The organism is Streptomyces sp. NPDC003697, from assembly GCF_053587115.1.
Genome location: NZ_JBSFNN010000055.1, coordinates 1 through 46242 on the forward strand (window position 1 = coordinate 1; position 46242 = coordinate 46242).

A 46242-nucleotide genomic window follows, 5' to 3' on the forward strand; every position below is an offset into this window, starting at 1 on the left:
CGTCGGGCGTCGTGCACGAGGTCAGACGTCCTTCGGCATCCCAGGTGTAGCGCCAGACGTCGGCCTTCCGGGACAACCGCTTCTTCGTACGTTCGGGTGCCGCACCCTGCGCGGCGAGTGGCACGGGATCGTGGTCGACCCGGTGCGGCGGCTGCTGCGGCGCGGCCTCGGCGGGCTGTTCCTGGCGTTCCTGGCCTCGTTCGGCGTCATCTTCTTCCACGCGATCGCCCAGCGGCCCGCCGGTGGGGTGGCGGTCCGGCTCCTCGGCGGGGTGACGGCGGACCTGCCGCTGTGGCTGGCCCTGCTGCGCACCCCGGTGTCGCTGTACGTCCCCGCGCTCGACCTGCCGGTGTGGGCGGGCATCACCCAGCTCTTCCTGGCGTTCGCGCTGGCCGAACTCACGCTCGGCCGGGCCCGGACGCTGGTGATCGCCTACGCGACCACGCTGGCGGGCACGCTCACGGTCCGGATGATGATCGCCCTGGGTCCGGGCCGGTGGGGGCTGGGCCTGCCGCCCGAGATCGGCCAGGTGCTCGACACGGGGCCTTCCGCCGCGGTGGTGGGCCTGTTCACCTATCTCTCGATCGTCCGGCGGGCCCCCGTCGTCTTCACGCTCACCGGCGGCTCGATGGTGGCGGAATCGGTCCTCAAGCCCAATCTGGCCGGTCGTGAGCATCTGATCGCCGTGGCCGCCGCCGTCGTCCTGGGGCTGCTGCATGGCAGGGGGCGCGCGCTGGTGCCGACGCGGCTGCTCGGGCTCTGCCTCCGGTGGAGCGTGCCGGGCACGGAGGGGGCGCGGGGCGCCGGGCCGGCATTCTCCCCCGGTCGCCCGCCGATCCCCGGCCCGCCCGGCGAGCCGACGCCCACCCGGCCGGGGAGCGGGGGCTGCGCCGTGGACACGCCGGGCTGATCCCGTGCCGGTGCCCGGCCGGGCCGGGGGTGAGGGCGAGGGCCGTGACGAGGTGCCGCGCCGGTACACCGGGGGGCCGGTGAAGAGGGCCACGGCGGAACCGCCGCGCCCTCCGCACCACGTCCCAGGGCCGGTGCCGCCTCCGGGCGCGGACCGCGCGCGCCGCCGGATCCTCCGCGACACCCCGGCCCGGGAGGGCTCCGAACAGAATCCGTGGAAGCCCCGGGACGGAAGGGGCGCCCGGCACGCGGCCTTCCCCTTCCGCCCGGGCTTCTAAGTCCAGGATGCTCAGCCGGGCGTCGGGCCGGCAGTGGCCGCACGCGGTCAGGCCCGTGGCGAGGAGTCTGCGCGCCTCGTCGCGGCTGACGGGGCGGCGCCGTTCACCGGCCAGATGGCAGTCGCCGGTGTGGACCTGCAGCGGCCGGCGTCCGCTGCCGATGCCGAGTTCCACGAGCCACTCCGGCGGCGGGGGCCGCAGGCGGCGGCCCCGCTCCTCCTCGGCCTGCCGCTCCTTGATCGCCGCGATCTTGCGGTCGATACGCGCCAGCCACATGGCGTGCCACACCCGCAGGGTGTGCAGGCGGTCCAGATCGGGCGGCAGGTCATCGAACACATTTTTGATTCTAGATCCATGATCCGGCGGTGCGCTCCTCGCGTGTTCGAATTTACGTTCGATAGAGTGGGGTCGGGAGGTGAGGGTCATGACGTCGCAGACACAGGCGCCGGAGATGTCGACGGTGATGCACGTGCGCTGCCCCGACCGCCTGCCGGAAGACCTTTACCGGCAGGTCCTGGAGCAGCTGGCCGGACTGTCCCCGGTCGTGCAGGCGCTGCCTCCGTCCGCGGCCCTGGTCGAGCTGAAGGGCGCGCTGCGCTACCACGGCGTGCAGGCCCGCCGCCTGGGCGAGGTGCTGCGGATCCGCACGATCTCCCGCCTGGGCGTCGACGTGCGCGTCGGCATCGGCCCGTCGATCACGGTCGCGGCCACCGCCTCCGCCCAGGTCGGGCTCCCCGGCGGTGTCCTCGCGGTCGGCCCCGGCGAGGTCGCCGACTGGCTGGGCCCGCTGCCGGTCGAGGCACTCCACGGCATCGGCCCCCGTCAGGCCGAGGTGCTGCGCGAGTTCGGCGTCCACCGGGTGGGCCTGCTCGCCGCCACGCCGCCGGCCACCGTGCAGCGCCTGCTGGGAGGCAGGGCGGGACGGCTGGCCGCCGACCGGGCGCGCGGCATCGACCCGCGCCCCGTCGTCCCGCGCGCCCTGCCCGTCACGGCAGCCGTGCGCTACGCCTTCCCCCGGCACGCCCTCGAGGGCGCCGAGGTCCGGGCGGCACTGCTCGACCTGGTCGTCCAGCTGGGCCTGCTGCTGCGCCGGCGCGGCCAGGCCGCCCGCGCGCTCACCCTGGTGCTGAAGTTCGCCGGCGGAGCGGCGTGGGACACCACCCGGCGCCTGCCCGAGCCGTCCGCTCACGACGAGGACCTGCGCGCCCTGGCCTACCGGCTGATGGACGCCGCCGGCCTCCAGCGCGGCCGGCTGACCGGGCTCGTCCTCAAGGGCGAGGACCTCGTCGACGCCGACCAGGTGGCGCAGCAGATCAGTCTGGACCATGCCCGCGAGTCCCGCCTGGTCGCCGAGGAGGCCATGGACCGCATCCGCGACAAGTTCGGCCCCGGAGCGATCGGCCCCGCCACCCTCTTCCGGCGCGCCGGCTGACCGGCGCGCCGGAAGGACCCGGGCGCCCGGAGGGCGAGAGGGCCCGGGGTGCTGGAAGGATCCGGGGTGCCGGACGGCCGCACGGCGGCGAGGTCCCGGCCGGGCGGGGCCCGGTTGTCCGGGAGGCGGTGTACGGCGAGGATGTGCTTCGGGCTCAAAAGTGCGCGGAGCGCCACCGCCGGGCTCCGGGGAGCCGGCCCCGACGCGCGAGTGCGTCCGCCCGGTGGGCCGGGAACCCGGTGACCGCACCGGCCCGCCCGAGACCGCTTGGCGGAGCGGAGCGCCCCGCCGACGGCGCCGCCGCCCCGGCACCGGCGAGGAGACCGCGACCGGTCCGACCGGGTACGGGAAACGGTGAATGTCCTGGTGACGTGCGGAAAGACGTGCGCTGGAGACGTTCCGCCGCTCGGCGTGTCGTGCCGTCGGCCGCGGACCCTGCGAGACGATGGCCCTCCTGCACAGAACCGGGAGGCGGGCCCGGAAGGAGGTCCTCGTGGAGCAGCGGGTCACACCGGAGCGGACCGGTGAGGCCGAGGCGGCCGTGACCGGTGGCGGCGGCGCGGACCGCGGACGGAGCCCTGCCGACGTCCGGCGCCGCATCCCCCGTACCGACGTCCTGCTCGGCGATCCGCGTCTGGTGGACGCGGCGCGCCGGCTCGGACCCGACGCGGTGAAGACGGCGGTGCGGCAGGCGCAGGAGCAGGCGCGCACCGGCGCCCTCCCGCCCGAGCGGGTCGCGGACACGGCGCTCGCCCTGCTGCCGCGCACCGCCGGCGGACTACACGCGGTGATCAACGCCACCGGGGTGCTGCTGCACACCAACCTCGGCCGGGCGCCGCTGTCCGCCGCAGCCCGCCAGGCGGTGCGGCAGGCCGCCGGCTTCACGGATGTCGAGCTGGACCTGAACACCGGGGTCCGGGCCCGCCGCGGCCGCACCGCCCTCGCTGCCCTGGCCGGCCGGGTGCCGTCGGCGGAGGCCGCGCACGTCGTCAACAACGGCGCCGCCGCGCTCGTCCTCGTCGCCACCGCGCTCGCCGCCGGCCGGGAGATCCTCATCAGCCGCGGCGAGATGGTCGAGATCGGTGACGGCTTCCGCCTGCCGGACCTGCTGGTCTCCACCGGCGCCCGGCTGCGCGAGGTCGGCACCACCAACCGCACCACCGCCGCCGACTACGCCGCCGCGATCGGCCCCGACACGGCGTTCGTCCTCAAGGTCCACCCCTCCAACTTCCTCATCACCGGCTTCGCCCGCAGCGCCGGGACCTCCGAACTGGCGGCGCTGGGCGTCCCGGTCGTCGTCGACATCGGCTCCGGGCTGCTCGCCCCCCACCCGCTGCTGCCCGACGAGCCCGACGCCGAGACCCAGTTGCGGGCCGGTGCGTCCCTGGTCACCGCGAGCGGTGACAAACTGCTCGGCGGACCACAGTGCGGTCTGCTCCTCGGAGAGCAGCGGCTGGTGCGGTCCGTCTCCCGGCATCCGCTGGCCCGTGCCCTGCGCGTCGACAAACTGACCCTGGCCGCGCTGGAGGCCACCCTCACCGGCCCCCCGACACCGACCGCGACGGCCCTCGCCGCCGACCCGGAGCAGCTGATGCGCCGCGCCGCCCGGCTCGCCTCCGCGCTGCGCGCCGACGGCGTCGACGCCCGCGCCGTCGACAGCGTCGCGACCGTCGGCGGCGGCGGCGCCCCCGGCGTGGGACTGCCCAGCGCCGCGCTGTCCCTGCCGGAGCGGTACGCGGCCGCGCTGCGCACCGGGCCGGCCCCCGTCATGGGACGTGTCGAGGCGGGACGGTGCCTGCTCGACCTGCGGGCGGTGCCGGCCGACGACGACGAGCGACTGGCCGGCGCGGTGCGCGCGGCCGGGGGAAGGTAGCAGTCATGCGGGTCCTGGCCACCGCCGGGCACGTCGACCACGGCAAGTCCGCCCTCGTACGGGCCCTGACCGGGATGGAGCCCGACCGGTACGAGGAGGAGCGGCGCAGGGGGCTGACCCTCGACCTCGGATTCGTGTGGACCAGGCTGGGGCCGGACGGGGAGCACCTGGCCTTCGTGGACGTGCCGGGCCACGAGAGGTTCGTCGCGACCATGCTCGCCGGGGTCGGCCCCGTGCCCGCGGTGCTGTTCGTGGTCGCCGCCGACCAGGGCTGGCAGCCCCAGTCCCAGGAGCACCTGGAGATCCTCGACGCGCTCGGCGTACGGCACGCCGTGCTCGCGGTGACCCGGAGCGACCTGGCGGACCCCGAGCCCGTGCGCGCCGACGCCGTCGAGCGGCTGGCCGCCACCTCGCTCGGCACCGTGCCGTCCGTCGCGGTCAGCGCGGTGACCGGGGCCGGGCTCGACGAACTGCGCGCCGCACTGGGCCGCCTGGCGGACACACTGCCCGTGCCGCCCGCCGACGCCGACGTGCGGCTGTGGCTGGACCGGGCCTTCTCGGTGCGCGGCCACGGCACGGTCGTCACCGGCACCCTCGGCTCGGGCACCCTGCGGGTGGGCGACCGGCTGGTGACGGGGGACGGCTCGGCGACGCTGCGGGTGCGCGGACTGCAGTGCCTGCACGAGGACCGGTCCGCCGTCAGCGGCGTCGCGCGGGTGGCCGTCAACGTGCACGGCGCCCCGGAGGGCCTCCTGCGGCGCGGGCAGGTGCTGCTGACCCCGGAGCGGTGGCTGCCGACCGATCTCGCCGACGTCCGGGTCGTGGGCGAGCCCGTCGACGACCTCCCCCGCACGGTCACCCTGCACATCGGTACGGCCGCCGTCCCGGTGACGGTCCGTCCACTGGGGAAGGACACCGCCCGGCTGACCCTGGAGCGGGCCCTGCCGCTGCGCGTCGGCGACCGGGCGGTGCTGCGCGAGCCGGGCGGCGGGCATGTGCCCTCCGCCGTGACCGTGCTGGACGTGCGGCCGCCGCGGCTGGCCCGGCGGGGCGCGGGACGGGCCCGGGCCGAGGAGCTCACGGGCCTGATCGGCCGCCCCGACGGCCGGGCCGAGCTGCGGCGGCGCAGGCTGATCAGGCGTTCGGAGCTGCTCGCGATGGGCGTTCCGGCGCCCGCCGAGCCCGTCGCCGGGGACTGGCTGGCCGACGACGCGCACTGGAGCCGTCTGCGTGAGCGGCTGATCGCCGAGGTGGAGCGGTACGCCGAGGAGCACCCCCTGGAGCCGGGCCTGCCGACCGAGGCGGCCCGGCGCCTGCTAGGTCTGCCCGACCGGGCCCTGGTCGACGCGCTCGCCGCGGCGCCGGGGGAGCCGCGCCTGCTCGCCCGCCAGGGCCGGCTCCACCGCCCTGGCAGTCACCGGCCGACCGTGCCACCAGCACTGGAGAAGGCCGTCGCCGCGGTACGCCGGGACCTGAGGGACGCCCCCTTCCGCGCGCCGGAGGCGGGCCGTCTGACGGAACTGGGGCTCACCCGGAAGGCTTTGGCCGCGGCGGTGTCGGCGGGGGCGCTGCTGCGGATCGCCGACGGCATCGTGCTGCTTCCCGGAGCGGACGCGCAGGCCGCGGCCGTCCTGCGCCGGCTGCCGCAGCCGTTCACGCTGAGCGAGGCGCGCCGCGCCCTGGACACCACCCGCAGGGTGGCCGTGCCCCTGCTCGAGCGGCTCGACGCCGAGGGATACACGCACCGCGTGGACGACCAGCGCCGGCGCTGCCGGCCGGGGGAGGGGAACGGAGGCGGACGGGAATCGAACCCGCCTGCCCGAGATCCTCGGACACCTCGGTTTTGAAGACCGGGAGGGCCACCAGGCACCCACACGCCTCCACCGCGGGTCAGGCTACCGCAGCCCCCAGGACATGCCGTGCACCGGCCGGCCGCGCGCCTGGACGGGTGCGGGCCGGCCGCCGGCCCCGGCGGGGCACGCCGGCTGTGCCCGCGCCCGCCCGGGGCGCGGGTGCGGGGAGCCGCCCGGGCGGCGTCCCACCGCGACTCGCGACTCGCGACTCGCGACTCGCGACTCGAGCCGTCCGGCCCGGGCATTCGCACGCTCGACGAGGCTCCACGGCGGTACCCGGAGTCCTGCCCCTCACACCATCCGCGTCAGCACCCCCCAGGAGGCCCGAAGATGACCGCGACGCAGGAGACGCCGGTACGACTCACGCAGTTCGCCCACGGCGGCGGATGCGCGTGCAAGATCCCGCCCGGTGAGCTGGAGAACGTGCTCGGCGGCCTCGCGGCCGCCCTGCCGGCCGCCAGCGACACGCCGCTCCTCGTCGGCCTGTCCACCGGCGACGACGCCGCCGTCGTCACCCTGCCCGCGCAGAGCGGCACGGCCGCGCAGGCGGTGGTGTCCACCGCCGACTTCTTCACCCCCGTCGTCGACGACCCCTACGACTGGGGACGCATCGCCGCGGCCAACGCCCTGTCCGACGTGTACGCGATGGGTGGTCGCCCCGTGCTCGCCGTCAACCTGCTCGCCTGGCCCCGCGACGTCCTGCCGTTCGACCTCGCGCGCGAGGTGCTGCGCGGCGGCCTGGAGATCGCCACCGAGGCCGGCTGCCACGTCGGCGGCGGACACAGCGTGGACGACCCCGAACCGAAGTACGGCATGGCCGTGACCGGACTGGCCGATCCGCAGCGGCTGCTGCGCAACGACGCCGGCCGTCCCGGAGTGCCGCTGTCCCTGACCAAGTCCCTCGGCCTGGGCGTGCTGAACAACCGTCACAAGGCCACCGGCGAGCGGTTCGAACAGGCGATCGCCACGATGGTGGCCCTCAACCGGGACGCCGCGGCCGCCGCCCTGGAGTCCGGCGCCACGTGCGCCACCGACGTCACCGGCTTTGGCTTCCTCGGGCACCTGCACAAGATGGCCCGGGCCTCCGGTGTGACCGCCGTGGTCGACACCGCCGCCGTGCCGTACCTGGACGGCGCCCGCGAAGCCGTCCGGGACGGCTATGTCAGCGGCGGCACCAAGCGCAACCTGGAGTGGGTGGCGCCGTTCACCGACTTCGGGGACGCGGACGCCGACACCCGGTTCCTGCTGGCCGACGCCCAGACCTCGGGCGGACTGCTGGTGGCGGGGGAGGTGCCCGGCGCCCCGGTGGTCGGGGAACTCGTCCCCCGGGGCTCCCACTCGGTCGTCCTCAGGTGAGGTCGCGCGCCGCACGCGATCCACGCCCTCGTCTCCCCCCGGGCAGCACCCGAGGGTGGCGCGAGGCCCGTGTGAACGTCCCGCGTCTCACATGAAGTTGCGGGTGTGCAGCGCGGACAGGGCCGCGGCCTCGTCGTCGGGGAAGCCCAGCCGTGCCAGCCGGTGGCGCCTCCCCTCGTCCATGTCCGCCTGCAGCCGCTGCACGGCCCGCCAGCCCCGGGCGATCGCCTCCGGCGCCCAGGACCCGGACGCCAGCAGCACCAGCGCGTCGAACACGTCACCGTTCAGCCCGGCCGTGCCCACCAGCGCGTCGTGGCGGCGCTCCACGGCGGCCCGCAGCCGGCCGCGCAGCCGGGGCTCGACCCGGGCCCGGTGCTCCAGGTGCCCCACGCCGAAGGCGACGTGCCGGGCCTCGTCCTGACGCGCCAGCCGGCTGATCCGCCGGGTCACCGGGTCGGGCGCGTGCCGTTCCAGGAACGCCAGCAGACTGAGGAAGCTGCCCTCCCCGAGCACCGACAGCAGGAACGACGCGACGGAGAAGTCCGGCTCGCTCAGCAGCGTCGCCAGGGACGCCCGGCCGCCCACCGAAGAGGTGCCCATCACGCCGCCCCTGAGCAGCGCCCGCCGCGTGAACACCTCCACGTGTCGGGCCTCGTCCGCGGCCTGCACGGCGAGCAGCTGCAGCACCTCCCGGAAGTGCGGGTGAACCTGGACCAGCAGCCGCCCGGGCACCACCAGCGCCGCCTGCTCGTTCTCCACCAGATACGTCATCACCTGGACGACGGCCGCCTCGACCTCGTCCGGCAGGGTGAACGGCGCGTCCCAGGGCACGGCGGCGAGCGGATCCCACTGGGCCGCGGCCGCCTGGCGGTACAGCCGCGGCGCCAGGTCGGTCCAGGCCACGTCCCGGCCGGTGACCGCGAACGGCACCTCCGGCCCGCCGGCCTCCACCAGCGCCCCCCGGGCGGCCAGCCCCCAGTGGAGCGGCGCCCGTCCGGCCACCTCGTCCGCCCCCGGACCGCCGGCCCGCTGGGCCCCCGACCAGCGGTCAGCCGAGGCGGTGCCCGGTCGTACGTGCGCACTGACCGGCGCCTCGCCGGGCGGCGAGGGGGAGACGCTGTGCCCCTCGCGGCGGCACCAGGCGGTCAGATGCGCCACGAGCTCCGGGTCCGTGCCCCGGACGGCGACCCGGCCGCCGGGCGGCACGGCGCCCAGCGCCCGGCGCAGCAGCAGGTGGGCGCCCTGCTCGAAGGCCAGACCGCCCAGGTCCAGCGGCAGGGTCCCGGTGGATGCGCCGCCGCCCGTCACGGCCGGTAGTCGGGCGCCGTGATCCGGCCGTCGGCGTCGTAGAAGCCCAGGGCGTCGACCGCGTCGGAGAGCTGCGCGAAACCGCTCTCGCGTCCGGGCACCCACCGGGTGAGGCCTTCGAGGTCGAGCAGGTGGCGCACCTCGGGGTCGGCGTAGGACATGGACAGCAGCAGGTCCGCGAACCGGTCGGCGGCGGCCGCGTCGAGGGACGGCCCGGCCGCCAGGACGCAGTGGTCGTACGGCGCCGTGCGGGTCAGCGTCCTGGTGCCGCCCGGCGGCAGGGTGCCCTCCTGGCCGAGGACGAGGTGACTGGCGTCGAGCATGCAGGCCGCGGCCGCCTCACCCGCCATGAGAGCGCGGGCCGCGTCGCGTTCCCCGCCGACATGGTCCCCGTGCAGACCGACGCCGGTGTCATGGCGCAGGACGTCGAAGTCGACGCCCGCCGTCAGCCCCAGCTGCCCCAGGTGGTGCAGGGGCAGCAAGGTCGCCTGTGGCGAGTCGACCGCGCCCACGGCGACCGTCCTGCCCTTCAGGTCGGCGACGGCGGTGACCGGCCCGTCGGCCCGGACCACGACGAGGGACGTCAGGTCCTGGTCGGTGTCGCGCATGACGAGCGGGCGGACCTCGGCGCCGGCCGCCCGCGCCAGCCGGCGGGTCCGCAGCCACGCCAGCGGCGAGTGCCAGGCCGCGTCGATCCGGCCGCGGACCAGGTCCTCGGCCTGCCGCTCGTAGTGGGCGTGGAGCACGAAGTCGAACGGCAGGCCCCGCTGCCGCAGCCAGGAGCGGAAACCGGACCAGATGGTGACGACCTTGGGGTCGTACGCGACGGCCCCCAGGACGATCCCGCTCACTTCGCCTCCTCGAACAGCGGCAGACCCAGCCCGGCCCGTCCGCAGAAGTCGTACAGCGCCTCGGTGGTCGGCGCCATCACTCGCGGCGCGAGGGCGTCGCGGAACCGGCGCTCCACACCCAGCTCCCGGCGGAAGGCCGACCCGCCGCACAGCCGCATGGCGCCGTCCGCCGTCTCGGCGGCCGCCTCGGCGGCCAGGGCCTTCACCTGCAGCGTCCGCAGGGGCGCGTCGGGGCGGCCCGCCTCCAGCGCATCGAGGGTGTCGTCGAGGAGCGCGCGGGCGGCGTCGGCGCGCAACCGCAGGGCCGCGTACTGCCGGCGCGCGACGGGCTGCTGCGCCAGCGTCCCGTCCAGGTGCTCCAGACGGGTGTCGCGCAGATGGCGCGCCGTCAGCTCCAGCAACGCGTCCGCCACTCCCAGGCAGAAGGCGGCGCTCAGTGTCAGGAAGCAGGGCAGCACCAGCCCCAGGGCGATGGTCAGGCCCTCGCCGTCCGCGCCGAGCATGGCCGACCGCGGTACGGACACGCCATCGGCGGTGACCGGGCTGGAGGCGTTGCCGCGCAGACCGAACCCGTCGTAGTCGCCGTGCGTGTCGAGGCCCGCGCTGCCGCCGGGCACCAGCCACAGCGTCATGGCGCCACCGGCGTGCAGCGGCCTGCTCGACCACACGTAGCTGTCGGCCTCCCCCGCCGCGGTGACCCACGACTTGCGGGCGTCCAGACGCACCGTGTCCGCGCCGTCGGGGGCGGCGGTGCCGACGGGCGCCCAGAAGTGGCTGCGTGAGCCGCGTTCGGAGAACGCCAGGGTGCTCAGGTGCCGTCCCGCCGCCACCGCGCCGCGCACGTCGTCGTCGCCGTGCGCCTCGATGACGGTGACGGCCGCGTAGTGCATCAGCAGCACCATGGCCGTGGAGCCGCAGGCGCCCGCCAGCCGCCCGACGACCGCGGCGGCCTGCCGCAGGTCCCCGCCCGACCCGCCGTACGCCGGCGAACTGAGCAGGCCGAGCACGCCGGCGTCCGCCAGGGCGTGCACGCCCTCCCGCGGGAACCGGCCGGTGCGGTCGACCTTCCCGGCCAGCGGCTCGACGATCTCGCGCACCACGGCGTCCCAGTGCTCGGGCAGGAGCCCGGTCGGCGGTGCTTCGGCGGCCTGCAGCATGGCGTTCCCCTGTGAGGTGAGTCCGTGACTGTCCGTGGTCACCGCCCAGCCAACCAGCTCGTCCGCCGTCGCCGCGGGAGCGCGCGCCGCCGGGGGCCGAAAGAGGGACGGTGCCGTGCGCCCGGAAGAACCAGGCGCGGTCACCCGGCCCGGCGGGCCGCCGGCCCTGCGGCCGGCGACCCACTGGACCCCGGCGACCCGCCGCCGGAATCCCCGGGCCGCGGCGACGAGTTGACCGGCCCCCTCCGGGGCCGTCCCCGGTCCGCACACCGGCGTCGTCCACACGGGTGACGGGACGCCGGAGCGGTTTCGGCCCGGCCCGTGCGGAAACCCCACCCCCACAACGACGCGGCGCCGCGGTCCGAAGCGGCGCCCGGAAGAGGAGGTGGCTGTCCCCATGCCGGCAGGAGCGAGTCCCAAGCGGGAGCGGCAGTACGAACACATCAAGGACAGCGCGGAGGAGCGTGGTGCGTCGACCGGCCGGGCCGAGGAGATGGCCGCGCGCACGGTGAACAAGGAGCGCGCTCAGGCCGGTGAGACGAAGTCCTCCCGGAGCGGTTCGGGGAAGGGGGGCGGCTCGTCCTCCCGGAGCGGCGGGCAGTCCCGGTCCTCGGGCGGTGGCTCCTCGCGCTCCGGTCCGACGCGGGACGAACTGTACGACGAGGCCAAGCGCAAGGGCATCGAGGGCCGGTCCTCGATGAACAAGGACCAACTGGCCCGGGCCCTGGGCCACTGACCGGCCTCGGCCGGCGGGCCCGTCCGCGCCGCGTGGCGGGAGGAGCCGACCCCCGAGGGCCGGGGATCACGGATCCCGACGCTCCTCCCGCCGGTGCCGGTTGTGCCACGCCACGGCGCGGCGGAGCTGCGGCTCGTGCAGGCCGGTCCGGCAGGCGAGCTGTTCGACCGTCAGGGCCGACGGGCCGGAGGTCAGCGCCCGGGTGATCTTCCCGGCCCACAGCTCCTCCTGCACGAACGGACGCCGCCCGTAGACCTCCCGCAGAACCGCCAAGTGGGCGTCGCCGCAGGCGGTGAGCAGACGGATGCCGTCGGACCGCTCGTCGGTCGGGTGCACGGCGGAGGAGTCCGGCACGCGGGAGGTCACCGCCCCGTCCGCCGGGAACGTCGCGCCGCACAGGTCGCACAGCTCGACGCGATGCGCGGCGGCACGCTGTGCGCTCCTCTTGCGCTTCCACATCGGGGGCTCCCGGGGACAGGGAAGGTGGACGCTCCACGAGTTGCCCGTTCGGGCGGCGCCGACACAGGGCGTCCGGGGTCCGGAGCCGTTCGGCGGACCTTTCGGCGACCGCGGCGCCCTGCTCCCCGTCCTCTGCCGTGTCCCTCCTGGGCACGCCGCCGTCGGCTCACCCCGGGCAGGACCCGGACAGGACTGACGAACGTCGCGCCACCGGTGGCCGGGCCGGTGCCGCTCCTGAAGCCTCCCGATCACGCCGGGCTCGCGTGCCCTGGCACCGCGCCTCGCCGCGTCTCCGGGCAGCCCCCGACCCCGCCGACCGACATGCTCAGGCCAGAGCCCCCGGCGCGGCTCCTCGGTGCACGGGTGGTGCGCCGCCCGCGCGGGCGCGACCCGTCGTCCCGTGTTCGGCGAGGGGCCCCACCGACAGCCCGGCCTCCCGGCAGCCGGCGACGATGTCCGGCAGCGCCCCGAGAGCCGAGCGCCAGGAACCGCGGGCCGAGACCCGGTCCGAGTCGTGCAGCAGTACGGTCCCCCCGCCGCGCAGATCCGCGCCGATCAGGGAGCGGACGGAGCCCGGGGTGGCGTCGGCGGCCCAGTCCCTGCCCCAGGCCGTCCACAGGACCGGCCGCAGCCCGGTCCGCCGGGCGGCCAGCCACCGGCCGGCGGTGAGGATCCCGTAGGGCGGGCGGTACCACAGCGGCCCGCGTCCCGTGATCTCGTGCACCGCGCGGGCCGTGCGGGCGACGTCCGCCGCGTCCCGCCTCGGCGAGGGCAGCCAGGGGCGGTCGTGGGTCCAGCCGTGGACGGCGGCCTCGTGGCCGCGCAGCACCGTCTCGCGCAGCAGCGCCGGATGCCGCACCGCGTGTTCGCCCAGCACGAAGAACGTGGCCCGCACGCCGAGCCGGTCCAGCGCGTCCAGGAAGTACGGAGTGGAGGCGGGGTCCGGGCCGTCGTCGAAGGTGAGCGCGACGTGGTCGGGGCGGCCCGCACCGGCGAGGCCGGGGAAGAAGCGGTGCCGCAGCACCGGGAGCCAGGTGGCGGCCGGGACGACGTGCGCGGCCGCGACCGCGGCGAACGGCAAGAGGACGGCCGCCGGGAGCCGCGGGCGGTACGAGCCGGACGGAAGAGCCATGGGTGTTCTGCCTTCCAGATGTGAGGGGACGGTCGGGGTGCCGGCTCACGGACCGTGCCGGACCCGCTCCTGGGCGCCGGGCCCGGCACGGCTGCGTTCCGCGGGCGCCGCGTCCCACTCGCCGCCGATCGACGGAGTGCTCGCCAGCCCGATGCTGCCGGCGCCGACGAGGACGACGCCGATGATCTCGGGCAGCAGGCGCACGCCGAGCGCGATCTGTTCGTGGAACAGGGCCCAGCCCAGCGCCACGCTGGTCAGGGCGTCGCCGAGGGTGAGGGCGGGCTGGGACGCGGTCAGCGAGCCGGCGCGGAAGGCGCTCTGCAGCAGCAGGAAGCTGACGAGTCCGGTCACGGCGGTCGCGTACAGCGACCAGTGGGTCAGCACGGCGGCCGGGCCCTGCCCGAACCTGCCCACGACCTCTTTCATCAGGCCGGCCGTGGTGGCGAACGACACGGCGGAGGCGAGCCCCAGCAGCGCGGCGCGCGGGGCCCCGCGCGTGAGGCGGGAGACGCCGACGAGGGCCGTCACGGCGACCAGCGCCCCCAGGCCCGCCTCCAGCCAGCGCTCCGGTGGGGCGGTGGATGCGCCGGCGGTGGGCGAGGCGGCGCCGAGGAACAGTGCCAGCCCGGCGGCCAGCGCGGCGAACGCCAGCCAGGTCCGGCGGCCGGGACGGCGGTGGAACACCAGACTCCCGACGACCAGGGTGAACAGCAGCTCACTGGCGAGCAGCGGCTGGACGAGGGACAGGCTGCCCACTCCCAGGGCGGCGGCCTGGAACACGGTGGACAGCGCCAGCAGGGCCGTCCCCGCCAGCCAGTGCGGCCGGCGCAGTACGCGGCCGAGCCACCGCAGGGCGTGCCGGGCCCCGTGACCGCCGCCGCCCTCGTCCGTCGCGGCCCGCCGCTGCAGCACGGAGGCCGACGCGTTGGACAGGGCCGCGAGCAGCGCGAGGACGACGGTGAGGGCTTCCACGACCGCTCATCCGAACTGGGCGGCGAGCCGCCGGTACAGCCCCGGGGCCGTACCGCGCACCCGGACGGGCAGGCGCAGCCAGCCCGGGACGAAGACCTCGTCCCGGCCCTTGCGGACCGCTTTCCACACGGCCTCCGCCACCCGTTCGGGTGGCACCGGCTTCGGCCGGGACCGGGTGTAGGGGGTGCCCCGGCGTTCGAAGAAGGGCGTGTCGACGACGCCCGGAATCACATGGCTCACGCCGACACCGGTGCCGCGCAGCTCGTAGCGCAGGGCGTCGGCGAAGACCCCGAGCGCGGCCTTGGCGGCGGAGTACACGGCCTCGCCGCGCACCCCGACCGAACCGGCCAGGGACCCGATGAGCACCACCCGTCCGGAGCCGGCCGCGACCATGTGCGGCAGCAGACCGCGCACCAGGTGCATCGTGGCCAGCAGGTCGACGTGCACCACCTCGTCGACGGCGGACGGCGGCATTCGGCTGAAGTCCCCGGCCCAGCCGACGCCGGCGCCGGCCACCAGCAGGTCCACCCGGCCCGCGTGGTCGAGGGCGAACTCGGTGAGCTCGCGGCCGCCACCCGGACGGGTGAGGTCGGCGGAGAAGGTCAGGGCCGGTGCCTGCCCGGCGACCTGCCGCAGTCGCCGCTCGTCGCGGCCGCTCAGCACCAGGCGCCAGTCGTCCTCGGCGGCCAGCCGCCGGGCCACGGCCGCTCCGATGCCGGACGAGGCGCCGGTGACGAGGGCCGTCCTCCGGACGGCAGGCTCACGTCCCGTCGGCCCAGGTGCGGGGCCGGTCGCCGCGGCCGAGCGGTGCGCGGACGGCGTACCGGCGGACCCGGCGCGGGCGGGGGCGTGGGACATGGCGGCTGACCTCGGCGGCGACGGCGAACGCGGGGCCACGGCCGGCCGGCGGCCGCTCCCGCGGTTCGAGCGGGCTTGCGGGCCAGGAGTATCCCGGTCGTGGTACGGCGAAACGTCGGTGTTTCGCCCGGTTCTGCCGGGAGTGCGGACCGGGCCGCGGCCGGGCGAGGGCACTTCGCGCGGCTGTTCGCACGCCGTCGGGGATCCACGGGTGCCGTACGGCAGCGTCCGTCCGCTCAGCGGCCCGGCCGTGAGCGCGGGGCCGGCGGCACGCGGCCCCGCGTGGAGGCGTGCGCCCGAGAGGTTCGGGCAGCCCCCGCCCGCGCGTGTGCCCGCCGTCCCCTTGACGCACGTGCTGCCCGCCCCTGGATCGGCAACGGCAACCGGCAGCGGGCGCCGGATCCCACCGGGTTCACCCGTTCACCGCCGTCGGGGCCCCGGTCGCCGTGAGGGCCGCCGCCCCGTCCTCCGCCCGTCGTCCGGGTGGGCCTCCGCTTCGGCTCGTGGCGGCCCGGGAGGCCGCCTGCGCGCCGGACCCGTCCAGGACCACGGCCGCATTCCCCGCGGCTCCGGACCGGTGGGGAGGCCGGCCTGGACCGGAGCCCCGGGCGCCCCGCGCGCCAGCCTGTCCGCCGGGCGCTGCGGCACCTTGCGGCCAGTCCCGTCCCTCCCGTCCGGCCACCAGTGGTGCTCGCAGAACCAGCGGCCGGCCATCGCCCCGCCGTACACGACGAAGCCGACGCCGGTCAGCCACGACTCCAGCACCAGCACGATGCCCACGGCCCCGTAGCTGACCGCGTTGGTCACGATGAGGGAGGTGAAGACCAGGTGGGAGAAGCCCCGCAGCCCGATCAGGCCCACCATCGTGGCGATCGCGCCGGGCAGCAGGGTGCGCCAGCGGACCTGACCGCCCAGCAGGAAGTGCGGGGCCCACCAGAAGAACAGCACGCCGACCGCCGTGGACAGCATGATGCGCTGCGGTCCGTGCAGCGCGGTCCGCGTCTGTACCTCCTGGTACAGATACGCGGTCAGCGCGGCCAGCCACGTGACCTGCCGCCAGATGCGGTGCCACGGACCGGGGGGCAGTTGCCAGATCCTCTCGTACCCGTTCTGCACGCTGCCCGCGAAGGACACCCCGAACACGGCGAGTGCGACGGCGCCCCAGACACTGGTGGTGCCGACCACCTTGAGTGGGGGGCTGATGATGTCGGTGAGCACGTGGGCGGCCCGGCCCGACAGGCCCATGCCGTCCACCAGCCACGAACCGAAACCCTCGTGCCCCAGCGGATCGGCGGCGGCGACCACGATGAGCAGCGGCGCCAGTGTGACCAGGGCCAGGGTGGCGAACCCCATCGCCCGGTGCATCAGCTCCAGTTCCCGGCCGTGCCGGATGAGCGCGTAGGCCGCGAGCCGGTTCCACAGCTGGTGGAGCATGCGCCGGTACCGGTTCACGGGATGCTCCTCAGTGCGACCTCGGATGGCCCGCCGTCGTGGGCTGAGTCACCGTGCAGCGCCCGGGCAAACGTCCGCGGCCGGCGGGGGCCTTCCGGCTCGCGCCGGCCCGCGGGCGCCGCCCCGGCCCCCGAGCCGGGCGCCACCAGGCCGGCGTGGCCCTGTACCGGGCCGTCGGGGCGTGTGGTCCGTTGGGCGCGGCGTTCCGGACGTCCCCCGGGCGGCGGGCGGCCGACAGTGGTCACCCGCGGTGCCCGGCCCCGTGCCACGTTCGACGCTGAGGCAGGCGGCGAGCCGCCGGTTGCGGCGGTCCACGACGCGGACGTGCACCCGCCGGGCTGGACGGCCCCCGGCATCGGACGGCGGGTCTGAGACGGGACCGGCCCGGCGCCCGGGCCGGCGTCCGCACGGGGATGCCCAGCGGGGCGGGGCGCGTCCGGGACCGCCCCGGCGCGTGGGCCGGCGTCCGGCGAGCACGAAGACGCCTCGCGGGCCGGAGCGCACCCTCTCCGCGGCCGGTCCGGCCGGCTGCCGCCGTCCGGGTGGCAAGTCGGCTGTTCCTCCCGGGGTCCTCGGGTCACCTGGGTATCGGTGGTCCGGGGGACGACCGATCGATCCGCACCGACATTGAGGGAGCGACGACTGTGGGCGACGCACAGAAGGACCGGGACGAGGCCGCGCGGATGCCCGAGGGCGACGTGGTGGCGGTCCTGCTCGACCAGCACGCCCGGATCCGGGAGCTGTTCGGCCAGGTGAGGACGTCCCGAGGGGACGAGCGCAAGAGGACGTTCGACGACCTGCGCGCGCTCCTCGCGGTCCACGAGACCGCCGAGGAGATCATCGTGCGGCCGGTCGCTGCGGGCACCGCGGGCAAGGCGGAGGCCGACGCCCGCAACAAGGAGGAGGCCGAGGCCAACAAGGTGCTGGCGGAGCTGGAGAAGATGGACCTCGACAGCGCCGACTTCGACACGCGGCTGGCGGCGTTCGAGCAGTCCGTCCTCGATCACGCGGAGAAGGAGGAGCACGAGGAGTTCCCGGCCCTGCGGGCGGGCTGCCCCGAGGACCAGTTGCAGACGATGGGACGGCGGCTGCAGGCGGTGGAGAAGATGGCACCGACGCACCCCCACCCCACGGCGGCCGGGTCCCCCACGGCGCAGATGCTGACCGGGCCGTTCGCCTCCATGATCGACCGTGCCAGGGACGCCCTCAGCAAGAGCTGAGCCCCCGCCGGAACCCCTCCCGGACCGACACCCGGACCGACACCCGGACCGGATTTGGAGGACACCTCCCCGGCCGCGGTAGCCGTCGCACCCCACGGCGCCCGCGGCCGGGGCGTCCCCGCGTCCGGCGGCGGGCGCCCACGCGGCGGGGGAGCGGCCTGGCGGAACGGAGACGGCATCCGGAGCGTCCGCGTTCCGAGCGGTACCGGATCGAGACTTGCGGGGGTGAAGGGTGAGAGCCGCTGCCATACTCACCCGATGCCAGACCTCAGCATGACGTTCACCGGCCTGCGCCGCACCGGTGTGCGAGCCTTCGGCGACATCGAGAACAACCTCGCCGGCGTGAACGGCCCCGGAGTGCCGTCCGACAACGAGAACGGGGTCATCGGCTGGGGCACCTCCTGGCGGATGCAGGGGTACCTGCTCATGGCCGAGCACACGGGCCGCCCCGCGTACGCCGAGCGCCTCGCGGAACTCGTCGACGCCGTGCTCGACGCGCGGGACGACGTGCGTGGCGTGCGCGACTTCCGGGGCCGCAGCCTGCCGGTGTGGAGCACCGCCCACAAGTTCACCGCCGCCTCGGTGCTGCTGCGGGACACCGAGGAGCGCCCCGCCCTGGAGGTGACGGTCTGTCCGCCGCATGCCCGGGCCGTCCGCGTCACCGTCGCCCCCGACGGCGAGCGCCACTTCCGGCTCAGGGTGTACGGCCCGGGCCGTCCCGACCACCTGGTGGGCGGGCTCAGCCTGGACCCGCGGGACGACCGCCGCGCCGACCGGGTCCTGTACGAGGCGTACGAGCAGCGGACCGGCGTCACCGCCCGGCTCGTCATGCCCGACGAACCCGTCACCGAGCCCCGCGTCCCGCGCCCCGGCACGTACGCGGTGCGGCCGGCCAGGGTCGCGCTGGCGGCGCAGACCGGGATGATCGCCTACCCGGTCGCGGGGCTGGTGCGGCTCGCCCGGACCCGGCCCGACGCCGTGCCGCGCGCGGTGCGCGAGCGTGCCGAGGACTACCTGGACGCGGTGGAGCGGGCGCTGCGCGTCCACGACGAGCAGTGGGACACGACCGCCGACGCGCGCGGCTTCTACCGCTGGCTGCCGGACGAGCCGGTGTCGTTCGCGGGGGCGGAACTGCCCACGAACGAGTTCCTGGCGATGGGGCGCGCCGCCGTTCAGCTCGCGGTGGTCACCGGCGACGCGGAGTGGCGCGAGCGTGCCGCGGCGATGGCCCGGGCACTTCGCGGGGACCTGGCGGTCACGGGCGGGGCGGCCGTGTGGCCGTACTGGCCGGGCTTCGGGCGGGTGCACCAGGGCTGGTCCGCGACCGGCTCGCCCGCGTCCGACGGCTCGGACCTGCGCCCCTCGTACCGTGCGGTCACCGTCCCCGAAGACGTCACGCACGCGTTGATCGACCTGGACTTCCTGTGCCTCTACCACGACGCGCCGGGGCTGCCGCAGGTGTTCACGGAGGCCGACATGCGGGCCGTGGCGGCGACGTTCGGCCGCAACACGGTGGAGCGCCGGGGTGGGGCGCTGCGGCTGCGGCACGACGTCGGCGGCACCGGCCGGAAGGGCACCGACCGCGAACAGGCGCACGTGGCCGCCTGGTTACCGCTAAGGCGCTGGTCGCGCGACATACCACGGCAGGTGCGCGCGATCCGTCCGCGGCGCCCGCCGCTGCCGCTGATGGGCGTGGACACGTACTGCGCGGCGCTCCTGACGGGCTGAGCCACGCGCGACGGGCGAGCCGGGGCGGGGACCTTAGGCCCGTCGGGACCGCGGGAACGGCGGTGTGCCAGGCCGGTTGGGGGTCCGGGGCTCGCGGGCGCCGGTCGCACGGACGACCCCTGCGGGCAGGCCGATCACTCGACGAGGGCGACCACGGCGGTGACGCGTTTGCCGACCGGGGCGGGGGCGAAGCTGAGCTCGCGGCACAGCGACCTGACGATCTCCAGCCCGTGCCGCCCCACGCGTCCCGGGTCGGGGCCTCCACCACCGGCAGCGCGGGTTCGCTGTCCCGGACCGTCGCCGTGATCACGTGCCGGTCGACGCGGAGGTCCCCCCGCGGCGTGTTTGCAGGCGGTGGTGACCGGTTCGCTCACCACCGGCTGGACGGCGTCCGGCGCTCGCCGCGGCACCCGCCGCGTCGGCAGGGGTGGCCGGTTCCGCTCCGGATCGGCCGGGCGCGTTCGGGCAGGGCCGTCCCGCTCCGGCCGACGGGCCCACTCCGGACGGGGCGGCCCCGCTACGGCTCAGCGCCCCGCTGAGGCTGCCCGCCCCGCCGTGGGACGGCGGCTCGGTGCCTGGTGCGGAGCAGGCCGCTCCGGACGGCGGCCGCGCACGACACCCTCGGTCCTCGTGCACGCCGACCGCCGACCGGTGAGACTCACATAGGCGGAGAAAAGGTGGAAACCCGGCAGCAGGTGCTGGGGCGCGTGGAGAGGAACGCTCGTGGACCTGGATGCTGTCGCCGGCGAACTGTACGGGCTGCGGCCGGAGGACTTCACCGCCGTCCGGGACACTCGGGCGGCCGAAGCCCGCACGGAGGGCGACCGTGCCCTCGCCGCTCAGATCGGCAAGCTGCGCCGGCCCAGCCTGTCGGCCTGGGCCGGCAACCTGCTCGTACGGGAGCGGCCGGAGGAGACCGAGCCGCTGGTCCGGCTGGGGGAGGGGCTACGTCAGGCCCACCGCGACCTCGACGGCGCCCAACTGCGTGAACTCGGCCATCAGCAGCGCCTGCTGATCGACGCCCTGTCCCGGCAGGCCGGGCGACTGGCCGCGGAAGCGGGTCACCCGATCGGCGAGGACGCCCGGCGTGAGGTGGAGGGCACCCTGCACGCCGTCCTCGCCGACCCCGAGGCGGCCCGGGAGTGGGCGACGGGCCGGCTGGTGAAAGCCCTCGACCCGACCACCGGCTTCCCCGCCGCGTCGCCGGGTGCCACCCCGCGGCCCGCCGGCGCGCATCAGCGTCCGGCGGCACGGGCGCCGTCCGTCCGGCGCGGGACCGGGAGCGACCATGCCGACAAAGCCGACAAGTCGATTAAGGCGGACGCGCAGCGGCGCAGGCGGCTCGCCCGGGCCCGCCGGGACGCCGACGAGGCCCGCCGCGAACTCCACGATGCCGAGCGGGAGGCGGAGACGGCCGGCCGCGCGGCGGACGACGCCGCCAAGCTGCTGGGAGACATCCAGCGGCGCGTGCGCGAACTGACCGACCGGCTCCGGAGCCTGGAAGACGAGCAGCGGACGGCGCGAGCCGCCGAGGGGGAGGCCCGCGAGCGGGTGCGCGGCACGGATCGGCGGGTGCGTGAGGCCCGCCGCCGCGCCGAAGCCGCCGCCGCGCACGTCGAGCACCTGACCGCGGAGGCGTCCGACCGCACCGGCGTCTGACGACGCGGCCGTCCGACGGCGCAGACCCCGAGGCGGCGCGCTGCCCACCGGCACGGCGCGCGCCGGCGCGGGACCGCAGACCGCGGAGGAACACGACCCCGACCAGCCGGGCACTGAAGGAGGCGACGGGTGATGGCGAGACCGATCTGGACCGGGGTGCTGACCTTCGGACTGGTCACGGTGCCCGTGGGGCTGTACACGGCGACCGAGGACCACACCGTGCACTTCCACCAGCTCCAGCGCGGCACCGCCGACCGCATCCGCAACCGGCGCGTCAACGAGCGCACCGGCGAGGAGGTCGGCGGCGGCGACATCGTCAAGGGCTACGACCTCGGGGGAGGGGACTACGTCGTCGTGGAGCCGGAGGAACTCGACCAGATCGCCCCCGGCAGGTCGAAGGTGATCGACATGGCGGGCTTCGTCGACCTGCGGCGCATCGAGCCGGTGTACTTCGACCGCGCCTACTACGTCGCGCCGCAGGGCAAGGAGTACCTCAAGGTGTACGAGCTGCTGCGGGCCGCGCTGGAGCAGTCGGACAAGGCCGGGCTCGCCACCTTCACGATGCGCAGCAAGCAGTACCTCACCGCTCTGCGGGCCCAGCCCGAGGTGCTGGTTCTGCACACCATGCACTGGGCCGACGAGGTGCGCGACCCCCGGGAGCTGTTCGACGTGCTCCCCGACCACCGGGGCCGCATCGACGACCGGGAGCTGAAGACCGCGCAGCAGCTGATCGACGCCCTCAGCATCGACTGGAGTCCCGGGGACTTCCACGACACCTTCGAGGAGCGGGTCAGAAAACTGGTCGACGCCAAACGGCAGGGCGAGGAGGTCGTCAGCGAGGCCGGACCGCCGGAGGCGACGAACGTCGTCGACCTCATGGCGGCCCTCGAGCGCAGTGTCGAACGCGCCCGCGAGCGGGAGTCCGGCGGCAAGGCCGGCGCGGGCGGGCGGGAGCACTCCTCCGGCAGGGAGGCCAAGGAGCGCAAGGCGACCGGGCAGCACAAGGCGGCCAGGGAGCGCACGGCGGACGAGGGCTCCGGCGGGCGGATGGACAAGGACACCCGGCAGGCGGCCGCACAGCGCCGGCCGCAGCGGCGCGAGTCCTCCCGGGAGCGCCGGGGCGGGCCCGCCGACGAACTCGCGTCCCTGTCCAAGAGCGCGCTGTACGAGCGGGCCTCCCGGGCGGACATCCCGGGGCGGTCGAGGATGAGCCGGGACGAACTGGTCGAAGCCCTGAGGAGGACCCCCAGCGCCGCCTGACCGGACCGGGCGGGGATCATGCCTCCACGAGGGCCGCCCGGCGGGGTGCTACGACCGCTCGTCGTGGTCCTGCCCCTGTCCCCGGCTTCGTCGTGGGCCGGTGGGCGGCGGCCTCGGCGCTGTCGGGCAGCACCCGGTTGGCGCGCAGCCCACCACCCATCCCGCACCGGCCCCCGCCCCCGTGCGGGGCGCCGGTGCCGTCGGACACGCACGTCAGGCGACGCGCACCGTCGCGATCCCGGTGAGCCCCGAGACGGTCAGGACGGGAGCCAGCAGGGCGGGGGCGACCACCTCGATGCGGTCGGCCCGGGCGAACAGGACGGTCAGGCCGGCGCTGTCGAGGTACTCCACCGCCGTCAGGTCCAGGACCAGCGGTCCCCTGCGGGCGTCGAGGGCCTCGGCGAGGGTGCCGCTGTTGCTCATGTCGATGTCACCGGTGACCGCCAGGAGGGCGGTGCCGTCCGGGTGGTGGCCGGGAGTGAGAGTGAGCGGCGTGGTCATCGGGCGATCCTCGTACGCATCTCGACGGTGGTTCCGGACGGGCCGGGCGTGACGGTCACCTGCTGCATCAGCGCGCGCATCAGGGCCATGCCGCGGCCGCGATGGGGGTGGGCCTCGGGCTGCGGCGCCCTCCAGGCGCCGCTGTCGGCGACCACCAGGAGCAGGTCGCCGGCGGAGGCCTCGGCGCGCAGGCGGACCGTGGCACCGCGGGTGTGGCGGTGGCCGTGCTCGATCGCGTTGGCGCAGGCCTCGCCGACGGCGACGAGCACGTTCTGCCGGGTCCGCGGGGGCATGGGGCACCGGTCGAGCCAGGCTCGCAGCGCCTCGCGCACGGGCGCGAGCTGCGAGGACTCCGCGGGGAAGGCCAGGCTGAGCGGTCCCGGGCGGTGAGGGAGGAGGACGGCCGCCCCGTCCGCGTCCCCGCCGGCAGGGAGCCGGGTCATCACCCGGGTGGTGAACTCCTCGGCGGTGACGGTGCGGCCCTCCCGGCGGGCCGCACCGGCCGCCTCGGCCGCTCCGGCCCCCGCCGACGGTTCGTGCACGGCGTCCTCGTACTGCGCCACTGGGCCCCTTTCGCTCACCCCGGCCGTCCCCCGGCCCGCGGGAGGCGGGCCTGTCGCCGGGCGGGACGCGCCCGCACGCGGTCGCGCCGCACCAGGGGGAAGCAGCGGTCGCTGCACTAATGCCCCGTCGAACGGCTCGTCACCGTGCCGATTCCCCGATGTCACCGGAGGCCACCCGTCCGGCGGTCTGTGCGAGTCCCGCGGCGCAGGTCCGTAGGATGGGGCAGCCGCCCTGATAGCGGGCGTGCCGGAACGATGCGACGGGAAGGGGCGCGAGCCACGGTGGAAGAAGGCAACGCCGGCCTCGCGCCGAGTTGCGCCACGGCCGGCGAGCGTGGGCCGGCCGCCGCCCGCGGTGAGCGCGCGTACGACATACCGGCCGATCCCGCGCTGGACACCGTCGCCTCCCTGGCCGCCCGGCTCTTCGGCGCCGAGATGGCCGGCGTCGCGCTCGCCGGCGAGGACCCGGTGCGGTTCACGGCCGGCCACGGGGCGGGTACCGCCGGGACCGGCGGCGACTGCCCCCCGTTCGTCCCGGCCCCGCAGGGCGACTCCCTCTGCGTCGTCCCCGACACCCTCGCCGATCCGCGGACGGCCACCCACCCCTTGGTCCGCGGCGAGCCGGGCATCCGCTTCTACGCCGCCGCGCCCGTGGTCACCGCCCGCGGCGAACGCCTGGGCACGGTCAGCGTGTGCGACACCCGGCCCTGCAAGCCCACCGACGACCAGTTGGGCGCCCTCCAGGACCTGGCCGCGCTGGTCACCGAGCAGGTCGAACTCCGGCTGTCCGCCTCCCGCACCATCGCCGCCGAACGCGCCCAGCGCACCGCCGCCGAGCGCCTGGCCCGCACACTGCAGCGGACTCTGCTGCCCCCCGCCCTGCCCACCGTCCCTGGACTTGACGCGGCCGCCGCCTACCACCCCGCGTCCGTGGACGAGGTCGGCGGCGACTTCTACGACCTGTTCCCGCTCGACGACGGCCGCTGGGCGTTCTTCCTCGGCGACGTGTGCGGCAAGGGCGCCGACGCGGCCGCCCTGACGTCGCTGACCCGGTACACCCTGCGCGCCGCCGCCATCTACGAGCCCGACCCGTGCGCGGTGCTCGCCAACCTCGACGCCGTCCTCAAGGGCGAGTACCAGGGCAACGTGCCCCGGTACTGCACCGCGGTGTTCGGCGTCCTGCAGCCCGAGGCCGACGGGTCGTTCACCCTCGCCCTGGCCGGGGGCGGGCACCCGCCGGCCCTGGCGCTGCGCGCCGGCGGGCCGGTGGAACCCGTCTCCACCGACGGCGGTCAGCTGATCGGGATGCTTCCCGAACCGCGGTTCGTCCAGGCCACGACCCGTCTGCGGCCGGGGGACTCCCTGCTGCTCTACACCGACGGACTGACCGAGGCCCTCACACCCGAGGGCACCATGCTCGGCGAGGACGGACTGACCCGCCGCCTGTCGGCCTGCGCACCGGCGGGAGCCGGCGACCTGCTGGACGCCGTGCACGCGCTCCTCACCGAACTGGGCACAGGAGTCAGCGACGACACCGCGCTGCTCGCGCTCCATGTTCCCGTCTCCCCCGCCGTCCCCGTCCGCCGTACCACCCCGTCAGTACAGGAGAACCGGTGACCACCAACCGCACCCTGACCGTCGCCCGACAGAAGCACCCCTCCGGCGTCGCGGTGCTGACCGTGACCGGCGAGCTGGACCACCACACCGCCCCACGCCTCGCCCAGGCCCTGGAGGAGACGACGTTCGGCACGGAGGGCGTCGTGATGGACCTGTCCGACCTGACCTACTGCGACTCCACCGGCATCACGGTGCTCATCACCGGCTACCACCGGGCGCAGGCGGCGGACGTGCCCCTGCTGCTGGCGGGCCTGAACGCCGACCTGATGCGGGTCTTCCGCATCGTCGGGCTCGACCAGGTCTTCCGCTTCGAGCCCACCGTCGAGGGCGCCGTCGAGTCCCTTCGGCCGTAACGGCCCCCCGCCCGCGGTCCCGTGCCCGCGGCCGGCCCGTCAGGTGCGGTGTCCGCGGCGTCCGGCGGGCCACCGCACCACGCCCGGCCCGCCGTTGGTCGCCGGGTCCAAGACGGCCGAACGGACATCCTCGGCAGGAACAACGTACGCGTGACCGTCCGGCCGGACGGTCCGACGGTGGTGCTCGCCCACGGGTTCAGGACTCGAGCCGGTCCTGACGCTCCGCGACGCCCTCGGGCAGCCGGCTGCCGACGTCCGGCGACGCCGCCGGCCACCCGCTGCCTTCGAAGGAGCGCGCGCCGCGCCGGCGCCCCCGGTTGATCCGCACCGGCCGGGGCACTCGACGGGCACAGTTCCTCGACAGCGGCGGGAGGCAGGACGTGGCGGTACGTCACCAGCTGATCAAGACCGACCCGGGAACGGTGTGGGACCTCCTCGCGGACGGCAATCGGTACGCCGAATGGGTGGTGGGCACGGCGTCGTCGCGCCAGGTGCGGGGGAACTGGCCGGAGGTGGGCGCCGCCATCGCCTACGAGGTGCGGCTGGGTCCCGCACGGCTCACCAACACCACGGTCGTGCGGCGCTGCGTGGAGGGCTCGGTCCTGGAACTCGAGGCCAACGCGGGATGGCTGGGCACCGCCCGGATCGCCATCGAACTGCGCAGCTGGGGCGAGTACTGCCTGGTGCTCGTGGACGAGCACCCCCTGCAGGGAACGGGCGGCACCCTGCACAACGCGGGCGTCGAGTGCCTGATCCAGATCCGGCACCGCGCCATGCTCGGCCGGCTCGCCCAGGTGTGCGAGAAGGACGCCGAGGAGGCCGGGCACCGCACCGAGCGCGGCCCGCGGACGACCGGGGGGCTCCGCAGGCTCGGAGGCGGCCATGCCTGACGCCGTCGTGATCGGGGCCGGCCCGAACGGTCTGGTGGCGGCCAACCTGCTGGCCGACGCCGGCTGGAGCGTCGCGGTCCTGGAGGAGCAGCCCGAACCCGGCGGCGCGGTGCGCCACGACAACGGCGTCCACCCGGACTTCGTCAACGACCTCTTCAGCTCCTTCTACCCCCTCGCCGCCGCCTCCCCGATCCTCGCCGCGCTGCGCCTGGAGGACCACGGCCTGCGCTGGAGCCGGGCGCCGCACGTCCTGGCCCACCCCCTGACCGACGGCAGGTGCGCGGTCCTCGACCGCGACGTCGACGTCACCGCCCGCTCCCTCGACGCGTTCGCGCCGGGGGACGGTGACGCCTGGCGCCGCCTGTACGAGGTGTGGGACCGCGTGCGGCCCGACCTGCTGAGCGCCCTGTTCACCCCGTTCCCGCCGATCAGGGCGGGGGCCCGGCTGGCGGTGCGGCTGCGGGGGGCGGGCGGTCTGCGCATGGCCCGCACCATGCTCCTTCCGGTGCGCCGCCTCGGTGAAGAGGAGTTCGACGGCGAGGGCGGACGGCTGCTGCTGGCCGGTAACGCGCTGCACGCCGACCTCGCGCCCGAGGCCGCCGGCAGCGGGGGCTTCGGATGGCTGATGTCGATGCTCGGGCAGACCTACGGATTCCCCGTCCCGGCCGGCGGGTCGGGCGCCCTGGCCGCGGCCCTCGTCCACCGGCTGCGCAGCCGCGGCGGGACCCTGCACTGCGGCCGGCGGGTGGACCGCGTCGTCGTGCGCGGCGGCCGGGCCGTGGCCGTCCGCACGGCCGACGGCGAGACGGTGGCCGCCCGGCGTGCCGTTCTCGCGGACGTGTCCGCGCCCGCCCTCTACGGGGGACTCGTCGAGCCCGAGCACCTGCCCGCCCAGGTGCTGGCCGACCTGAAGCGCTTCCAGTGGGACTTCGCCACCTTCAAGGTGGACTGGGCGCTGGACTCCCCGGTGCCGTGGCAGAGCGGGGAGGCGTCCCGGGCGGGCACCGTGCACCTGGCCGACGGCACAGCGGAGCTGACCCGCTTCGCGGCGCAGATCGCCACCCACCAGATCCCCGACCGCCCCTTCGCGCTGTTCGGCCAGATGACGACCTCGGACCCCGCCCGCTCACCGCGCGGCACCGAATCCGCCTGGGCCTACACCCACGTGCCCCACGAAGTCGACGGCGACGCCGGGGACGAGGGGCTCACCGGCACCTGGGACACCAAGGAGCAGGAGATCATGGCCGATCGCGTCGAGCGCCAGGTCGAGCGCTTTGCACCCGGCTTCCGCGCCACGATCCGCGCCCGGCGCATCCTCGCCCCGCCCACGCTCGAGTCGCTGGACCGCAACCTGTGGGGCGGTGCCATCAACGGCGGCACCGCGGCCCTGCACCAGCAGTTCGTCTTCCGCCCGCTGCCCGGCAGCGGGCGGCCAGAGACGCCCGTCCCGGGCCTGTTCCTCGCCTCCGCCAGCGCGCACCCCGGCGGGGGAGTCCACGGGGCGCCGGGCGCCAACGCCGCCCGCGCCGCACTGCGCCGGCGTCTGCCGCCGGGCCGGAGCTGGGCACAGCGCGCGCTCGCCCACCGGAACAGGGCCGGCGACAGGTCGCGGCCGCGGCGCTGACCGGCGCGACGGCGCATCCGTCACCGCCCGGCCGGGGGGAAGCACCACGGTCGGCCTCCCACGACGTGACGTCAGCCGGAGGCCGCCGGGACGCCGCACGAAAGGGGCCACTCGTGTCCGACAGCCCGCTCAGGGGCCGCACCGTCGTGGTGACCGGAGCCGCGCGCGGGCTCGGCGCGGCACTGGCACGCGCCCTCGCCGACCGAGGTGCCCGGCTCGCCCTGCTCGGCCACGAGAAGCCGGAGCTGGACGCGGTGGCGGCCTCGCTGCCCACTCCGGCCCTGGCCCTCGAGGTCGACGTCACCGACGGCGAGGCGCTGGACCTCGCCGCCCGTCAGGTCCGTGAACGCCTCGGTCGGCCGTCGGCGGTCGTCGCCAACGCGGGCGTCGCGGAGGGCGGCCCGTTCGCCACGTCCGACCTCGCCTCCTGGCGGCGCGTCGTCGACGTGAACCTCGGCGGCAGTGCCCAGACCGCCCGGACGTTCCTTCCCGACCTGCTGGAGACGGCCGGCTACTACCTACAGGTGGCGTCGCTGGCCTCGCTCGGCGCCGCCCCCATGATGAGCGCCTACTGCGCCTCCAAGGCCGGCGTCGAGGCCTTCGCCCACTCCCTCCAGGCGGAGGTGGCCCACCGCGGGACGGCCGTGGGCATCGCCTACATCAACTGGACCGACACGGACATGATCCGCGACGCCGACCGGTACCCGGTGCTGCGTGAGCTGCGGAAGCACATGCCGCCGCCCGCCCGCCGCGTCCACTCGGCCGACCATGTGGCCGCCCGGCTGGCCCGCGCCGTGGAACGGCGCCGTACCGCCGTGTACGTGCCCGCGTGGCTGCGGCTCGCGCAGGTGGCGCGCGCCGCGCTGCCGCCCGTCGTCCTGCGCGTCTCCCGCCACGAGATCCCGCGCCTGGAGTCCGAGCAGCCACTGGCCGCGACGGGCCTTCTCGGCGCGGGCGGCCGGGTCGACGAGCACCGCCGCACCGCACGCCGCGGACGGCACACCCGTCACCCCTGACGACCGCGAACCCACCCGGCACCCCCGGCACGCACCACCTCCTCGGCCGAACACCGACGGACGCAGCGCCCGGCGCATCGGGGGCGGCCGGGGGATCGGGGGCGGCGGCGGTGCCCGCCTCGGGCCGCCGGCCCGGACGCTGCGCCCGCGACCCCGCCCAACCGGCCCACGCGACGTCCTGCGGCTCCGGTGACCGCCTCCACGGCGAACCGGCCCCGGAGTGCGGCGATGCGCACGGGGGAACCGGCGGCGGCCGGTGCCGCGGCCCGTGCGGGCGTGGCACCGCCGTACGGCCGGCGGCCCCGACCGCGGCCCACGAAACCCACGTGCCGCATCCAGCGGTCCGGTCCGTACACCGGTGCGTCGCACGGGGGCCGCGGGCTGCCCCTCCCGCGGTGCGGGCACCGGACACGCACCCGGCGGGGCGGCCCGCACCCGGACGACGGTCCTGACGGAGACACTCAGGCGGCCTGCTCACGACGACTCCCCGCGGATGCCGATCAGGACCACCAGCCTGATCGGCCCCGGCGCCCCGCCCCGCCGTTGCTCCACGCCAGGGCATGCGAGGCCGTCCCGAGCGCCCGGCGAGAGCGACGGTCACCGGGCCCGATGAACTGATCGATCCCGGGCAGACGGCGGGAGTGATCTTCGTGTCCAGTCGAGGGAGGAACGTCACCACTGTGGCCACGCCCGCACGCCGCATACCCCACACCGGCGGCCGCACCGGCCGTCGGCGCCCCTTCGACCTCCGTGCGACCGCCCTGTTCTTCGGTCTCCTCGCCATCGTCGTGTGCGTGCTGGGCTTCACGGCCCGCGCGGCGGCCGACGCCCTCGAACGCCGCCCCGCGTGGGCGGTGGCCCTGTGCCTTGTCGGCGCGGCCACCGCCCTGGCCGTGCGGCGCCGGCGCCGGTTCTCCGCGCTCCGGACCGCGCAGCAGGCCGCCGCCGCGCTGGAGCAGGCCACGCGGACGGCGCTCGACGAGCTGGAGGGGGAGACGGCGCAAGGACGGGCAAGGCCGGCAGCGGCCCCGCCGCAGCACGCGCCCGGCGCCGGGCGCACCGCCGCGTACGCGGCGGTGCCCGCAGCCGGTGCCGGTGGCCCGGGCACGCAGGACACGGTCGTCCTCGGGGACACCGTCGTCGTCGAGGAATCGGCCGTCGTCGAGGAGACGGTCGTGCTCCCGGACGCCCCCGCGGGCCCGCCCACCACAGGCGCCCCCGTGGACTACGACGCCCTGGACGCCGACGCGTTCGAAGAGGCGGTGGCCGCACTGTGCCGGCGCGACGGATGCGTGGAGGTGGAGGTAGTCGGCGGCGCCGGCGACCTCGGCGCCGACGTGCTGGCGGTGGCCCCGGACGGACGGCGTGTGGTCGTCCAGTGCAAGCGCTACTGCGACTCCAACCGGGTCGGCTCGCAGGACCTGCAGCGCTTCGGCGGCACCTGCTACACCGTCCACGAGGCGGACGTCGCCGTCGTCGTCACCACCAGCGAGTTCACGGCCCCGGCCGCCGAGTACGCCGCGCAGTGCGCGATCGTGTGCGTGGACGGGCAGGCCCTGCGGGCGTGGAGCGACGGCACGGGTCCGGAGCCGTGGCGGATGCCGGCCGCGGCCGAGGAGCCCCGGTGCTGACCCGGCCGGTGCGCGGCGCGCGCACCGGTGCCGGGACCGCCTCAGCCCCCGACCGCCCCCGGTCCTGCCGTGGCACCCAGCGCGTGGTCGATGAACCGCCGCGGCGCCGGGGGCAGGGTGCGGCCGGCCAGCCAGGCGATGCCGATGTCACGGGCCCCGGGCACGTCGGTGAGCTCCAGGTAGCGGATCGGGAAGTCCTGGGGCGCCGCGGCGTCGGGTGACGACGGGATCAGCGACACCCCCAGTCCGGCGGCGACCAGGCCCCGCAGCGTGTGGACCTCCTCGCCCTCGAAGCCGATCTGCGGGGTGAAGCCCGCCCGGCGGCACAACGACTCCGTGATGCCGCGGAGCCCGTAGCCGGGCTTGAGCAGGATGAAGGGTTCCCCGGCGACCTCCGCCAGGCGGACCCGGCGGCGCTGGGCCAGCGGATGCTGGGTGGGCACGGCGAGCCAGAGGGGTTCGACCAGGAGCCGCCGCCAGGTGATCAGCGGGTGGCCGGGGTCGTCGCTGGTGATGATCAGGTCGGCGGTGGCGCCGAGGAGGTGCTGGACGAGCCCGTTCTCCTCGTTCTGGTACAGCTCGAAGCGGACCTGGGGGAACGTCTGCCGGAAGCCGGTGACGAGCTCGGGCACCAGCCAGGTCCCCAGGGTGTGCAGAAAGGCCAGTGAGACCACGCCGGCCTCCGGGTCGACCACTTCGGCGACCGCCCGCCGGCCCCGGTCGTACCCGTCGAGGACGGCGTCCACGTACTCCTTGAACACCCGGCCGGCCGGCGTCGGCCGCAGCACGCGGCCGACACGCTGGAGGAGTTGGGCGCCCACCTCCTCGTCGAGCCGGTGCAGCGCCCGCGACAGCGCGGGCTGGGTGACCCGGGCCTCTGCGGCGGCCTCCGTGACCGTCATGCCGTCGGCCACCGCCTGGAACGAACGCAGTACCTGGAGATCCATCCCCCTCATTCTCCTCCGGCACCGCACAGCGCGGGGGGCGCGGCCCGGCGCGGGAGCTGCGCGGCCGGCGAACCGGTCAAGGACCGGGCGCTCACGGCGTCGCACAACTGCTCGGCCGCGGTGACGGCCCGCTCCCACTCCGGCAGCGCCCGGGCCGGCCGCCCCGGCTCGCCCCGCGCGTGGGCGACGGCCCGTCGCGCCTCGGCGAGCTGGTGGTAGGCGGCCCGGCGCAGGGCGTGCCGCTGGGCCGGAGCCGCCTGAGGGGCGAGGTCGCGGTAGCGGTGGGCGGCCGCCACGGCCGCCCCGGTCCACGCGGCGGCGCGGCGGGCTGCCGAGTCGGGCCACAGAAGGAAGTGCGCCACCAGGACGATGACGGCCGCCAGGGCGGTGTCCAGGATGCGCGGCCCGTACAACGCGCGGTCGTCGCCGAGCATGTCGACGAGGACCAGCACGACGGCGGTCAGGCCCACCGTGGCCAGCGCGTAGTGGTGCCGCACCCCGACGGCCATCAGCGCGCCGAAGGCCGCCACGGCGCCGACGAGGGCGTACGCGTCCGTCGTCAGCAGCGTCACCGCGCCGATGGCCACCACGCCGACGACTGTGCCGGCGCAGCGGTGCACGGCCCGCCGGAACACCGGCCCGAAGTCGGGCTTGTAGACGAAGGCGACGGTCATGGGGAGCCAGTAGCCGCGCGGGCCGTGCAGGGCGTCGGCACAGAGCTGCGCCACGAGCACGCAGAGGGCCAGCAGCACGGCGAAGCGCAGATGGGCCGACCTCTCCTGCGGCGGCAGGCCGGGCAGCCGCGGCATGGCGTCGTCGCCGCGGGCGCCGCCGGCCTCCGCGGACAGCTCCGCCAGCGCCCGAAGCCCCGCCGAGCGGCCCGTGACGCCGGCCGCGACCGGGGCGGCCACGCCGGCCGCCGGCGCGACGGAGGACGTGTCCGCCGCCGGCAGCAGGCGGTCCGCCATCGCCAGGGGCAGGCGCGTCACCGTCCGGGGGAGCGCCCGTGCCTCCCACACCAGCGCGGACGTCACCTCGCCCAGCCGGACGGCCACGTCGAAGGCCCTGAGCAGGTCCCGCAGCTCCGGCCGCGATCGCTCACGGTGCGTCAGGTGACGTCCCACGACCTGGTGGGCGTGGTCGAGGGCGGCCGTCAGCCCCCGGCGGGCGTCCTCGGCGCCGGGCGAGCCGGCGGCCGACAGCGCGTCAGAGGCGGCCCGGTACACGGCGAGGACGGCCGTACGCTCGATGCGGTGGCGACGCCACAACCACGGAGTCGCCGACATCACGACGACGAGGCCCACGCCGGCGAACAGCGCGAGAGGGGCGTGCCACCACGGACCCGGCACGGGGATGCCGGTGCCGATCGTGACGCCCAGCAGCAGGTGCATGCCGGCCACGGAGGCGACACGGCCGCGCAGACTGATCGAACCGGCGGCCAGGGCGGCGACGACCAGGCAGGCCGGCACCGCCAGGGGCTGCCCGCTGCGGAGCGCCAGCTCACCGGCGAGCAGACCGAGCGCGGCGGCCAGTCCCATCCAGACCAGCCGCCGGACGCGCAACCGGTAGGGGTCGGAGCCGTCCTGGCCCACGCCCCACAGGGCACCGACCGCCGCGATCACCGACGGGATCACCGCACCGGACCACAGGCCCACGAGCAGCGGCAGCGCCAGCGCGACGGCGCCTCGCGCCGCGGCGGCCACGGGCAGCGCGCCGAGCGGGAAACCGGACGAGGGGCGCACCCTCGGCCGCGTGGCGCCGCCGGCGAGGCGCTCCAGGCGGGCGCGGGCTGCTGAAGTCATACGAGGCCGGGTCCTTTCGTGTGCCGAGAAGTCGGTCTCGGGTCGGCGGCGCCGCCGGTGGAGGGGTTCCCCGGAGCGTCACGGCCGGCGGGACGCCGGTCGGCGGCGGCGGGAGGACGGGATGTCTCCAGGGTCGGTCCCTGCGATGCATGCGTCCAATGACCGCAGACGGCGCGTGATCATTCCTCACCTGCATACATGCGGCCTGAACAGGGATGATGTGCTGCCGACGGCGCCTGCGCGCGCTCACTGTGACGGAGAACGCAGTCGGCGGCCGGATCCATGCGCTGAGGGCATCGGTCGGCCACGGCGTCGGTGGGGGAGGGGTCCGGGCGGCAACCGCGCGCCGCCGTGAAAACCCGTCAGGGGTTGCGCGAGGGACCGGCGCACGCCTCGAACCCGTCGCGGCGGCGTCCGCGGATGCCGCCGGCGCGCGGACCGTCCGCGGTGTGCGGGAGGCCGCCTCCGCGGAGGATCAGCCCGACGGAGCTTCCCCGGCGGCGCCACCGGCCCGACGGGGGACCGTGGATGCCCGGCGGGCGTTCCGGCGTCCGCGCCGCCGTGCCGTCGCGGTGCGGGGTCCGGGCCGCCAGGTGCTCACCAGCGCCGCGGCCAGCAGCAGTTCGGCGATGTCCCCGCCGTAGTACATGAGCTCCGCACCCCGCCGGACCTGATCGGCGGGCGCGTGGACGTGGATGAAGAACCCGCCGTACATGGCCTGTGACACCAGCGCGTGCACGGCCACGGCCACGCCCAGGTAGACGAGCCGCGCCCGCACACCGGGCCGGCGCGGCGCGGGGTCGGGCCCGGCGATGACGTAGGCGAACAGGCAGCCGGAGAGCAGGAAGTGCGCGTGCAGCAGCCAGTGGCCCGCCGGGTGCTCCATGGCGGCGTCGAACAGCGGCGTGAAGTACAGCGGGAGGAGACCGCCGGTGCTCAGGGCCAGGGCGACGGCCGGGTGGGCCGGTACGCGCGCGTACGGGCTGTGCAGCAGTGCCGTGACCCGCCGGGCACCGGCCGGGGGCAGAGCCCGCAGCAGCACGGTGACCGGCGCGGCCAGCACCAGCGCCAGCGGCGCGTACATGCCGATGAGCAGGTGCTGGACCATGTGCCCGCGGAAGTCCGTGTGCGCGGCGGGGGCCAGCGGCGGCAGCAGGGCGACGGCGAGCAGGGCCAGTCCGGCCAGGAAGAGGGCCGTCCGGACGGACCGGCCGGACCCGGGGTGGCGCCGCCGGGCACGCCGGACGAGCAGCAGATAACCGCAGGCCGCCCCGAGCAGGAGCAGCGTGATCAGCACCGCCTCCGGTGCGGCGCCGCCGGCGGGGTGCGGGGAGTGCATCGGGTGCCCGCCGTCCATCAGGCGGCCCGCGCCCCTGCCGCGCCGGCGGCACCCGCGGGGTCGAGCGGCCTGCCACCGCGCTGCAGCGCGTAGCCGATCACCACGAACACCGCGCCCAGGACGAGGAAGCCGGCGTCCCACCAGCCCTGGTGGGCGCCGCCGCGCACATGGTGGATACCCAGGATCTGGTGGTCCAGGACGCCCTCGACGAGGTTGAACAGCCCCCAGCCGACGACGATCCATCCCCACAGCACCCGTGACGTCCACACCGCGCGACGGTCGTGGGTGACCCGGGCGTACAGGATGCCCAGCCCGGTGATCACGGCGACCCAGCACACGGCGTGGAAGATGCCGTCCCAGACGGTGTTCATCTCCAGCCCCGACACGGTGCGGGGGTCGTAGTACTTCACGCCGACGCGGTCGTGATCGGTGCTGGTCAGCATGTGGTGCCACTGGAGGAGCTGGTGCAGCAGGATGCCGTCGACGAATCCGCCCAGCCCCACGCCCAGCACGATGCCCGGCAGCCGGATGCTCTCGGGTGCGGGTTGCGGCGCGGATACGGCCCGGACCGCGTCTTCGCTCGTCATCCAGCACTTCCTCTCGCCACCGGTGGCCCGAGCGGCCTTCCGTGGTCGCGCCGGGTCTCCCGGCGGGGGGACTCCCCGTCAGCGCGCTGTCCATCCAACCACCGTCCGCCGCGTGGGGCCCGCCCGGAAAGGGCCACTTCCGGCGCGGCGAAACGGTCCGGCCACGGGTCGGGCGGCCGGAAGCGGACGGCTGCCGGCGCGGGCGTCAGCCGCCGCTCGGGCGGAGGGAGGCGCGGCGCGGCGGCGCCCTGCCGGCCGACCGGAAGGGCAGCGGGCAGCAGCGGTCCCGCGGTGCACAGCGGGAAGACCACGGCGTCCCCTCTCGCTCCACCGGACACTGTGGTGATCCCGTGCCCCGCCCCCGCAGGCCCCCGCGCCGGTTCCCCCTTTCCGGTGCATGACCGGCACCCGTCTGCGCACCGCGTCCGCGGACACGACGCGCAGGCGTACGCCGACCCTCCGTATGCGGCGCCGGGTCGGGGGCATCCGGACAGCACGAAACGCTTCGGCGTCACCCACCAGGAAAGGAACGGTGCATCGTGCTGGCCATCGTCTCGGCGGTCCTGTTCTTCATCGCCTTCCTCATCAACGCGGCCGACATCGCGACCAACGACACCTTCACCTCGTCCAACATCATGCTGATCGGTCTGACCCTGCTGGCCCTGCACCTGGCGGGCGTCGGCAGTGGCTGGTCCGTGCGCGGCCGCAGGCGCTGAGGCGCTCGCCGGGCGCTTCGGCACACCCCGCTCCGCGGTCTGCCGTCGTCCGCGTCCCTGCCCGGCCCGGCGAAGGGGTCCCGGTGGTGAGCGTGTGGCTCCTGTGATTCCGGGCAGCCGCTCTGACGTGCGCCGGAGGAACAAGGCGGTGCCCCCTCGCGTGAGCGAGGAGCGTGTGGACGTGGCAGAAAGGCAGCAGCGTGGCCGACGCGGCGCCCGACGGGCGGTCTCCCCTCAACGGCACGGCCGAGGTGCCGGTCTCCGTGACGGATCTCCCCGGACAGGTCCGTACCGACCTGACCCGCAGACTGCGGCGCAGGAGGCGCGCCTTCCGCGAGGAGGACGTGCAGGTCGTCGAGCCGCCGCTGCTCAGGCGGGCGGTCGGCGCCTCCGCCCTCGGCAACTGCATGGAGTGGTTCGACTTCGGGGTCTACAGCTACCTCGCCGCCACCCTCGGCAAGGTCTTCTTCCCCGGCGCGTCACCGGCCGCGCAGGTGATCTCCTCCTTCGCCACCTTCGCCGCGGCGTTCCTCGTGCGTCCGCTCGGCGGCCTCGTGTTCGGCCCCCTCGGCGACCGCGTGGGACGGCAGAAGGTCCTCGCCACAACCATGATCATGATGGCGGCCGGCACCTTCGCCATCGGGCTGATCCCCAGCTACGCCACCATCGGCGTCGCGGCCCCGGCCCTGCTGTTGGTGGCCCGGATGGTGCAGGGCTTCTCCACCGGCGGCGAGTACGGCGGCGCCACCACCTTCGTCGCCGAGTACTCGCCCGACCGGCGCCGTGGCTTCCTCTCCAGCTGGCTCGACTTCGGCACCTTCGTCGGCTACGCCCTCGGCTCCGCCCTGGTCACCCTGCTGAACGTGGTGCTCACCGAGTCCCAGATGCTCGACTGGGGCTGGCGCGTGCCCTTCCTCATCGCCGGCCCGCTCGGTGTCATCGGCCTGTACATGCGGCTCAAGCTGGAGGAGTCGCCGGCCTTCCAGCAGCAGCTCGACGAGCACGAGAGGAGCCTGGCGCAGAAGTCGGCGAGCAGCGAGTTCAAGGTGATCGTCAAGGAGCACTGGCGGCCGCTGCTCGTCTGCCTGGGCCTGGTGCTCCTCTACAACGTCACCAACTACATGGTCACGGGCTTCCTGCCCACCTACCAGACGGAGACCCTCGGCCGCTCCAGCGGCTTCGCCGACGTGCTCGTGCTCATCGGCATGGTGTGGATCGTGCTGCTGATCACCTTCCTCGGACGGCTCAGCGACCGGGTCGGCCGGCGGCCCCTGTACGGCTTCGCCGCGGCCGCCATGATCCTGCTCGCCGTGCCGTCCTTCCTGCTGCTCAAGGCGGACGGCACCTGGGCGCCGGTCGCCGGGGTGCTCATCCTGTCGACCCTGCTGGCCTGCTTCGCCGCGCCGAGCGCCGCCACCCTGCCCGCGCTGTTCCCCACCGCCGTTCGCTACGCCGCCATGGGCCTCGGCTTCAACGTCGCCGTCTCCGCCTTCGGCGGCACCACCCCGCTCGTCACCGAGGCCCTGGTGAGCCTCACCGGCGACGACCTGATGCCCGCCTACTACCTGATGCTGGCCGGCGTCATCGGCCTGGTGGCGGTGAAGTTCCTGCCGGAGAGCGCCCAGGTCCCGCTGAACGGATCACAGCCGATGGTCGGCTCACGGGAGGAGCAGCGCGCACTGATCGTCACCTCCAAGGAGCTGTACCGGGTCACCGCGGGGACCGCCTCCGGTGACGGCCCCCCCAGCCGCCCGGGGCGCCCGGGGTGAACCGCTCGCGGCGCGCGCGGACAGCCGGCCTACCCGGCCGTATGCCGCCGGGCTCGACGGAAGCAGGGGCGAGCACATGGAAGCGACGACGACCGAGCAGCGGCAGGACCGGCGGCGCTTGGTCCGTCGCCCGCCGCAACCGCTGACGCATCCGGCGGCCGGCCGAGCCCGGCCGCACGCCGGGACGGCCTCGCACGGTGCCGCGTGTACGGCCGTGCCCGTTCGCGCGCAGGGCCACGCCCGGCGGCCGGCTCCGGGGCCGGCCGCCGTGAGTCCGGTGTGAATGTGCGGGACCGCTGAACACTCCTGGGCCGGCGTGCGTATGGAGCGGGGGATTTCCCTGTCCGGCCGACCACACGCCTAGGAGTGCCTCCCTTGGGACGCAACACGCGCAGACGACCCACAGGCCCACGACGCGCCACCTTCGCCGCGGTGGCCCTGATGCTCGGCGGAGGCGGGCTGGTCGCGGCCAACGTGTACGCGTCGGCCACCGAGGACCCCTGGCGGGCAGGGGCGGACGGCGGCGGGAACCAGGTGATGGCGGCGGCCACGATCGACTGCCCGGACGTCGGCGACCGGCTCACCGCCGTGCCCGACGCGGCGCGGGCGGACGTCGACGCGCAACTCGCCGTACTGGACGAGCAGGTGGCCGCCGCCTACCGGCAGCTGCAGGAGTCGGCGCGGGCCGTGGGACAGGACCCCGGCTCCGCGGACGACTCGATCATGCAGCCGCTGAAGGAGAAGCGGACGGAAACGATCGGGCGCATCGAGGACGCCATCGACGGCGCGGGCGACCGCCCGGAGGGACTTCGCGATCTCGCGGGCTGCGCCCTGCGCGCGTCCGGCAACCAGCAGGACGGCGGCGGGGAGGACCAGGGCCAGGACGCCGGTGACGGCGGCGACGGGCAGAAGGGGAACGACGGCCGGGACCAGGGCGGCGACCCGCAGCAGAACCAGCAGGGCCAGGACGGGCAGGACCAGAACGGCAACGGCGGCCAGAACGGCAACGGCGGCCAGGGCGGGAACGGCCCCGTCGCCGCGGACTACGCCGACATCACCACCGTCCAGCCCCAGGCGGCGGGCGTGAACCCGGGGGCGGACGCGTCCCGGGGGACGTTCAGCAGCAGCTGCGGGGTGAACGCCAACGGCCTGTTCAACTCCGACAACATCATCGTCGCCCCCGGCGTCACCAACGGCGCCCACCACTTCCACGACTACGTCGGCAACCAGGCCAACAACGCCTTCGCCAGCGACGAGGATCTGGCGAACGCCGACACCACCTGCGAGGACAAGGGCGACAGGTCCACGTACTACTGGCCCGTGCTGCGGCTGCAGGACGGAACCCGCGAGCGGGACGCCGACGCCCCCGGCGGCGGGACCGAGGGCAACGTCGGCAAGATCGTCACTCCCCGGGAGGTGACGCTGACCTTCGTGGGCAGCCCGCGTTCGAAGGTCACCGGGATGCCGCGCCTGCTGCGCATCATCACCGGCGACGCCAAGGCGTTCGTCAACGGCCCCGGCAACGCCAACGCCTCCTGGAGCTGCACCGGTTTCGAGGACCGGCAGCTGAAGGACAAGTACCCGCTGTGCCCCGAGGGCAGCGACGTCGTCCGCACCTTCCGGTTCCAGAGCTGCTGGGACGGCCGGAACATCGACAGCGCCAACCACCGCACCCACGTCGCCTTCGCCGCCGCGGACGGCGGCTGCCCGGACGGCTTCCGGGCGATCCCACAGCTGGTCCAGCGCATCGTCTACGACGTGGACCCGCCCAGCCTGCAGGACGGCGGCCGGACGACCCCGTTGTTCGCCGTCGACTCCTTCCCCGAGCAGCTGCACAAGCCGGTGACGGACCACGGCGACTTCGTCAACGTCTTCGACGAGGACCTGATGCGCGAGGTCGTGGACTGCATCAACGGCGGCCGGCAGTGCGGTGCGGGTGCGGGCCAGGGCTCCGGCTCCGGCTCCGGCTCCGGCGAGCAGCCTGAGGAGCCGCAGCAGCCGCAGGACCCGCAGCCGGAGAACCCGCAGCAGCCCGAGAACCCGCAGCAGCCGCAGGACCCGCAGCCGTCCCAGCAGCCGGAGAACCCGCAGCAGCCGGGCAACCCCCAGCAGCCGCAGCAGCCGCAGGACTCTCAGGGCGCGCCCCAGGGGCAGCAGCCGTCGGCTCCCGGCCGACCGACCGCGCAGCCCGCGGGCGACGGCGCGTCCGGCGCCGTGGAGCCCAAGGCCGACACGACCATGTCCGCCACCAGGCTCCCGGCCAGCGCCGCACCGCAGGGCGGCTCGTCCGGTGACGGTGCCGGGGAGATCGGCACCCCCGCACAGCCCCCGGCCACCGCGGGCGGCGACCGGTCCGCGGGATCGCAGCTCCGGCCCCAGGCCGTCAGCGGCGGGCTGGCCGAGACGGGCGCGCACCTGTGGCCGGCCGCGGCCGGAGCGGTCCTCATGGTCGGAGGCTTCCTCCTGCTCCGCCGGGTCAGGCGCTCCTCGGTGTGAGGCACCGTCACGCAGCCCCGGCCCGGCGGCACGTCACAGGCTCGAGCCGCCCGGCCGGGGCACGCCTCTTCTGGCGTTGTTGTACAGGCGCAGCAGGTGCTTGGACACGGCGCACGGTGCGGAGTGGGCATGGCACTGACGGCAGGTGCGCGCATGATCCTCGTATGCGGAACGCGCCTGCTCCAGCGCATCGTTCGTAGACGGCACGGAGAACCTCACTTCGTGGGTGCGTGGGCGATGACGGCGCTCATCCGGCTGTAGTGAGCACCTAAAGAAAAGTTGATCATGTTACTGTCGGTAGCGGAAAGCCTGAGTCCGCTCGCGCTGCGTGGCCGGACAACGGCCCCGGCCCGGCGGCACCCAGGCCCCCCGGCGCCCGCTACGATCACGTGGGCCCGCGGTGCGGCCCGGTACCGGGGGCTGTGCCATGTCGCTTCGGGCCGCAGCGTCCGGGACGTCGGCGTCCGGCAGGGTGGGCGCCGCGCTCGACGTCGCGCTGATGCTGCTCGGGTTCCTCCGCCGGCCGCACTGGCTCCGGCTCTCCTTCGCCGCTCTGCTCGGGCTCTGCGCCGTCGTCGTCCTGGTGCGGAAACCTACGCGCCGTGCGGACGGCGGCGGCGCCGGGCGGGAGAGGGCCGCGTCGTGAACGGCGGGGGTGCCGCGGCCGGCGGGCACCGCATCCCGGCGGTCGCCGGAATGCGGCGCAGTGGTCCGCGGCCTGCCCATCCGGCGTTTCCCCACGTCGTGTCCGGCTGAGCGGTTCGCCCGGCCTCCGGTGGCCGCCGCCCGGCGCGCCGGCCTCAGGCGGACGCGGGACGCAGCCGGTAGGCGTAGCTGTACGTCCGCCCGGAGTGCAGCAGGTACTTCTCCAGGGGTGCCGCGCCCCAGGAGTTGATCCCACCGACCCCCATCTGACGGTGGTTGACCAGCAGGGTTGTCTCCGGCCGCCGTGTGAGCTCGTGCGGGTGCCGCGGCCCGTCGAGGTCGTGCGGCGTGTGGTGCAGCGCGCTGGTCTCCAGCAGCGGCTCGCCGGCGCCCGGCTCGGCGAGGACGGTCAGGCCGTCCCCGGAGCGGTCGGTCAGCGACAGCCGCCGCACGTCCGTCTGGTTCGCCATCTGCTGCGGCCGGACGTACGGGGCGGCCTGCTGGTCGACCGTGGAGCGCCAGCGCCCCACGAAGGCTGACGTCTTGCGGTCCTGGTAGTTCTCGTGCGGCCCGCGCCCGAACCAGTCGAGCCGCTCGCAGGACGCCGGCACGGTGAGCAGGGCGCCGACCATGGGCAGGTCCGGCAGCCCGGACGGGGCGTCGAGGGTGTGCCGCACACGCACCTCGCCGTCCGCGCGCACCCGGAACACCGTGTGCCAGGTGGCGGTCTTCGGCGTGGTGGGCAGGGTGCAGGCGACCTCGACGACGGCCTCGCCGGGCCCGGCCGGCCGGGCGCTCACGGACGTCACCGACCGCTTCGGCCCCGCATCCCGCCAGGTCAGCGCGGTCTTGTGGAAGCCGCGCCCGATGTCGTTGTCCGTCGGTCCGCGCCAGAAGTTGGGCACCGGGCCCTCGGCGAGCAGTTCCCGGCCCCGGAAGGCGTACGACGAGAGGGTGCCGGTGGACCTGGAGAAGACCGCCCGTACGTCCCGCCCGCTGACGGTGACCTCCGTGCCGGTCTCCGTCAGCGTCAGCTCACCGCCGGGCGGCGTGTCGGCGGGCGCCGGCGTGTGCCAGTCCAGCGCCAGCTGTTCGGCGGCCACCTCGTGCCCCGCCGCGGCCCAGCGGGCCCGCTCGCGCAGCACGAACGACAGGTTCAGGAAGTACTCCGCACCGGCCGCGGGCATGGCGGGCCTGCGGCACGGTACGCGCAGTTCGCCCTCCTCGCCGGGCGCCACGTCGGGGGCGCGCAGCGTGCCGTGCTGCACCACTTCGCCGTCGCGGGTGACGGACCACCGCACCTCGTAGGCGCCCAGGCCGGTGAACAGCTGCTTGTTGCGCACCTTGACCGTGCCGCCGGATCCGTCCGTGAGGTCCCCGGCCGTGACGTCCACCGGCTGGTAGCACTTCTTCAGCTCGATCAGCCCGGGATGGACCGAACGGTCCGCAGCCAGCAGGCCGTTGCAGCAGAAGTTGCCGTCCGTGGGGTAGCCGGGGTGCCAGTCGCCGCCGTACGACAGGTAGGTGTGCCGGGCGTCCCCGGGCACCGGCAGCCGGATCGCCTGGTCCACCCAGTCCCAGACGAAGCCGCCGTGCAGATTGGGGTACCGCTCGAAGACGTCCCAGTACTCCCGCACGTTGCCGCCGCTGTTGCCCATCGAGTGGTTGTACTCGCACAGCATGAACGGGGTCGGGTTGCCCGACTTGCCGTACGCCTCGACGCCCGCCGGGCTGGTGTACATCTCGCTGTGCAGGTCGGCGACCGCGTTCATGCCCTCGTAGTGCACCGGACGCGACGCGTCGCGCGCGTGCACCCAGTCCGCCATGGCCCGGAAGTTCGCGCCCTGGCCCGCCTCGTTGCCCAGCGACCAGACGACGACGCACGGGTGGTTCTTGTCCCGTTCGACCAGCGAGCGCAGCCGGTCGACGCACGCCTCGGTCCACTGCGGCAGCGAACCGGGCACGGTGTCGCGCACGCCGTGGGTCTCCAGGTTCGTCTCGGCGATGACGTACAGGCCGTACTCGTCGCACAGCTCCAGCCAGCGCGGGTGGGGAGGATAGTGCGAGGTGCGGACGGCGTTGATGTTGTGCTGCTTCATCAGGCGGATGTCCTCGACCATCCGCGCCTCGTCGAGGGCCTGGCCACGCTCGGGGTCGGTCTCGTGGCGGTTCGTGCCGCGGAACATCACGGGCCTGCCGTTGACGGTGAACTTCCCCGGGCCGTACTCGACCTGGCGGAAACCGATCCGGGTGCTGTGGACGTCGACCGCCCGACCGCGCGCGTCGGTGAGCGTGACCAGGAGCGTGTAGAGGTTCGGGTCCTCCGCGGACCACAGCGCGGGCGCCCGCACGTCGCCCTCCAGGGTCGCCGTTCCGCCGCCGGCGTCGCCCGCCAGGCGAACCACCCGCCGGCCGCGCGCGTCGAGCAGCTCCGCCGTCAGACGATGTCCGGCGGGGCCGGCGCCGTTCCGGCCTCGCACCTCGACGTCGACCGTCAGGACGGCGTCGCGGTGCTCGGCGTCCAGCCGGGTGCGCACGAACACGTCGTGCACGTGCACGGGCGGGATGGAGTAGAGGTAGACGTCCCGGAAGATCCCGGACAGGTCGATCATGTCCTGGTCCTCCAGCCAGCTGCCGTCGGACCAGCGGTAGACCTCCACCGCCAGGGTGTTGGTGCCGCGCCGCAGATGGGGCGTGACGTCGAACTCGGCGGGCGTGTAACTGTCCTCGCTGTAGCCGACGCGCTCACCGTTGACCCACACGAAGAACGCGGACTTCACACCCTGGAAGGACAGCAGCGTACGCCGCCCCGACCAGTTGCCGGGCACGGTGAAGACGCGGCGGTAGGAACCCACCGGGTTGAAGTCCTTCGGCACCTGCGGGGGAGCGGGCGTCTCGTAGCCGATCCACGGGTACCTGATGTTGAGGTAGATCGGCTCCGGATACCCCTCGATCTCCCAGTTGGAGGGCACCGGGATGCGTTCCCAGTCGCCGTCGTCGAAGGCGGGGTCCTCGAACCCGGCGGGCCGCAGGCCCGGGTTCCTCGACCAGTGGAAACGCCAACTGCCGTTGAGGGAACGGTAGTACGGGGACTCCTGGAAGCGTCCGCGCAGCGCGGCGGCCCGGTCCGCGTACGGCACGAGGCGGGGCCGCGCCGCCTCGCGGTTCACCTGGAAGACCCGCGGTCCGGCGTCCCACGGGTCGCCCGGTGCGGCGAACGCCGTCTTCTGCGCGGTGAAGGCCGCCGCCCACCCCGCCAGGGCGCTGCCGGCGAGGACGGTGCGGCGGCTCGGACGGGCGGCGTGCCTGCGGTCTGCGTTCATGCGACAGCTCCCCGAACGTAAGGCGTCAAGAAGCGTCAGCATCGAACATGATCCCCCAACGCACAAGACCGTGTCTCTCCCACGGGCCTCGCATGGCCCCGCGGGATGACCCGAATCCAGCATCCGGGGTATGTGCCGTCCGGTCGCCGTCGCCGTCACCAGAGCGGGGAGCGGCCGTGGACGGAACGGGGGGAGGCGTCACGCCCGGCGGCCGTCGCACCGGTGCGCGGCCGCCGCCTGCGTCATCCGCTGTGCGCGGTCGCCTCGGCCGGCGGACGGAAGCAGGCGGTCACGGTCTTGCCGTGCGGGCAGGGCCGTGCCTCCCAGCTGTCGGCCAGCGCGTCGACCAGGAACATGCCCCGCCCGCCGATCCGTTCGGTGCTCGGCGGACGGGGCGTCGGAATGTCCGCCGAATTGTCGTGCACCGAGATGTGCAGGCACCGGTTGTCCCAGGTCAGCACCAACTGGGCGGAACTGTGCGCGTGCCGGTGGGCGTTGGTGACGAGTTCCGAGACGGTCAGCAGCACGGCGTCCACCGTCTCCGGCGCGTCGGCCGCCCACCCGAGGCTGTCCAGATGCTCGCGCGCCCAGTCACGGGCGGCCTTCACTCCGCTGTTGATCGGCAGGGAGCGTGCCCAGCCCACTGCCCGAAGCGACGATCCGTCCACTGTGGTGGTCCCTTCCCGGTCGGTCCTGCTCTGCCGCGTGTACCCCCGGAAGGCGTGTTGACGCGGACGCACGGCGGGCCGGGCCGGCGGGACGCCAGGGGCCGCGGCAGTCCGGCCACTGCGGCCCGTACGGCACCCCCGGCTGCCCTCGCGGCCGGGGCACGGCACTGCCGGTGCCGCCCCTGCCCGCGCGGGGCACTCGGCCGTGCACGAGACGGGGTGCGAACGGCCGCGTCCTCGCCGGCCGGCTGCCGCCGGGGCCACCGAACGCGGCGGTCACACACCCCTCGGGGACCGGAGGGCCGTAGGCCGGATCCGTCGCGGGTCCCGTGCAACCACCGGGGGTCGTAGCGGGTCGTATCAGACACAGCACCTGAAGCGCTCCCCGGAAGACATTGCGGGAGCGCGCACGAACGGCCCTGGGGGACCCATGGACATCCGCACGCGCAGCACCCGGCTCGCCGTCGCCGCTCTGGCGGCCGCGGCCGTCGGCCTCACCGCGGTCCCGGCGGCCGCCGGCACCACCACCGGATCCCGCTCGGGGGCCGCGGGCACACCGCGGTTCCTCGAGCCGCGCGACCTGCCTCCGCACCCGGCGTCCCCGTGGTACGGCGGACCGGTCACCGCCGGACAGCCGGACCCGCTGCCGGTCTGCGTCGGCGAGGCCCTGCCGTCGATCGCGAGCCACCGCCGGTACTGGACCGAGTTCGACACCGGAGCCCTCCAGGTCACGGTGGTCGAGCGGAGCGTCCAGCGGGCCAAGGCCTTCGCGGCCCTGCTCCGCAAGGACCTCGCCGGCTGCGCGCGGAAGCTGACGCGGCAGGACCCCGGCATCACCGCGGCGGAGAAGTACTACGGCAGGATCCACGTCGAGGAGGGCGCCGACGTCTACGGCCTCCACACGGCCTCCGCCTGGGGCAGCTCCGACATCAACCTCTTCTCCGTCGGCCGGGACGGCAGGACCGTGACGTTCGTCGAGTGGGGCCAGATGGGCGACTTCCGACACGCCCAGGTCGGCGACTTCAAGGCCACCACCGTCAGGGCCGTCGGCAAGCTGTACTGACCGGAGGCAACCGCCCGGACCGGCCAGGGCGCCCGGGGCCGGCGCGGGCGTTCCGAACGGCACGGGCACTCCCGGGCGTGCCGGGCGCGCGGGCCCGGCCGGACGGGCTGCGCGCGGCGGGGCACGGCGGCGGGGGCGGGCGTGGCGTGGGGCTGTGCCGCCGGGGGGTCTGCACGTCCCCTTGGGGGGTGGGGGGTTG

The 46242-nt window shown here is 75.4% G+C and carries 35 protein-coding genes, 1 tRNA gene and 4 pseudogenes; 22 read left to right on the forward strand and 18 right to left on the reverse strand.

The genetic code is table 11. From position 1 onward, the window contains the following. Positions 1-130: 130 nt before the first annotated feature. On the forward strand, positions 131-910 hold the full coding sequence (locus ACWDNY_RS21095; RefSeq protein WP_451647318.1) for a hypothetical protein: 780 nt from the start codon (positions 131-133) through the stop codon (positions 908-910). Positions 911-1259: 349 nt separating this feature from the next. Here ACWDNY_RS21095 and ACWDNY_RS21100 read toward each other — a convergent pair. Further along, a pseudogene (locus ACWDNY_RS21100) lies at positions 1260-1613 on the reverse strand (DUF6233 domain-containing protein); the annotation flags it as partial. Here ACWDNY_RS21100 and ACWDNY_RS21105 point away from each other — a divergent pair. The 4 genes and pseudogenes from ACWDNY_RS21105 to ACWDNY_RS21120 form a co-directional block, all read left to right on the forward strand. Further along, positions 1612-2619 carry a DNA polymerase Y family protein gene (locus ACWDNY_RS21105; RefSeq protein WP_451647319.1) on the forward strand — a complete coding sequence of 336 codons (1008 nt, stop codon included), beginning with the start codon at positions 1612-1614 and terminating at the stop codon, positions 2617-2619. The pseudogene ACWDNY_RS21100 and the gene ACWDNY_RS21105 overlap by 2 nt on opposite strands. A 493-nt stretch (positions 2620-3112) precedes the next feature. After that, the gene (selA, locus tag ACWDNY_RS21110) at positions 3113-4492 is read left to right on the forward strand and encodes an L-seryl-tRNA(Sec) selenium transferase (protein ID WP_451647320.1); all 1380 of its coding nucleotides are present in this window, start codon (positions 3113-3115) and stop codon (positions 4490-4492) included. Positions 4493-4497: 5 nt separating this feature from the next. Then, positions 4498-4968: pseudogene (locus tag ACWDNY_RS21115) on the forward strand (GTP-binding protein); the annotation flags it as partial. 1116 nt (positions 4969-6084) lie between these two features. Continuing rightward, positions 6085-6246 (forward strand): annotated as a pseudogene (locus ACWDNY_RS21120) (SelB domain-containing protein); the annotation flags it as partial. Between the two features lie 35 nt (positions 6247-6281). Here ACWDNY_RS21120 and ACWDNY_RS21125 read toward each other — a convergent pair. After that, a tRNA-Sec gene (locus ACWDNY_RS21125) sits at positions 6282-6374 on the reverse strand. A 301-nt stretch (positions 6375-6675) separates the two neighbouring features. Between ACWDNY_RS21125 and selD the strand changes: the two genes are divergently transcribed. Beyond that, positions 6676-7701 (forward strand): selenide, water dikinase SelD, encoded by a 1026-nt coding sequence (selD, locus tag ACWDNY_RS21130; RefSeq protein WP_451647321.1) that lies wholly within the window; start codon positions 6676-6678, stop codon positions 7699-7701. 87 nt (positions 7702-7788) lie between these two features. On the opposite strand, the gene ACWDNY_RS21135 is transcribed toward selD, so the two are convergent. Genes ACWDNY_RS21135 through ACWDNY_RS21145 form a run of 3 tightly spaced genes read right to left on the reverse strand, consistent with a single transcriptional unit; the run spans position 7789 to position 11017 of the window. Continuing rightward, positions 7789-9009: a ferritin-like domain-containing protein gene (locus ACWDNY_RS21135; RefSeq protein ID WP_451647322.1), complete on the reverse strand. Its 1221-nt coding sequence runs from the start codon at positions 9007-9009 to the stop codon at positions 7789-7791. Beyond that, entirely contained in the window at positions 9006-9860 is an 855-nt protein-coding gene (locus tag ACWDNY_RS21140; RefSeq protein WP_451647323.1) for a phosphate/phosphite/phosphonate ABC transporter substrate-binding protein, read from the reverse strand. The genes ACWDNY_RS21135 and ACWDNY_RS21140 overlap by 4 nt, the downstream gene beginning before the upstream one ends. Continuing rightward, positions 9857-11017, reverse strand: a complete 1161-nt coding sequence (locus ACWDNY_RS21145) for an acyl-CoA dehydrogenase family protein (protein WP_451647324.1) — start codon at positions 11015-11017, stop codon at positions 9857-9859. Before ACWDNY_RS21145 ends, ACWDNY_RS21140 begins: the two co-directional genes overlap by 4 nt. A 397-nt stretch (positions 11018-11414) precedes the next feature. Between ACWDNY_RS21145 and ACWDNY_RS21150 the strand changes: the two genes are divergently transcribed. Further along, on the forward strand, positions 11415-11753 hold the full coding sequence (locus ACWDNY_RS21150) for a plasmid stabilization protein (RefSeq protein ID WP_451647325.1): 339 nt from the start codon (positions 11415-11417) through the stop codon (positions 11751-11753). A gap of 66 nt (positions 11754-11819) precedes the next feature. Here ACWDNY_RS21150 and ACWDNY_RS21155 read toward each other — a convergent pair whose 3' ends face one another. The 5 genes and pseudogenes from ACWDNY_RS21155 to ACWDNY_RS21175 all read right to left on the reverse strand — a co-directional run. Further along, positions 11820-12212: a hypothetical protein gene (locus ACWDNY_RS21155; protein WP_451647326.1), complete on the reverse strand. Its 393-nt coding sequence runs from the start codon at positions 12210-12212 to the stop codon at positions 11820-11822. A gap of 325 nt (positions 12213-12537) precedes the next feature. Further along, entirely contained in the window at positions 12538-13344 is an 807-nt protein-coding gene (locus ACWDNY_RS21160; RefSeq protein ID WP_451647327.1) for a polysaccharide deacetylase family protein, read from the reverse strand. A 45-nt stretch (positions 13345-13389) separates the two neighbouring features. Then, the gene (locus tag ACWDNY_RS21165) at positions 13390-14316 is read right to left on the reverse strand and encodes a DMT family transporter (protein ID WP_451647328.1); all 927 of its coding nucleotides are present in this window, start codon (positions 14314-14316) and stop codon (positions 13390-13392) included. A 6-nt stretch (positions 14317-14322) separates the two neighbouring features. Next, positions 14323-15174, reverse strand: a complete 852-nt coding sequence (locus ACWDNY_RS21170) for an SDR family NAD(P)-dependent oxidoreductase (RefSeq protein WP_451647329.1) — start codon at positions 15172-15174, stop codon at positions 14323-14325. A gap of 633 nt (positions 15175-15807) precedes the next feature. After that, positions 15808-16608 (reverse strand): annotated as a pseudogene (locus ACWDNY_RS21175) (ribonuclease BN); the annotation flags it as partial. 662 nt (positions 16609-17270) lie between these two features. Between ACWDNY_RS21175 and ACWDNY_RS21180 the strand changes: the two are divergent. The 4 genes from ACWDNY_RS21180 (at position 17271) to ku (ending at position 22493) form a co-directional block, all read left to right on the forward strand. Further along, positions 17271-17846 (forward strand): hemerythrin domain-containing protein, encoded by a 576-nt coding sequence (locus ACWDNY_RS21180; RefSeq protein WP_451647330.1) that lies wholly within the window; start codon positions 17271-17273, stop codon positions 17844-17846. 258 nt (positions 17847-18104) lie between these two features. Then, positions 18105-19574, forward strand: coding sequence for a hypothetical protein (locus tag ACWDNY_RS21185; RefSeq protein ID WP_451647331.1), 1470 nt, complete (start codon positions 18105-18107; stop codon positions 19572-19574). 723 nt (positions 19575-20297) lie between these two features. Next, positions 20298-21233, forward strand: coding sequence for a hypothetical protein (locus ACWDNY_RS21190; RefSeq protein ID WP_451647332.1), 936 nt, complete (start codon positions 20298-20300; stop codon positions 21231-21233). Positions 21234-21365: 132 nt separating this feature from the next. Continuing rightward, positions 21366-22493: a non-homologous end joining protein Ku gene (ku, locus tag ACWDNY_RS21195; protein WP_451647333.1), complete on the forward strand. Its 1128-nt coding sequence runs from the start codon at positions 21366-21368 to the stop codon at positions 22491-22493. A 213-nt stretch (positions 22494-22706) separates the two neighbouring features. Here ku and ACWDNY_RS21200 read toward each other — a convergent pair whose 3' ends face one another. Then, positions 22707-22994, reverse strand: a complete 288-nt coding sequence (locus tag ACWDNY_RS21200) for an STAS domain-containing protein (protein WP_451647334.1) — start codon at positions 22992-22994, stop codon at positions 22707-22709. Further along, complete coding sequence (locus tag ACWDNY_RS21205; protein ID WP_451647335.1) at positions 22991-23557, reverse strand: ATP-binding protein; 567 nt, start codon at positions 23555-23557, stop codon at positions 22991-22993. Before ACWDNY_RS21205 ends, ACWDNY_RS21200 begins: the two co-directional genes overlap by 4 nt. Before the next feature lie 282 nt (positions 23558-23839). Between ACWDNY_RS21205 and ACWDNY_RS21210 the strand changes: the two genes are divergently transcribed. From ACWDNY_RS21210 to ACWDNY_RS21235, 6 genes are all read left to right on the forward strand, one after another. Then, entirely contained in the window at positions 23840-25174 is a 1335-nt protein-coding gene (locus tag ACWDNY_RS21210; RefSeq protein ID WP_451647336.1) for a PP2C family protein-serine/threonine phosphatase, read from the forward strand. Beyond that, the gene (locus tag ACWDNY_RS21215; RefSeq protein WP_451647337.1) at positions 25171-25527 is read left to right on the forward strand and encodes an STAS domain-containing protein; all 357 of its coding nucleotides are present in this window, start codon (positions 25171-25173) and stop codon (positions 25525-25527) included. Before ACWDNY_RS21210 ends, ACWDNY_RS21215 begins: the two co-directional genes overlap by 4 nt. A 380-nt stretch (positions 25528-25907) precedes the next feature. Continuing rightward, positions 25908-26417, forward strand: coding sequence for an SRPBCC family protein (locus ACWDNY_RS21220; protein ID WP_451647338.1), 510 nt, complete (start codon positions 25908-25910; stop codon positions 26415-26417). Then, positions 26410-28041, forward strand: coding sequence for a phytoene desaturase family protein (locus ACWDNY_RS21225; RefSeq protein ID WP_451647339.1), 1632 nt, complete (start codon positions 26410-26412; stop codon positions 28039-28041). The genes ACWDNY_RS21220 and ACWDNY_RS21225 overlap by 8 nt, the downstream gene beginning before the upstream one ends. A gap of 113 nt (positions 28042-28154) precedes the next feature. Continuing rightward, positions 28155-29057 carry an SDR family oxidoreductase gene (locus ACWDNY_RS21230; RefSeq protein WP_451647340.1) on the forward strand — a complete coding sequence of 301 codons (903 nt, stop codon included), beginning with the start codon at positions 28155-28157 and terminating at the stop codon, positions 29055-29057. Positions 29058-29737: 680 nt separating this feature from the next. Beyond that, positions 29738-30688: a restriction endonuclease gene (locus ACWDNY_RS21235; RefSeq protein ID WP_451647341.1), complete on the forward strand. Its 951-nt coding sequence runs from the start codon at positions 29738-29740 to the stop codon at positions 30686-30688. Positions 30689-30729: 41 nt separating this feature from the next. Here the strand turns inward: ACWDNY_RS21235 and ACWDNY_RS21240 are convergent, their stop codons facing one another. The 4 genes from ACWDNY_RS21240 to ACWDNY_RS21255 form a co-directional block, all read right to left on the reverse strand. Continuing rightward, positions 30730-31635: a LysR family transcriptional regulator gene (locus ACWDNY_RS21240; RefSeq protein ID WP_451647342.1), complete on the reverse strand. Its 906-nt coding sequence runs from the start codon at positions 31633-31635 to the stop codon at positions 30730-30732. 5 nt (positions 31636-31640) lie between these two features. Then, a complete protein-coding gene (locus ACWDNY_RS21245) occupies positions 31641-33437 on the reverse strand; it encodes an FUSC family protein (protein ID WP_451647343.1) in 1797 nt (598 codons plus the stop codon). Between the two features lie 475 nt (positions 33438-33912). Continuing rightward, entirely contained in the window at positions 33913-34794 is an 882-nt protein-coding gene (locus ACWDNY_RS21250; protein ID WP_451647344.1) for a cytochrome c oxidase assembly protein, read from the reverse strand. Next, positions 34794-35363 carry a DUF2243 domain-containing protein gene (locus ACWDNY_RS21255; RefSeq protein WP_451647345.1) on the reverse strand — a complete coding sequence of 190 codons (570 nt, stop codon included), beginning with the start codon at positions 35361-35363 and terminating at the stop codon, positions 34794-34796. Before ACWDNY_RS21255 ends, ACWDNY_RS21250 begins: the two co-directional genes overlap by 1 nt. A gap of 539 nt (positions 35364-35902) precedes the next feature. Here ACWDNY_RS21255 and ACWDNY_RS21260 point away from each other — a divergent pair. The 4 genes from ACWDNY_RS21260 (at position 35903) to ACWDNY_RS21275 (ending at position 40990) form a co-directional block, all read left to right on the forward strand. Then, positions 35903-36079, forward strand: a complete 177-nt coding sequence (locus tag ACWDNY_RS21260) for a hypothetical protein (protein WP_451647346.1) — start codon at positions 35903-35905, stop codon at positions 36077-36079. A 200-nt stretch (positions 36080-36279) separates the two neighbouring features. Beyond that, entirely contained in the window at positions 36280-37848 is a 1569-nt protein-coding gene (locus ACWDNY_RS21265) for an MFS transporter (RefSeq protein ID WP_451647347.1), read from the forward strand. 441 nt (positions 37849-38289) lie between these two features. After that, entirely contained in the window at positions 38290-40344 is a 2055-nt protein-coding gene (locus ACWDNY_RS21270) for a DUF1996 domain-containing protein (protein WP_451647352.1), read from the forward strand. 427 nt (positions 40345-40771) lie between these two features. Next, entirely contained in the window at positions 40772-40990 is a 219-nt protein-coding gene (locus ACWDNY_RS21275; protein ID WP_451647348.1) for a hypothetical protein, read from the forward strand. A 154-nt stretch (positions 40991-41144) separates the two neighbouring features. Here ACWDNY_RS21275 and ACWDNY_RS21280 read toward each other — a convergent pair whose 3' ends face one another. Both ACWDNY_RS21280 and ACWDNY_RS21285 read right to left on the reverse strand, forming a co-directional pair. Then, a complete protein-coding gene (locus tag ACWDNY_RS21280) occupies positions 41145-44312 on the reverse strand; it encodes a glycoside hydrolase family 2 TIM barrel-domain containing protein (protein ID WP_451647349.1) in 3168 nt (1055 codons plus the stop codon). Between the two features lie 242 nt (positions 44313-44554). Next, positions 44555-44980 (reverse strand): ATP-binding protein, encoded by a 426-nt coding sequence (locus ACWDNY_RS21285; protein ID WP_451647350.1) that lies wholly within the window; start codon positions 44978-44980, stop codon positions 44555-44557. A 430-nt stretch (positions 44981-45410) separates the two neighbouring features. On the opposite strand from ACWDNY_RS21285, the gene ACWDNY_RS21290 reads away from it, so the two are divergent. Beyond that, positions 45411-46043: a hypothetical protein gene (locus tag ACWDNY_RS21290; RefSeq protein WP_451647351.1), complete on the forward strand. Its 633-nt coding sequence runs from the start codon at positions 45411-45413 to the stop codon at positions 46041-46043. Positions 46044-46242 lie beyond the last annotated feature (199 nt).

Coding starts and splice junctions, on each gene's coding strand:
- ACWDNY_RS21105 (WP_451647319.1), top strand. CDS start 1,612: ATGACGTCGCAGACACAGGCGCCGGAGATGTCGACGGTGATGCACGTG.
- selD (WP_451647321.1), top strand. CDS start 6,676: ATGACCGCGACGCAGGAGACGCCGGTACGACTCACGCAGTTCGCCCAC.
- ACWDNY_RS21145 (WP_451647324.1), bottom strand. CDS start 11,017: ATGCTGCAGGCCGCCGAAGCACCGCCGACCGGGCTCCTGCCCGAGCAC.
- ACWDNY_RS21150 (WP_451647325.1), top strand. CDS start 11,415: ATGCCGGCAGGAGCGAGTCCCAAGCGGGAGCGGCAGTACGAACACATC.
- ACWDNY_RS21155 (WP_451647326.1), bottom strand. CDS start 12,212: ATGTGGAAGCGCAAGAGGAGCGCACAGCGTGCCGCCGCGCATCGCGTC.
- ACWDNY_RS21160 (WP_451647327.1), bottom strand. CDS start 13,344: ATGGCTCTTCCGTCCGGCTCGTACCGCCCGCGGCTCCCGGCGGCCGTC.
- ACWDNY_RS21170 (WP_451647329.1), bottom strand. CDS start 15,174: ATGTCCCACGCCCCCGCCCGCGCCGGGTCCGCCGGTACGCCGTCCGCG.
- ACWDNY_RS21185 (WP_451647331.1), top strand. CDS start 18,105: ATGCCAGACCTCAGCATGACGTTCACCGGCCTGCGCCGCACCGGTGTG.
- ku (WP_451647333.1), top strand. CDS start 21,366: ATGGCGAGACCGATCTGGACCGGGGTGCTGACCTTCGGACTGGTCACG.
- ACWDNY_RS21200 (WP_451647334.1), bottom strand. CDS start 22,994: ATGACCACGCCGCTCACTCTCACTCCCGGCCACCACCCGGACGGCACC.
- ACWDNY_RS21225 (WP_451647339.1), top strand. CDS start 26,410: ATGCCTGACGCCGTCGTGATCGGGGCCGGCCCGAACGGTCTGGTGGCG.
- ACWDNY_RS21240 (WP_451647342.1), bottom strand. CDS start 31,635: ATGGATCTCCAGGTACTGCGTTCGTTCCAGGCGGTGGCCGACGGCATG.
- ACWDNY_RS21245 (WP_451647343.1), bottom strand. CDS start 33,437: ATGACTTCAGCAGCCCGCGCCCGCCTGGAGCGCCTCGCCGGCGGCGCC.
- ACWDNY_RS21250 (WP_451647344.1), bottom strand. CDS start 34,794: ATGGACGGCGGGCACCCGATGCACTCCCCGCACCCCGCCGGCGGCGCC.
- ACWDNY_RS21255 (WP_451647345.1), bottom strand. CDS start 35,363: ATGACGAGCGAAGACGCGGTCCGGGCCGTATCCGCGCCGCAACCCGCA.
- ACWDNY_RS21270 (WP_451647352.1), top strand. CDS start 38,290: ATGCTCGGCGGAGGCGGGCTGGTCGCGGCCAACGTGTACGCGTCGGCC.
- ACWDNY_RS21275 (WP_451647348.1), top strand. CDS start 40,772: ATGTCGCTTCGGGCCGCAGCGTCCGGGACGTCGGCGTCCGGCAGGGTG.
- ACWDNY_RS21280 (WP_451647349.1), bottom strand. CDS start 44,312: ATGAACGCAGACCGCAGGCACGCCGCCCGTCCGAGCCGCCGCACCGTC.
- ACWDNY_RS21290 (WP_451647351.1), top strand. CDS start 45,411: ATGGACATCCGCACGCGCAGCACCCGGCTCGCCGTCGCCGCTCTGGCG.